The organism is Microbacterium pullorum, from assembly GCF_014836535.1.
GTDB lineage: Bacteria > Actinomycetota > Actinomycetes > Actinomycetales > Microbacteriaceae > Microbacterium > Microbacterium pullorum.
Window position 1 is genome coordinate 1 of record NZ_JACSQP010000005.1, and the last position, 57671, is coordinate 57671.

Sequence of the window (57671 nt, forward strand, 5' to 3'; positions counted from 1 at the left end):
GGAAACCAATAACAACAACCCAAGGGGGGTCAAGATTCAAACGACGAAAAAGGGTCAGAATTCAGGCGACGTTGACACGCATCCGACTACTCCGTTGACCCGCACGCAATCGGCCGGATCGTGGACGTCACCGCCGACCTCGAACGGGTTCGTATCCGGCTCGATGGGCGGGTCGTTGCCGACCACGCCCGCGTCTGGGCACGCGGCAGCACCATCACCGACCCGGCCCACGCTGAAACAGCGAAGCGACTGCGGCAGCAGTTCCAACGCAGGCCAGAACTCGGTGTGAGAACCGTCGTGGCACACAGACACGACCTTCGTTCTCTGCGGTGCGCGAGCCGGCGAACTGGATGCGGCCGCTGGTCACAGACGCATGAAGTCGTCGTCGAAGATTCGTCCCAGCGAACCCGAGGGGAGTGCCCCCTTGAACGCGGTCAGATCCTTCGGGTCCAGCGGCTCGCCGTCGTCGCCACGAATCGTGAAACGGATGCGCGTGTGCTGCGGGGTCTCTCCCGAAGTGTCGTCGGCCGGCACGTCGCCCTCGTCGGCGGACGCCTCTTCTTCGCCCTCGTCGAAGGGTTCGTCGTCGTCAGATAGGGCGATCACGGCGGCCATCCGACCAGCCAACCACACGCTGCGGGCCCGCCGCGTCTCGCCTGTGCCTCTTGCCGTCGCTGCGCGTGCGCGGAAGCGGTCATCCGCACTGTCCGAGAACCTGTCCGTTTACTCCCCGTAGCCGTCCGTAAACGCCCAGAGATAGACTGAGCCCCAGACGGCAACTGCTGTCTGGGGCTCAGTAAATTGCTGGCCTCGGAACCGGGAGTGCGGTCCCTAAGACCCCTCGGAATCAGACTCCGAAGTACAGCTCGAACTCGAACGGGTGCGGGCGGGCCGCGATCGGGCGGATCTCGTTCTCGATCTTGTACTCGATCCACGTCTCGATGAGCTCAGGCGTGAACACGTTGCCGCGCGTGAGGAAGTCGTGGTCCGCGCGCAGCGCCTCGAGCGAGTCCAGCAGCGAGTTGGGAACCTGCGGGATGTTCTTGGCTTCCTCGGGCGGCAGCTCGTACAGGTCCTTGTCGACCGGCTCGTGCGGCTCGATGCGGTTCTGGATGCCGTCGATGCCGGCCATGAGCTGCGCGGCGAAGGCGAGGTAGGGGTTTCCCGAAGCGTCCGGCGCACGGAATTCCACCCGCTTGGCCTTCGGGTTGGAGCCCGTGATCGGGATGCGGATGGCCGCCGAGCGGTTGCCGGCCGAGTAGACGAGGTTCACCGGAGCCTCGTACCCCTTCACCAGACGCTTGTAGGAGTTGAGCGTGGGGTTGGTGAACGCCAGCAGAGCGGGGGCATGGGCGAGGATGCCGCCGATGTACCAGCGTGCGACGTCGGAGAGCTGCGCGTAGCCCTTCTCGTCGTAGAACAGCGGCTTGCCGTCGCGCCACAGCGACTGGTGGGTGTGCATGCCCGAGCCGTTGTCTCCGAAGAGCGGCTTGGGCATGAAGGTCGCGACCTTGCCCCACTCCAGGGCGGTGTTCTTGACGATGTACTTGAACTTCAGGATGTCATCGGCCGCGTGCACCATCGTGTCGAACCGGTAGTTGATCTCGGCCTGGCCGCCGGTGCCCACCTCGTGGTGCGAGCGCTCGAGGTGCAGGCCCGCGTCGATGAGGCGCAGGCAGATGTCATCGCGCAGGTCGGCCTGCTTGTCGACGGGGCTGACCGGGAAGTAGCCACCCTTGAAGGGGGTCTTGTTGGCGAGGTTGCCGCCCTCCTCGACGCGTCCCGTGTTCCATGCGCCTTCTTCGGAGTCGACGTGGTAGAAGCTCGAGTTCTGCTTCACCTCGTAGCGCACGTCGTCGAAGATGTAGAACTCGGCCTCCGGCGCGAAGAACGCGGTGTCGGCGATGCCGGTGGAGACGAGGTACTTCTCCGCCTTCTTGGCGACCTGGCGCGGGTCCTTGGAGTAGATCTCGCCGTTGCGCGGGTTGTAGATGTCGAAGAGCATGATGAGCGTCTTCGCCTCGCGGAACGGGTCGAGGTAGGCCGTCGACACATCCGGGATCAGCTGCATGTCAGACTCGTGGATGTTCGCGAAGCCGCGGATCGATGATCCGTCGAACAGCTGGCCGACGGTGAAGAACTCCTCGTCGACCGTGGAGGCGGGGATGTTGAAGTGCTGCTGCACACCCGGGAGGTCCGTGAAACGGATGTCGAGGAACTTGACGTCCTCGTCCTGGATGAACTTCAGCACCTCGGATGAATCACGGAACATGCGTTCTCCAAAGGTGGGGCTTGTGTCGGGACCCGTCGGGACGGGCACTTACGAACTTAGTCGGAGGGAGTTGCCCGGCAGTATCTGACGTGTTTCGGGCGTGTTACGCGGCGCCGGTTAGGCTGGAGAGGTGCCCGAGACCCCTGTAGAGAACGCTTATCCGGGGGAACGCCTCGGCTTTCCCGCCGAGGGATCGGGCAGCATCGCCCGCCCCGGCCGTCGCATCGGCGCCCTGTTCATCGACTACGCCGCCGCGACCATCATCGCGTCCGCGTTCCTGGGCTTCGACCAGTTCGCCCTTCCCGGCGAGGCGGGGGTCACGCAGTTCATGCCGATGGTCGTCTTCGCCGTGCTGCAGGTGCTGTTCATCCCGACGATCGGCGGCAGCCCGGGGCACCGCGTGCTCGGCATGCGGGTGAACCTCGTCACCGGTGGGTGGCCCGGGCTGTGGCGGCCGATCGTGCGCACCCTCCTGCTCGTGCTGGTGATCCCGGCGGTCATCTGGGACGCCGACCAGCGGGGCGTGCACGACAAGGTCGCAGGCACCGTACTCGTCCGCGCCTGACACGGCGGGGACGACCGCACAGAGTCAGCGGGGACGCGGCGCGCGGACCTTGGTGGGATCGATGCCCTTGGGGATCGGCAGCGACGTGACCGACTTCGAGACGGACTCGACGCGCTTGACGACGGCGGCCATCGTGGTGCGGTCGATCTTGTTCGGCAGATGCTTGATCGTCGACGCGAGCTTCGAGATGGGCACCTCGTCCTCACCGTGGCCGACGTAGAGCACCGTCACGGGGACTCCGGATGCCACCCGCTGCACCTTGCCGCGCTCGTCGGCGATGAGGCGGGTCAGGCGTCCACGCGAACCCTCGCCGACGATGACGACGCCGCCGCGGCCGATGACACGGTACACCGCATCCTGAGTCTTCGGGTTGACGCCCACGGGCATCTCGGTGGCCTGCCACTTACGGCCGAGCCCGGTCGACAGGATGTGACCGGCGGCGCCGGGCATGCCGTCGAGCTTGCGGTACATCGCACGCGTGGACAGGCGGGTCATGGTGATCATCGCACCGAGGAACCCGGCCATGAGGCCGCTGATCCCCCACAGGATGACGCTCCACACCGCGACCGGCGGCACCAGGAAGCCGATGCCGACACCGGCGGCGATGCCGACGACGACGATCGCGATGAGCACCCAGGCAAGCCACGGGTACGCCTGCTTCGTGAAGACGAAGAGCGACTTGAGCTGGGAGAAGAAGCCCGGGCGTTTCTCTGGTGCGGGAGTGCGTGCGGCCATGGCTCCAGCCTACCTTTCAGCGCGCCCCGCCTCCTGCACAGTCGCGACGTGGTCAGATCGATCCCCGGATGCCGCTGCCGACCGCCCCGCGCCGCAGCGACGCCGCGCACACTCGTCGAATGGCCCTCACCACAGCAGGCGCAGTCGGCGTTCCCTCGCCGCGGGGAGAGGGAAGCGTCATCCGCGTCGTCACCGAAGGCGCTCCCTGGCCCGGCACGATCGTGCGCGAAGACGACGGCAGCACGACGCTGCACGTCGACGCGGCGCTGCTGGCCGAGACGACGCTGTGGTGCGCCGCGGCGGACGGTCATCTGCTGACGCCACTGGACATCGTGCGCACTGCGGCCGGGCACGAAGCGGTCTTCCCACTCTGCCAGCGGCGACTCGATGAGGTGCTGCGCGAACGCATCGCCGCGGGAACGCCGCCGTCGGCGGGGGAGTGCGTGACCGTGGCGGTCAGCCTGCTGCGCGGCACGGCCGAGTCCGCGGACGCGGCGGCCGGCAGGTGGTGGCTCACCGACGACGGTCGCCCCGTGCTGGCGATCGGCGGGGGCGACGGCGTGCGGGATGCCGCGCTCGACATCTTCACCCTGCTCGAGGAGGGGAGCACCGGCCCGATGCGCGACGCACTGAACGCCGCAGCCGACGCCATCGCCGACCCGCGGGGCGACCTGGTGGCGGCGGAGGACGCACTGTTCGCCGTGTCGGAACCCGCCGCACTCGTGACCACCGCGCTCGCGCCGGCCCGCGCGCGGTCGGTGGCAACGGCCCTGCGTGTCGAGCCCGCCCCACCCCGCTCGGCCCTGCGCGCCGCGGTCGCGCGTCACGTCGATGCCGACGTCGCCGAGCGGGTGATGGGTGCGCGCGACGATCTGCGGGAGCGCTGGGCCGCGCGCCGCGAGCGGCGGGCGGAGAGCCGTGACCGGCGGGCGGAGGGCCGCACGCGCCGCCGGGAGCACACGGCGGCGGCCCCTCTCCGCCCCGGGCCTACCTCGCCTGCAGCGGCCGCGCCCCGCTCGCGCCGCCTCGGACGTGCGCCGCTGCTGGCGGGCGCGACGGTCGCGGCGCTCGTGATCGGAGCGGGCCTGCTGTGGCCGACGGCGGACGCATCGACGGCCGGCCCCGCCGTCTCCGACCCCGCACCCGCACCCGCACCGACAGAGAGCACGACCGAAGGCGCCGACGGTTCCCCGACCGCCGGGCAGCCCGCGGCTGATCCGACCGCGACTCCGCCTGCCGACGCGCCGACCGACGCGCCGACGCTGGCGGATGAGTTGCTGACCCAGGCGGCCGCCTGCCCCGATGAGGCCTGCCGGGACGCACTGCGGGAGACGCCGGGTCGGCCGTCTGTGGACGGGGTACTGGGCCTCGCGGCGCCCGAGCGGGAGATCACCCTCGTGGAGGACTACGGCGGGGTCGCCGTGCTGCGGGTAGCGGCCGTCACCGCCGGGACCGCACCCGACCGACTGCTGGTGATCGTGCAGACGGCACAGAAATGGCTGATCCGCGACGCCTACGACGTCGCGGATCAGCCATGAGTGGGATCAGATGCCGAGCGAACCCTCGAAGTCCGCCGCCTCGAGGCGCGACTTCACCGCACCGAGGAAGCGGGCGGCGTCCGCACCGTCGACGACGCGGTGGTCGTACGACAGGGCGAGGTAGACGTAGGAGCGCACCGAGATGGCATCCTTTCCGTCGACCGACACGATGCCGGGACGCTTGACGACGACACCGGTACCGAGGATCGCCGTCTGCGGCAGGAACACCACGGGGGTGTCGAACAGCGCGCCGCGCGAACCGGTGTTGGTCAGCGTGAACGTACCGCCGGCCAGCTCGTCGGGCTTGAGCTTGTTGTTGCGCGTGCGCCCGGCGAGATCAGCGATCTCGTGGGCGATCTGGGCGAGGTTCTTGTCGCCGGCGTCGCGCAGCACGGGGGTGAGAAGACCACGCTCGGTGTCGACCGCGATCGAGAGGTTCTCGGTCGGCGGGTAGACGATCTTGTCACCGTCCACCGTGGAGTTGATCACCGGGAACGCCTTGAGGGCCTCGGCGGCGGCGAGGGCGAAGAACGGCAGGAACGACAGCTTGTCGCCCGTCTTCTCCTGGAACGTGCCCTTGACCTTGTCGCGGAACGCGGCGAGCTTGGTGACGTCCACCTCGATGACCGTGGTCAGCTGCGCGGTCTGCTGCATCGACGCGACGGCACGCTCAGCGAGCACCTTGCGCAGACGCGACATCGGCTGGGTCGTGCCGCGCAGCGGCGAGGTCTCCAGGGCCGGAGCCTCGGGAGCGGCGGCAGGTGCCTCGGCCGCGGGAGCGGGACCGGCAGCGGCGGCGAGGACGTCCTCCTTGCGGATACGACCACCCACGCCGGAGCCCTTGACCTTGGTGAGGTCGACACCCTGCTGCTGCGCCAGGCGACGCACGAGCGGGGTGACGTAGGTCAGCGAGTCGTCGTCCGCTGCGAGCGACAGCGATCCGGTGTTGGGGGCAGCAGCCGCGGGAGCCTCGGCCGGTGCGGCGGGAGCAGGAGCCTCCGCAGCGGGAGCCGGTGCGGCGGGAGCAGGAGCCTCCGCAGCGGGAGCCGGAGCAGCCGGAGCAGGAGCCTCCGCCGCGGGAGCAGGAGCAGCGGGCGCCTCAGCGGCAGCGGGCGCCTCAGCGGGGGCACCAGAGCCGATACGGGCCAGGGGTGCGCCGACCTCGACGGTCTCGTCCTCCTTGACCAGGATCTCCACGAGCTTGCCCGCGAACGGGGCGGGGATCTCGGTGTCGACCTTGTCGGTGGAGATCTCCAGCAGCGGCTCGTCGACCTCCACGTCGTCGCCGACCTCCTTGAGCCAGCGGGTGACGGTGCCCTCGGTGACGCTCTCACCCAGTTCGGGCAGGCGCACCTCCTTGGCATCGCTGGAACCGGCGTCGGCGGCGGGCGCGGCAGCAGGGGCGGCGGCGGGCTCGGCCGCGGGGGCCGGAGCCTCGGCGGGATCCGCTTCGGCCGCGGGTGCCTCGGTCTGGGCAGGCGTCTCGGCCGCGGGGGCGTCGGCTGCGGGAGCCGCAGCAGCGGAACCGTCACCGATCTTCGCGAGCACCGCGCCGACCTCGACGACCTCGTCCTCCTGGACGAGGATCTCCTCGATCACACCGCTCACGGGGGAGGGGATCTCGGTGTCGACCTTGTCGGTGGAGATTTCCAGCAGACCCTCGTCCGCCTCTACCGTGTCCCCGACTTGCTTGAGCCAGCGGGTGACCGTTCCCTCGGTGACGCTCTCGCCGAGCGCGGGGAGGACCACGGAAGTGCTCATGAGCTTTGTCTCCTTCTGATGGCGAATTCCCATCAAGCTTAGTTGCCCCGGAGGGCGGCGATGTCAGAGCGAGTGAAGCGGCTTGCCGGCGAGAGCGAGGAACGCCTCGCCGAGCGCTTCGCTCTGGGTGGGGTGGGCGTGCACGAAGGGGGCGATGTCTTCGGGGTGAGCCTCCCAGCCGACGGCCAGCTGGCCCTCGGTGATGAGCTCGCCGACACGGTCGCCCGCCAGGTGCACGCCGATGATCGGGCCGTCCGCGAGACGGACGACCTTGACGATGCCGGCGGTGCCCAGGATCTCGCTGCGGGCGTTGCCGGCCAGGTTGTACTCGTGCGTCACGACGGCATCGCCGTGGGCGGCACGCGCCGCGGCCTCGGTGAGACCGACGGATGCCACTTCGGGGCTGCTGTAGGTCACGCGCGGCACCTGCGTGTCGGGGACGACGGGGGGCGTGAGCCCGGCGATGCGCTCGGCCACCGCGATGCCCTGCTGGAAGCTGCGGTGGGCCAGCTGCAGACCCGGCACGATGTCGCCGACCGCCCACACCCCGGGCGCGGCGGTGCGCAGTTCGGCGTCGACGACCACGAAGCCGCGGTCGAGGGCGACACCGGCATCCTCGAGTCCGAGGGAGTCGGTGACGGGACCGCGTCCGACCGCCACGAGCAGGTAGTCCGCGTGCAGCTCGGTGCCGTCCTCGAGGCTGATGGTGACGGCGTCCTCGGTCTGCACCGCGCCCGCGAACCGCACGCCCAGTCGAGAGATGATGCCGCGCTTGCGGAACGCGCGCTCGAGCGCCTTACTGAGGGCGATGTCCTCTGTGGGCACGAGGTGATCGAGTGCTTCGACGATCGTCACGTCGGAGCCGAACGAGCGCCAGACGCTCGCGAACTCCACGCCGATCACGCCCCCACCGAGGATCGCGACGTGCTTCGGGATCTCCCCGAGCTCGAGCGCCTGCTCGCTGGTGAGGATGCGGCCGCCGACCTCCAGCCCCGGCAGGGTGCGGCTGTAGGACCCGGTCGCGAGGATCACATCATCGCCGCGGTAGAGGTCGTCACCGACCTGCACGGCGCGGTCGGCGGTGAGGCTGCCGCTGCCCGAGACGACGGTGATCCCGCGCGCGGCGACGAGGCCCTGCAGGCCCTTGAACTTCTTGGCGACGATGGTCTCGCGGTACGCGCGCACCGCGTCGATGTCGACCCCGTCGAAGGTGGCGCGTACGCCGACCGTCTCGGCGTGTCGCGCCGAATCGGCCACCTCGCCGGAGTGCAGCAGGGCCTTGGTCGGCACGCACCCGCGGTGCAGGCACGTGCCGCCGAGCTTGTCCTTCTCGATGAGGACGACACTCTTGCCCAGTTCCGCGGCCCGCAGTGCCGCGGCGTACCCGCCGCTGCCGCCGCCGAGGATCACGACGTCGGCGACGTGGTCGGCCATCAGCGACCCCCCGCCGCGACGAACTCGATGAGGCTGCGCACGGTCGCAGCCGTCGGGCCCTTGTCTGTCGCCCCGAACGCGGAGCCCTTGTTCCAGCCGGAGCCGGCGATGTCCAGGTGCACCCACGGGATGCGCTCGGCGTCGGGCTCGTCCGAGACCCGCCCGATGAAGCGCTGCAGGAAGAGCGCGGCGAACATCGTGCCACCGGCGGGATCGCCGATCTTGGAGTTCTGCATGTCGGCGATGGGGGAGTCGAGTTCCGGCTCCATGTGCGCCGGCAGCGGCAGCGGCCAGGCCTCCTCGCCGGCACGGTCGGCCGCGTCGAGGAACGCCTTGACGGCGGCATCCTCACCCATGACACCGGTGTGGCGCGTGCCGAGCGCGACGATGACGGCACCGGTGAGCGTGGCGACGTCGACGATCACGTCGGGCCGTTCGCGGCTCGCAGCGACCAGGCCGTCGGCCATAACCAGACGCCCCTCGGCGTCGGTGTTGAGCACCTCGACGGTGGTGCCGTCGAGCATGCGCAGCACGTCGCCGGGGCGGGTCGCCTGCCCCGACGGCATGTTGTCCGCGATGCACAGCCACGCCGACACCCGCACCGGCAACGCCAGCGCCGCAGCGGCCCGCACGACCGCCAGCACGACCGCAGCGCCGCACATGTCGTACTTCATGCCGACCATGCTGGTCGCGGGCTTGAGCGAGAGCCCGCCGCTGTCGAAGGTGATGCCCTTGCCGACGAGCGCGACGTGGCGCTCGGCGTCGGCGGGGATGTAGTCCAGCCGCACGACCCGCGGCGGGCGCGCCGAGCCCTGGCCGACACCCAGGATGCCGCCGTAGCCCTGTTCCGCCAGCTGCTGTTCGTCGAGCACCGTGACGGTGACGGGGAGCTCGGCGACGGATGCCACGGCGCTCTGGGCCAGCTCCGCGGGCGACTGCCACTCGGCCGGGGTGTTCACGAGGTCCTTGACCAGCGCGGCGGCGTCGCCGACGGCGGTCACCGCGGCGATGTCCGCGTCGGTCACCTCCGCGTCGGTGTGCACCACGACGCGCGCGGCGCGGGCCTTGCCCGGGTCGCTCTTGTAGCCGTCGAAACGGTAGCCGCCGAGCACGGCGCCTTCCGCGGCGGCGCGCCACGCGTCGGGTGCCGCCAGCGGCGCGGCGACGGCGAGCGTGTCGAAGCCGGTGGCGGTGCGGACGACCGCGCCGACCGCGTCGCGCACCGCCGCGGCATCCGGGTCGGCGCCGGTGCCGACGACGATCAGCGGCACGGGGGAGAGGTCGGGGAGGAAGACCCGCTGCTGCGTGCCCGGGGCGCCGGTGAAGGCGAGGGCGGTGAGCGCGGATTCGAGGCCCGGCCAGGCGTCGAGTGCTCCGGCCGCGGCGTCCAGCGGCGGAAGAGCGAGGACGAGGGCATCTGCCTCGGCGTCGGTGAGCGGAAGGGAACTGTGCGCGAGCTCGGGGAACGGCATGCCTCCATCCTAGGTTCGCTGTGTTCGCTGTCAGCGGGAGGCGCGACGGCCGAGGGGTGCGGTCGCCCTCGTAAAGTTGAGGCATGCCCTTCGCCGGACCCCTCTACGAGCGCATCGCGTCGGCACCTCCCGTGCCCGCCGGTTTGCCCCTGGTCATCGCCCTGACCGGCTTCACCGATGCCGGCGGCGCGGTCGCGCAGGTGATCGACCACTTCCGCGACGACCTCGAGCCGGCTCCGGTCATCTCGTTCTCCAACGACGCGCTGCTGGACTATCGGGCGCGTCGCCCCATCGTCGCCTTCCAGGCCGACCACCTCACCGACTACCGACCGCAGCGGCTGGAGCTCTCGCTCGCCCACGATGCCGTCGGCCAGCCGTTCGTGCTGCTGTCGGGGTACGAACCCGACTTCGCGTGGGAGGCGTTCGCCGAGACGGTGCTGGGGCTGGCAGAAGGCCTCGACGTGTCCACCGTCACCTGGGTGCACTCGATCCCCATGCCGGTGCCGCACACACGACCCATCGGCACCACCGTCAGCGGCACGCGGAGCGACCTGACCGAGGCGCACTCGGTGTGGCAGCCGCACACACAGGTCCCTGCGACGATCGGGCACCTGCTGGAGTATCGCTTCGCCGAGTCGGGTGCCCGCGTGTCCGGGTTCGTGCTGCTCGTGCCGCACTACCTCGCCGACACCGAGTACCCCGCCGCGGCCCTCGCGGCCTTGGACAGTCTCACCGTCGCCACCGGACTCGTCTTCGACGGCGATGAGCTGCGCGAGGAGAACCGCGAGTTCGTCGAGAAGGTCACCGAGCAGGTCGCCGCGAGTGACGAACTCACCCGCATGCTGCAGGGCCTCGAGGAGCGGTACGACTCCTATATGGCCGGCTCCAACCTCGGGCAGCCGATCATCCACACCGGCGATCTGCCCAGCGCCGACGAACTCGCCGCCGAACTCGAGCGGTTCCTGGCGAGCCGCCCCCGCGGTGAGGACGACAAACGGGGCGGCGGACTCGGCTGAATCCGGGAATGATCGGCACGCGCGACGCGTTGTTTCATGGGCGTGGCCCGTTCGGGTGCGCAGAGAACGTATGAGACAATGTAGAACCTGACCCGTTGTCGACCGGTCGTGGCTCCACCCGCGGAGACACGACGGACTTGACAAGGGTCTTACTAGTGTCCGAGAACCAACCGGCGATTGTCCGTCGGTGAAAGGCGAACCGTGACGTCAGGCACGAAGACCACCACGCGATCCCGCGCGACCGCTGCAACCGCAGCCGCCGAGACCGAGGCTGATTCCGACGAGACGACGACGTCTCCGGCGAAGAAGGCCCCCGCCAAGCGCGCCGCCGCCAAGAAGCCGGCCGCGAAGGCTCCCGCCAAGAAGTCCACCAAGGCCAAGGTCGCGGACGAGGCAGAAGAAGAACTCGAAGAGGTCGACCTCGAAGCCGATGCGGCTGAGGATGACGACGAGAAGAAGCCCTCGCGCACCAAGGCGAAGGCAGGCGACGACTCGGCATCCGACGATGACGAAGACGACGACGACGAGAAGAAGCCGAAGTTCACCGAGCCCCTTCCCACCGGCGCCATCGTCATCTCCTCCAGCGACGAGGACGACGTCCCCGTCTATTCGACGCAGATCACCGGCGCGACCGCCGACCCCGTCAAGGACTACCTCAAGCAGATCGGCAAGGTGCCGCTGCTGAACGCGGCCGAAGAGGTCGAGCTGGCGATGCGCATCGAGGCGGGACTGTTCGCCGAAGAGAAGCTGTCGCACATGTCGGCGGCCGAGAAGTCGTCGCAGCTGGGCCTGGACCTGCAGTGGGTCGCCCGCGACGGACAGCGCGCCAAGAGCCACCTGCTCGGCGCGAACCTGCGTCTGGTCGTCTCGCTCGCCAAGCGCTACACCGGCCGCGGCATGCAGTTCCTGGACCTCATCCAGGAGGGCAACCTCGGTCTCATCCGCGCGGTCGAGAAGTTCGACTACACCAAGGGCTTCAAGTTCTCCACGTACGCCACGTGGTGGATCCGCCAGGCGATCACCCGCGCCATGGCAGACCAGGCCCGCACCATCCGCATCCCGGTGCACATGGTCGAGGTCATCAACAAGCTCGCCCGCGTGCAGCGGCAGATGCTGCAGGACCTGGGCCGTGAGCCCACGCCCGAAGAGCTCAGCCGCGAACTCGACATGACCCCCGAGAAGGTCATCGAGGTGCAGAAGTACGGCCGCGAGCCGATTTCGCTGCACACCCCGCTCGGCGAGGACGGCGACAGCGAGTTCGGTGACCTGATCGAGGACACCGAGGCGGTGGTCCCGGCCGACGCCGTGGGCTTCACCATGCTGCAGCGTCAGCTCGAGTCGCTGCTGGACTCGCTCTCGGAGCGCGAGGCGGGCGTGATCCGCATGCGCTTCGGCCTCGGCGACGGCCAGCCGAAGACTCTCGACCAGATCGGCGACACCTTCGGGGTCACCCGCGAGCGCATCCGTCAGATCGAGTCGAAGACGATGGCGAAGCTGCGGCATCCGTCGCGTTCGCAGTCGCTGCGGGACTACCTCGAGTGATGGGCGACGCACCCATGTCCGCCGTGCCCAACGACGGCAAGGCCCTCACCGTCACGGTGGAGGGCACGACCTTCGAGCGCATCCCGATCCGCACGCGGGTCGTGCTGCCCGGCGATGATCTCGACGCGTTCATCCGTGAGTACGCGACCGATGTGGTGCGCCCCGGCGACCTGCTGTTCGTGACGGAGAAGATCGTCGCGATCACGCAGGGCCGGTCGTACCCCATCGACTCGGTGAAGCCGCGCAAGCTCGCGACGTTCCTCTCGAAGTACGTCACCAAGACGTCGTACGGCATCGGCCTCGGCATGCCCGAGACGATGGAGATGGCGCTGCGCGAGTGCGGCACGCCCCGCATCCTCTTCGCCGCCGGCGTCGCCGCCGTCACCAAGGCGTTCGGGCGCAAGGGTGACTTCTACCGCATCGCCGGCGACAAGGCGCGCGCCATCGACGGCCCCACCAGCGGCACCATCCCGCCGTTCAACAAGGCCGTCGTGCTCGGGCCGGAGCGACCCCGCGAGGTCGCCGCGCACCTGAAGGCCATGCTCGGCGGCACCGCCGACGTCGCGGTCGTCGACATCAACGACATCGGCGGCAACATCCTGGGTTCGACGATGGACAAGGCCGGTGAGGCGCGCCTCGTGCGCATCCTCCGCGACAACCCGCTGGGCCAGGGACACCAGTCCACTCCGCTCGGCATCGTCCGCGCCGTCTGACATCCGCCCCTCGCAGCGCCTCGGAACCTCGTGTCCCGGGGCGCTGCGTCGTTCCCGGGCGCGCGCCCGCGCCGGCGCCCGCCCGAGAAACCACTCTCCGGGTGGCACACCACGCACCGCGCGGTGTCTCAACCGGGAAATGGTTTCTCGGCGCCGTCGACGGGGACGGGGACGGCGACGGGACGGATGCCGCCGGGGCGGTGGCATCCGTCCGCGCGGAGTCCGGGGACAGGCGCTATCCCCGGAACAGGACGTTTACGGCCGCGAATGTCCTGTTCCGGTGAGTTCTCCTGTGTCAGGGAAATGGATGCCGCGGGCGCGCGGATGCCGCGGGCACTGTGACCGCCGCCGGCATCCATCGGTCCGGGTCCGGGCGTTCGCGCCTGCGAGAAACCACTTCTCGGCTGACACACCACGCACCGCGTGGTGTCTCGACCGAGAAGTGGTTTCTCGGCGCAGGAAGCAGGCGACGCGGCACGGTTCCCGGCGCGCGCGGGCGCGGTGCGCGCGCGGGCGCGGGGCGGGGGAGCGGTGGGTCAGAAGCCCATCGCGGCGCGGTAGCGCGGCAGGTGGCCGTGACGGATGCCGGTGGCGGTGGGCTTGTTCTCGAACACACCGGCCCCCCAGTTGCCCTCGACCAGCACGGGACCGTCGGGGCCGACGACGATGTCCCAGCCGACGTAGCGCACCTGCGGAACGACGAGGGCGACCTCGGTGATGAGCTCGCGCACCTGGTCCATCAGCGGCAGCTGGAAGTCGGCGATGCGGTATCCGGTCTCCGGGTGCGTCTCGAACAGGTGCCCGTGGATGTCGTAGCCCTTGCCGAGGGCGTGGCCGTCCTCGTCGAGCACGGTGTAGAAGCCACCGAACGATCCCTGGTCGCTCACCTCACCGCGCCCGAACTTCTGGGCCATGTTGATGATCGCCACCGTTCCGTCGTCCTTGACGAACGTGGTCACACGCGTGGTGTTGACGGTGCCGGGACAGGTGGCGGCGACATCGGGGTGCTGCTCGATCTTCTCCTCGATGAGCACTTCGCCCCGCGATATGAGGTCGGCGTGGAACGCCTCCCAGTCAGTCACGTCCGACGCGAAGTAGCGCCGCACGCCCAGCCCCGACTTGCTGACGGGGACCTTGGCGATGAGCACGGGATGCCGGGAGGCGAAGTCCTCGAGGGCGGCGGCATTGCCGGGGACCAGCTCCAGCCACTCCCGCCCGAGGAAGCGGTCGAAGTCGCGGTTGAAGTCGATCTTGTGGTGGAACCTGTGCACGTACGCCGGGTCGTCGTAGCGGTTGGACAGCTCCAGTGCGAGAGGGCTCGTCACCCATGTCGCGCGCTCCGCGCGCGTGAGGATGGCGAAGTCGAACTCCAGGTAGTCGTTGAACCCCACACGGTGTCGAGCGGCGGACCACAGCATGTCGGCCAGCACGACGGGGTAGCTCTTGCCGTGGACACGGGCGGTGAACCGCGCTCGGTCGGTCACCGACGACACGTCGATGCGGCGGGCGCGCTGCATCAGCACGCGCAGGCGATGTTGGAGTGCGAGGCCACGCGAGGCCATGGATGTCCTCCCCGGACGAAAAAAAGGTGCCCCGCCAGTTTAGGCGGGGCACCGGGTGCGGCCTGTCGGCCGAAGGTCAGAGGGACTCGATCAGACGTGCGGTCTCGTCGTGCCAGCTGGTGGCGACCGCCCGAAGCTTCTCTTCGTACTTGCGTCCGTGGTGGGCGCAGAACAGAAGCTCGCTGCCGTTGACCTCGGCGGCGATGTACGCCTGCGCGCCGCAGGAATCGCACCGGTCGGCCGCGGTCAGGCGGTAGTCGAGGACGGCGGTCTGTTCGGTCGCGGTGGATGTCATGCTCATCTCGGTGCCTCCTCGGATGTCTCGCTGCTCGTTCCAGGTTCATCACATACAACCATGCGGATGTTGCGTGAATGCCGCGATCCGGTCACATTTCGCTCACCGCGTACGCTCCGACCGCACCCGGGCGTGTCGTTCTGGTTACCGGGTGTGTGTCGAGGACCTGGGTGTCGGCGGCCCCGGATACGCTTGAGGATTGTGACGTCCGAGTATTCAGCCCACCATCTCCAGGTCCTGGAGGGTCTCGAGGCCGTCCGCAAGCGCCCCGGCATGTACATCGGCTCGACCGATTCGCGCGGGCTCATGCACTGCCTGTGGGAGATCATCGACAACTCCGTCGATGAGGCGCTCGGCGGGCACGGCAACCGCATCGACATCCTCCTCCACAGCGACGGCAGCGTCGAAGTGCGCGACCGCGCCCGTGGCATCCCGGTCGACATCGAACCACGCACGGGGCTGTCGGGCGTGGAGGTCGTGTTCACCAAGCTCCACGCCGGCGGCAAGTTCGGCGGCGGCTCGTACGCCGCCTCCGGGGGTCTCCACGGTGTCGGCGCCTCCGTCGTCAATGCCCTGTCGGAGCGGCTCGACGTCGAGGTCGACCGCGGGGGCAAGACCTGGGCGATGTCGTTCCACCGCGGCGAGCCGGGCGTCTTCGCGGGCCCCAGCCCCGACGCCCCCTTCACCCCGTTCGAGCGCGCCAGCGAACTGCGCGCGATCGGCAAGGTGGCCAAGGGCGTCACCGGCACACGCATCCGGTACTGGGCGGACCGCCAGGTCTTCACGAAGGATGCCACTTTCAGTCTGGACGAGCTGGTGCAGCGCGCCCGCCAGACGGCATTCCTCGTGCCGGGGCTGGAGATCGTCATCCGCGACGAGCGTGGCGCCGCCCGCGGCGAGGAGCCCATCGAGACGAGCTACCGCTTCGACGGCGGCATCTCGGAGTTCGCCGACTTCCTCGCCCCCGACTCCGCCATCACCGATACGTGGCGGATCACCGGCACCGGCACCTTCACCGAGACGGTGCCCGTGCTGCAGCCGACCGGTGCGATGGTGCCCACCGAGGTCGAACGCGAATGCGGCGTGGACATCGCCCTGCGCTGGGGGACCGGCTACGAGACGGTGACCCGCTCGTTCGCGAACATCATCGCGACCCCCAAGGGCGGCACGCACCAGCAGGGTTTCGAGCAGGGGCTCATGAAGGTCGTACGTGCCCAGGTCGAGCAGAACGCGCGCCGCCTCAAGGTCGGCAACGACAAGATCGAGAAGGACGACATCCTCGCCGGGCTCACGACGGTGCTCACAGTGAGCCTTCCCGAGCCCCAGTTCGAAGGACAGACGAAGGAAGTGCTCGGCACGCCCGCCGTGCGCCAGATCGTCGCGAACGTCGTGCAGCGGGAACTGAACGCACGGTTCACGTCGACCAAGCGGGACGACAAGTCGCAGACCGCCCTGCTGCTGGACAAGGTCGTCTCCGAGATGAAGGCGCGCATCTCCGCGCGCACCCACAAAGAGACCCAGCGTCGCAAGAACGCCCTGGAATCCTCGTCGCTGCCGGCCAAACTCGCCGACTGCCGCACCAACGACGTCTCGCAGTCGGAGCTGTTCATCGTCGAGGGCGACTCAGCGCTGGGTACGGCCAAGCTCGCCCGCAACAGCGAGTACCAGGCGCTGCTGCCCATCCGCGGCAAGATCCTCAACGTTCAGAAGGCGTCGATGAGCGACATGCTCTCCAACGCCGAGTGCGCCGCGATCATCCAGGTCATCGGCGCCGGCTCCGGGCGCTCGTTCGATCTCAGCGCAGCCCGCTACGGCAAGATCATCCTGATGAGCGACGCCGACGTCGACGGCGCACACATCCGCACCCTGCTGCTGACGCTGTTCTTCCGCTACATGCGTCCGCTCATCGAAGAGGGCCACGTGTACGCCGCGGTGCCCCCGCTGCACCGTGTGATCGTCATGAACCCGGGCTCGAAGCCCAACGAGACGATCTACACCTACAGCGAGGCGGAGCTCCACGCCCTGCTGGCCAAGCTCACCAAGGCCGGCAAGCGCTGGCAGGAGCCGATCCAGCGGTACAAGGGCCTCGGCGAGATGGATGCCGATCAGCTCGCGACGACGACGATGGACCGCGCCGGACGCACCCTTCGTCGCGTGCGCCTGCAGGATGCGGATGCCGCGAACGCGATGTTCGAGCTGCTCATGGGCAGCGATGTCGCACCGCGCCGCGAGTTCATCGTGGAATCCAGCGACCGGCTCGGTCGCGAACGCATCGACGCCTGATCCGCGGCGCGTCGGCTCTCGCGCTGCGCGCACCCCGCCGGTCGCTGAGCGATCGCAGCGAGACGAAACGCGAAGCGGCCGAGGGTCAGGCGACGACGGTGCCGATGGCGCCGACGACCGCATCCAGGGGCTGACCCGACGCGTCGCGCTTGGCGCCGGGAACGGGAAGCGCCCGCACGGCGCCGTCGGGCCCGACCGCGCGGGGCTCGACCCCGACCCAGGCGAGCGACAGCGTGTCCTCGCCCTTCAGGAAGCGCTGGGCCCGAACACCGCCGGTCGCGCGGCCCTTGGACGGGTACTCGGCCAGCGCCGACACCTTGCCGCTGCCGGCATCGGCCCCGGCGAGCGTCTGCGACGTGTCGGCGATCGTGACGACGACCGCCTGGTCCTCGGTCCCTGCCGCGACGACGCCGAAGTAGATGGCGTGCTGGCCCTCGGCGATGCGCATGCCGGCCATGCCGCCGGCCGAGCGACCCTGCGGCCGCACGGACGACGCGTCGAAGCGCAGCAACTGCGCGTCGGAGGTCACGAACACGAGCTCGGAGTCGTCGGGCGCGAGCGCCGCGCCCACCACGCGGTCCCCGGGCTTGAGCGAGATGATCTCGATGTCGTGCTTGTGGGCGATCTCGCTGGTCGCGACGCGCTTGACCACGCCCTGCGCGGTGCCGATCGCGAGCGGCGGGTTGTCGGTGAGTGGCACGAGCGCCACGACGTGTTCGCCGCCGGCGAGCCCGAGGTACTGGTCGGCGCGCGTGCCCGCGGCCGGCTGCACCGAGTTGCCCGGCACCGACGGCAGGTCGACGGGGGAGAAGCGCACGAGCCGTCCGGCGCTGGTCACCGCTCCGATGTCGCCGCGGGTCGTGGTGTCGACGGCGGAGCGGATGGCGTCGTGCTTGCTGCGGCGCGTGGGCGGCACGATGCCGGTGCCGGCATCCTCACCCGCCTCGCCTGCCGGGCGCAGCTCGGCGCGGACCATGCGGCCGGTGGCCGAAAGGAACACGCGACACGGCGCGTCGGCGATCTGCAGATCGGCGGGGGCCGCCGCGCGCGAGCGCGTCTTGACCGGCCCACCGTTGAGCAGCAGCGTGCGCCGCGGCGTACCGAAGGTCTCGGCCGCCGCATCCAGTTCGCGCGCCACCTGCGCCCGCAGCAGCACTTCGCTCCCCAGCAACTCCTGGAGTTGGGCGATCTCGGCCTTGAGCTGGTCGCGCTCGGTCTCGAGCTCGACGCGGGAGAACTTCGTCAGGCGCCGCAGGCGCAGCTCGAGGATGTACTCCGCCTGCGCCTGGGAGAGGTCGAAGACGTCCATGAGGCGGGCACGGGCCTGCTCGCCGTCGTCGGAGGTGCGGATGACCTGGATGACCTCGTCGATGTCGAGGATCGCGATGAGCAGGCCCTCCACGAGGTGCAGGCGATCCTGCCGGCGCGCGAGACGGTAGCGGCTGCGGCGGGTGACGACCTGGATGCGGTGCTGCAGGTAGACCTGCAGCAGCTGCTTGAGGCCCAGGGTCTGGGGCTGCCCCTCGACGAGGGCGACGTTGTTGATGCCGAAGGTGTCTTCCAGCGGCGTGAGCCGGTAGAGCTGCTCGAGCACGGCCTTCGGGTCGAAGCCGGTCTTGATGCCGATGACCAGCCGCATCCCGTTGTTGCGATCAGTGAAGTCGGCGACGTCGGCGATGCCGGTGAGCTTCTTCGCGTTGACGGCGTCCTTGATCTTCTCGATCACCCGTTCCGGACCCACCATGTAGGGCAGCTCGGTGACGACGAGCCCCATCCGACGGGGACCGAGCGACTCGATCGACACCTTCGCCCGGGTGCGGAAGGTGCCTCGGCCGCTGGCGTAGGCATCCTTCACCCCGTCGAGCCCGACGATCACGCCGCCCCCGGGGAGGTCGGGCCCCGGCACGAACTCCATGAGTTCTTCGAGCGTCGCCTCGGGATTGTCGAGGAGGTGGGTCGCGGCGGCCACCACTTCGATGAGGTTGTGCGGGGCCATGTTGGTGGCCATGCCGACCGCGATGCCGGTGGTGCCGTTGACGAGGAGGTTGGGGAAGGCGGCAGCCAGCACCTCGGGCTGCTGGAACTGGCCGTCGTAGTTGGGGATGAAGTCGACGACGTCCTCGTCGAGGCTCTCGGTCAGTGCCAGGGCCGCCGGGGCCAACCGCGCTTCGGTGTAGCGCGCCGCGGCGGGGCCATCGTCGAGGGAGCCGAAGTTGCCGTGCCCGTCGACCAGCGGCACGCGCAGCGCGAACGGCTGCGCCAGACGCACGAGGGCGTCATAGATGGCGGAGTCACCGTGCGGGTGGAGCTTTCCCATCACCTCGCCCACGACGCGGGCGCTCTTGACGTGACCGCGGTCGGGCCGCAGGCCCATCTCGGCCATCTGGTAGAGGATGCGCCGCTGCACCGGCTTCAGGCCGTCGCGTGCGTCGGGCAGTGCCCGCGAGTAGATGACCGAATACGCGTATTCGAGGAACGATCCCTGCATCTCGGTCGAGACGTCGACGTCTTCGATGCGCTCGGTGAGCGCGGCGGGAGCGGGGGCGTTACGCGATGCTGCCATGGAAGTGGGTGCGTCCTCGGGTGACGGGAAAGGGGGCCATCCGCCCGGTGTGGGAGACTGGCCGCGATGTATCTCAGCGTACCCGCGGACCCGACCTCCGCCCGGAGCCTCACCGGTGTCGTCCCGCACGTGCTGGCCTCACTGTCGGGCGATGACGACTGGCTCCCGCCCGCCCGGAGCGCGATCGTGTTCGTGGTCGACGGCCTCGGCCGCTCGAACCTCTCCACTCGCGCCGGTCACGGCCGCTTCCTTGCGGGGGCGATGGGCAAGCGCGACATCGCGCACACCGTCTTCCCGAGTACCACCGCCGCGGCGCTCACCAGCCTGTTGACGGGCGTGGATCCGGGCAGCCACGGCATCGTCGGCTACCGCGTGCGCATCCCCGGCAGCGATGATGCCCCCAACCAGCTCAAGGGCTGGGAGACGCACGGTCTCGATCCGTACACCTGGCAGCGGGCGCAGCCCCTGCTCGAACGCGAGCACGACGGTGGACGCCCGTGCTTCGTGGTGACGAAATCCGAGTACGCCGCCACGGGTCTCACCACCGCGATTCTGCGCGGGGGAGAGTTCATCGCCGCCGACGACCTCGACGAGCGGGTGGAGCGCGCCGCCGAGATCGCCGCGCGTCACCCCGGCTCCCTCACCTACCTGTACACCCCTGAACTCGACTCACTCGGCCACCGCCACGGGTGGGAGTCCGACGAGTGGGCTGCGGGACTCGAGCGAGTGGATGCCGCGGCACGGCGCCTCGCCGAGCGCGTGTCGCCGCGCACCGGCGTGGTGGTGACCGCTGACCACGGCATGGTCGATGTGCCGCGCCACCGCCATCTGCTGCTCGGTCACGGTGACGGGCTGACCGACGGCGTGCGCGTCATCGGCGGCGAGCCGCGGATGCTGCACCTGTATGCCGAAGAGGGCGAGGCGGCAGCGGTGCTGGCGGCCTGGCGCACGGCCGAGGGCGAGCGGTCGTGGGTGCTCTCCCGCGACGAGGCGGTCGCAGCGGGCCTGTTCGGCCCGACGCACCCCGAGGTGCTGCCGCGCATCGGCGACGTGATCGTGGCCGCCCGTTCCGCCATCGCGTACTACGACGACCGGATCACCGACAAGGGTCCGCAGAAGATGGTGGGCCAGCACGGCTCACTGACACCGGAGGAGCGCATCGTGCCGCTCATCCGGCTGGGAGCCTACGCGGGTTAAGACTCCTCGGTGCGGGCACCGAAGACGATCTCATCCCACGACGGCATCGACGGGCGCGACCCCTTGCGGCGGCCGCCGGCATCGGACGTCGGAGTCTCGTGGGATGCCGGGGTGGACTCCTCGGCGGGACGCTCCGTCCGCGCCGCGTCGTGGGTCGGCTCGGCCGTGTCGAACAGGGCGATCGGCGAGGGCGAAGACGTGCCGGCGGCGGCAGGGGTGCCGGGCAAGGGCTCACGCTGACCGCGGCGGCGGCGCAGCGCCTCGAGCAGGTCAGCGGTCTCCGACGAGGTCACGGGTGCGTCGGGTGCCCGCTTGATGGCGGCCGACTGCACGGCGGACGAGCGCGGCGAACGCATCTCGGGCACCTCGATGTCGGCTTCGGGCTCCTGTGGGCGGCGAGGACCGAAGGCCCCGCTGTCGAAGCGCGACTCGTCCTTGCCACCGCCACCCATCGGGTGGTCGAGGGCACGCAGCCGGGGGATGAGGCCGTCGGGCAGCGATCCCTGACGTGACAGCTGCGTGGCGTCGCTGTTCTGAGGCGCCAGCGTGCTGCGGCGCGGGTCGAAGGTCCAGCGTGCGTCGTGGTCGACGTCGTCCGCGGTGAACTCGAGCTTGACGATCCAGCCGTTCTGCTCCCGCCAGCTGGTCCAGCGCTCCGAGACGGCACCCGCCTCGGCGAGCTTGGCCCGCACGGCCGCGCCGAACGTGGGCTGCGCGTCAGGTTCCAGTTCGCTGCCCACCAGCACGGGCACCGACAGCGCCTGGCCGACGATGTGCTCGCGCTCGGCGAGCACCGGGCCCTCGTAGCGCTGCACGTCCTCCACTCGCTGACCGAGAAGCTCGGCCACCTCGGCTGCGGACATGCCGGAGCGGATGTGCGCCTGGATCTCCCGAGGGCTCGCCTTGGGTGCGCGGCGTTCGCCGTCGCGGTCGCGGCGTGCTTTGCGCAGTTCTGCGCGCAGCACGTCGTCGACGGGAAGGGCGAACCTCTCGCCCGTCTCGGTTGCGAGGACGATCGTGCCGTCTTCGGTGCCGATCACCTTGAGCTGTTCCATACGAAACACCCCTCCGAATCTGCCGTGTGCGCCCATGGTGTCACAGCACACGCCTTCCGCCCGGAATAACCGGGGCGCGCCGCGAGTTTCACGCGGTGGCGATCAGCACGGAGTCTGCACAGCTCCTGAGAGCATTTGCGAAAAGGCTTCTCGTCATGCAAACTATCGCCGCCCGATCGGGCGAACCCGCACGCTGAACTGAAAGAAGAGACGTTCGAGAATGGCCACCGATTACGACGCACCGCGCAAGACCGAGGATGACAGCGAGTCGATTGAAGCGCTCAAGGAGCGTGTACCCGACAAGCTCTCGGGCGCAGTCGACGTTGAGGATGCCGACAACCCTTCCGGCTTCGAACTCCCCGGCGCCGACCTCTCCGACCTCGAGCTCGATGTGGTCGTCCTGCCCCCGCAGGAGGACGAGTTCACCTGCGCCAACTGCTTCCTCGTGAAGCACCGCTCACAGATCGACCACGACACCCCTCACGGTGCCGTGTGCCTGGAGTGCGCCGCGTAAAGTCCTGTCAGCCGCCCGGCCGTGCAGCGCGGATCGCCGCACTGAGACGGTCGGGCGTGCGGGTGGAGATGAGCCACGACGGCGCCGGATCGCGCGGGTCTTCGATCGGCACCCGCACGATCGCGTCCACTCCGGCGCGCACCAGCAGCCACGAGCGCGGGTCGAGCTGCGGTCCCCGCGCCTGGCGGGCCGCTTCGCCCGTGAACGACTCAGGCTCGCCCAGGTGGCGCACCTCGATCTTCGCCCGACCCGCGCGCAGCCATCCGTCGCGCACCTCCACGACCGGGGACAGCGCGATGAGCAACGCGATCGCCCCGACACCGACGACCGCTCCCACCACGAGAGCGAGAGTGGGGGCGATGGGGGTCAGCACGAGCGCGGCCATCGGGCCGATCACTGCGGCGCTGACCAGCACCCAGAGCGAGGGGCTGAGCCGCTCGCGGTACGCGTATGCCGGGCGCATGCCGGCCGCTGTCTTCTGCATTAGCCTCTTGGGGTGACCGAATCCGTGGACGTTCCCATTGTTGCACCCGACGTTCCGGCCTATGCCCACCCCGGCGATGCGGGAGCGGACCTCGTCTCCACCGAAGCACTGCGCCTGGCTCCCGGCCAGCGTGCGCTCGTCGGCACCGGCGTGCGCATCGCACTGCCCGAGGGGCACGCCGCGTTCGTGGTGCCCCGCAGCGGCCTCGCCGCCAAGCACGGCATCACCATCGTGAACGCGCCCGGCACCGTCGATGCCGGCTACCGCGGGGAGATCAAGGTCGCTCTGCTCAACACCGACGCCACCGAGGCGTACGACATCGCCGTGGGCGACCGCATCGCACAATTGATCGTCATGCCCGTGACACGCGCGCGCTTCCTGCCCATGCGGGAACTGCCGGACAGCGTGCGCGGCGAGGGCGGATTCGGTTCGACCGGCTACCAGAAGACAGGAACGGACGCATGACCGACCAGACGCCGCAGGAACTGCCGCCGCGCAAGGCCGCGCCCGAGGACCGCGCCGCGCACGGCCCGTTCGACGAGTCCGAGGCCAACCCGGTGCGCCCCTACATCGACCTCGGTGGCATCAAGGTGCTGCCTCGCGAGGGCCTGAACCTGCGTCTCGAGGTGGAGGAGCAGACCAAGCGCATCGTCGCGGTCGGGCTCGACTACGCCGAGTCGACGCTGCAGGTGCAGCCCTTCGCGGCCCCCCGCTCGACGGGATTGTGGGACGAGACGCGCGAGCAGATCCGTCAGCAGATCCGCCAGCAGGGCGGGCGCGTCGAAGAGCGCGAAGGCCCGCTCGGCCCGGAACTGCTCGCCGAGGTCCCCGTGGCCGGCGCCGACGGCGCCACCGGCAAACGGCTCGCCCGCTTCGTCGGCGTCGACGGCCCGCGCTGGTTCCTGCGCGGCGTGATCGGCGGTGCTGCGACCGCCGACACCGATGCCGCCGCCCGCGTCGAAGACCTGTTCCGCTCGCTCGTGGTCGTGCGGGGCGGGACCCCCATGCCGCCGCGGGATCTCATTCCGCTGAAGATGCCGGCCACGCCGGGCAGCGCGTGAGCACCCCGGGCGAGGACCCCCGCAACACCCCGCCCGAGCCCGAACCGCGCGCGAGCGACATCCTCGGTCAAGCGCTCGGCAGCGCCGCGCGCCGCGCAGGGCTCGACCCCAGCGCGGAGCGCTCCACCGGGCACGTCGTGTGGCACGCGATGGGCGGGTGGCGCGGCGTCGCCGAGTCGGTGCTGCCCGGCCTCGTCTTCGTGGTCGCGTACACCCTCACGATCGACCGCGACACGGGTGAGGCGAACCTGCCGCTGAGCCTCGGCCTCTCGGTCGGGCTCGCGCTGGTGTTCACCCTGCTGCGACTGCTGCAGCGCACCCCGCCCTCCGCCGCCCTCGGAGGTCTCATCGCCACCGCCGCCGCCGCGGCACTGGCACTTCTGACCGGACGCGGCGAAGACAACTTCGTCCCCGGATTCATCACGAACGCCGCGTACGGCACCGCCTTGCTGGTGTCGGCCCTCATCGGCTGGTCACTCATCGGCCTCGCCGCCGGCTACCTCATGGGCGAAGGCACCGCGTGGCGCCGCGATCGGCGCAAGCGGCGCGTGTTCTTCTGGCTCGCCCTGGCGTGGGCGGCCCTGTTCTACGCGCGTCTCGCCGTGCAGCTGCCGCTGTACTTCGCCGGTGACGTGGCGACACTGGGCACACTGAAGCTGGTCATGGGTCTGCCGCTGTTCGCGCCGCTCATCGCGGTCACGTGGCTCGCCGCGCGCGCTCTCTACATCCGCAAGCCGCAGTGATACATTTATCTTGACATCAAGATAAATTTCCTCCCCAGACGAGTTAGGCGCGCCTCACTAGCCGCGCTCCGTCGAGCCGGGGATGATGGAGAGCGGGCGGCAGCATGCCCACCCGCCGACGAAGGAGCCACACGTGTCCAGTGTTGACAGCTTCGGTGCGAAGAGCACCCTGACGGTCGGCAGCACCGACTACGAGATCTTCCGCATCGAGACGGTCCCCGGCTACGAGAAGCTGCCGTTCAGCCTCAAGGTGCTGCTGGAGAACCTGCTGCGCACCGAAGACGGTGCCAACGTCACCAAGGAGCAGATCCAGGCCCTTGGCTCGTGGGATCCCGACGCGCAGCCCGACACCGAGATCCAGTTCACGCCCGCCCGCGTCGTCATGCAGGACTTCACCGGCGTGCCCTGCATCGTGGACCTCGCCACCATGCGCGAGGCGGTCACCGCACTCGGCGGCGACCCGAGCAAGATCAACCCGCTGTCGCCGGCCGAGATGGTCATCGACCACTCCGTCATCGCCGATCTGTTCGGCTCGCCCGACGCCCTCGAGCGCAACGTCGAGATCGAGTACGAGCGCAACGGCGAGCGTTACCAGTTCCTGCGCTGGGGCCAGACGGCGTTCAACGACTTCAAGGTCGTCCCGCCCGGCACCGGCATCGTGCACCAGGTCAACATCGAACACCTGGCGAAGGTCATCTACGACCGCGACGTCGACGGCGTGCTGCGGGCCTACCCCGACACGTGCGTCGGCACCGACTCGCACACCACGATGGTCAACGGCCTGGGCGTGCTCGGCTGGGGCGTCGGCGGCATCGAGGCCGAGGCCGCCATGCTCGGCCAGCCCGTCTCGATGCTCATCCCGCGCGTGGTGGGCTTCAAGCTCACCGGCGAGATCCCCGCCGGTGTCACCGCGACCGACGTCGTCCTCACGATCACCGACATGCTGCGCAAGCACGGCGTGGTCGGCAAGTTCGTCGAGTTCTACGGCGCGGGCGTGGCATCGGTGCCGCTGGCCAACCGCGCCACGATCGGCAACATGAGCCCTGAGTTCGGCTCGACCGCGGCGATGTTCCCCATCGACGACGTGACGCTGGACTACCTGCGCCTCACCGGCCGCGACGAGCAGAGCGTCGCCCTCGTCGAGGCGTACGCCAAGGCACAGTCGCTGTGGCATGACGCCGACACCGAGCCCGCGTTCAGCGAGTACATGGAACTCGACCTCTCCACGGTCGTCCCCTCGATCGCCGGCCCGAAGCGCCCGCAGGACCGCATCCTGCTGTCCGAGGCGAAGTCGCAGTTCGAGAAGGACATCATCGGTTACGCGACGCCCTCCACCTCGGAGGACATCGTCGACCTCGAGTCCAAGCACTCGTTCCCGGCATCCGACCCCGGCCAGGCCCCGGGTGTCGAGGAGCCGACCACCCGCGAGGTGCACATCAACAGCGGCAACCGCGAGTGGTCCAAGCCCGTCGAGGTCACCACGCCCGAGGGGGAGAGCTACGAGCTGGACAACGGGGCGGTGACCCTTGCCGCCATCACCTCCTGCACCAACACCTCCAACCCGTCGGTGATGATCGCCGCGGGGCTCCTGGCGCAGAAGGCGGTCGAAAAGGGGCTCAAGCGCAAGCCGTGGGTCAAGACGACGCTCGGTCCGGGCTCGAAGGTCGTCACCGATTACTACGAGAAGTCGGGGCTCGACAAGGCGCTCGAAGCGGTCGGCTTCTACACCGTCGGCTACGGCTGCACGATCTGCATCGGCAACTCGGGACCGCTGATCGACGAGGTCTCCGCCGCCGTCAACGACCACGACCTGGCCGTCACGGCGGTGCTCTCGGGCAACCGCAACTTCGAGGGGCGCATCAGCCCCGACGTCAAGATGAACTACCTCGCCTCGCCGCCGCTGGTCGTGGCCTACGCGCTGGCCGGCTCGATGAACTTCGACTTCGAGACCGACCCGCTGGGCACCGACACCGAGGGCAACGACGTGTTCCTCAAGGACATCTGGCCCTCGCCCGATGAGGTGCAGGCGACCATCGACACGTCGATCTCGCGTGAGCAGTTCATCAAGCAGTACGCCACCGTGTTCGAGGGCGACGAGCGCTGGAAGAACCTGCCCACCCCCACCGGCCCGATCTTCGAGTGGGACGAGCAGTCGACCTACGTGCGCAAGGCGCCGTACTTCGAGGGCATGTCGATGGACCTGACGCCCGTCGCCGACATCACCGGCGCACGCGTCATGGCGACGCTCGGCGACTCGGTCACCACCGACCACATCAGCCCGGCCGGCAACATCAAGCCCGGCACGCCCGCAGCGCAGTACCTCACCGAGCACGGTGTCGAGCGCAAGGACTTCAACTCCTTCGGCTCTCGTCGCGGCAACCACGAGGTGATGATCCGCGGCACGTTCGCGAACATCCGCCTCAAGAACCAGCTCGTGAGCGCAGTCAACGACGGCAAGGTCGTCGAGGGTGGCTACACCCGCGACTTCACCCAGCCCGGCGGCCCCCAGTCGTTCATCTACGACGCGTCGATGAACTACCAGGCCCAGGGCACTCCGCTGGTCATCTTCGGCGGCAAGGAGTACGGCTCCGGCTCGTCGCGCGACTGGGCGGCCAAGGGCACGAGCCTGCTGGGTGTCAAGGCGGTCATCACCGAGAGCTTCGAACGCATCCACCGCTCGAACCTCATCGGCATGGGCGTCGTGCCGCTGCAGTTCCCCGCCGGTCACAGCTGGGAGTCGTTGGGCCTCGACGGCACCGAGATCGTCTCGATCACGGGCCTCGAGCAGCTGAACGAGGGCGTCACGCCCAAGACCGTGCGGGTGACCGCCGAGCCGAGCGAGTTCTCGCCCGAGGGCAAGCAGACCGTGGAGTTCGACGCGATCGTGCGTATCGACACCCCCGGTGAGGCGGACTACTACCGCAACGGCGGCATTCTGCAGTACGTGCTGCGCAGCCTCGTCTGACGCACCTGCGAACAGGCCCGGAGTCGTCGACTCCGGGCCTGTTCGCATCCGTCGCAGAAATCGCGCGGGTAGACTTCAAAACCTGTGTGGCCCCCCGAAAGGAGACGCATGTCCCTTCTCTCCTCGGTCTCCGGACCGCGTGACCTCGACCGGATGACGGTCGAAGAACTCGAGACGCTCGCGGGGGAGATCCGCGAGTTCCTCGTCGAGAACGTCTCCCAGACCGGCGGACACCTGGGTCCCAACCTCGGTGTGGTCGAACTCACGATCGCCATCCACCGGGTGTTCCGCTCGCCAGACGACCCGATCATCTTCGACACCGGACACCAGTCGTACGTGCACAAGCTGCTCACGGGTCGGCAGGACTTCTCGCAGCTGCGCTCACGGGGCGGTCTGGCCGGTTACCCGCAGCGCAGCGAGAGTCCGCACGACGTCGTGGAGTCCTCACACGCCTCCAGCTCGCTCAGCTGGGCCGACGGCATCTCCCGCGCCCTCACCCGCACCGGTCGCACCGATCGTCATGTGGTCGCCGTCGTCGGAGACGGCGCGCTGACCGGCGGCATGACGTGGGAAGCACTCAACAACATCAGCGACGACAACGACCGCAACCTCGTCATCGTCGTCAACGACAACGGCCGCTCCTACGCCCCCACGATCGGCGGCATGGCGCGCTACCTCAACCGCGTGCGCACCGCCGACAGCTATCGCACCCTCCACAAGGGCTCGGCCACGCTGTCGCGGAGCCTCGGCCCGGCGGCGCGTGCCTTCTACCGGGGCATCCGTGGCGGCACGCACGGGTTCCTCTCGCGGTTCGTCAACAACGTCGCGCTGTACTCGAACCTCGACATCAAATACCTCGGCCCCGTCGACGGCCACGACATGGCCGCGATGCTGGAGACCCTCGAGCTGGCGAAGTCCTACGGCGCGCCCGTGATCGTGCACGCGATCACCGAGAAGGGCCGCGGCTACGCTCCGGCCCTCAGCGACGAGGCCGACCAGTTCCACGCCGTCGGGCGCATCGACCCCCTCACGGGTGTCGCCGTGGGCGGGGCCGGCGCCACCGCCTGGACCGACGTCTTCTCCGAGGAGCTCGTCGCCGCGGGGGAGCAGCGCGACGACATCATCGCGATGACCGCCGCGATGCTGCGGCCCACCGGCCTGCTGCCCTTCGCGCAGCGCTTCCCCGACCGCGTCTACGACGTCGGCATCGCCGAGCAGCACGCCGTGGCATCCGCCGCCGGTCTCGCCTACGGCGGACTTCACCCCGTGGTCGCCCTGTACGCCACCTTCATGAACCGCGCGTTCGACCAGGTGCTCATGGACGTTGCACTCCACAAGGCCGGCGTCACCTTCGTGCTCGACCGCGCCGGCGTCACCGGCCCCGACGGGCCGAGCCACCACGGCGTGTGGGACCTCGCGATGCTGCAGCTCGTGCCGCACATCCGCATCGCCGTGCCGCGTGACGCGGAGCGCCTGCGGGAGGAGTTCCGCGAGGCGCTCACGGTCGATGACGCCCCGACCGTCGTGCGCTTCCCCAAGGGTGCCGTCGGCGCGGACCTGCCCGCGATCGAACGGCTCGCCGACGGTGTCGATGTGCTCGCCCGCAGCGAGGCGCAAGACGTGCTGCTGGTCGGCATCGGCCCCATGGCCCACCTCGCGATGGAGGTCGCCGAGCGGCTGCGCGCGCAGGGCATCGGCGCGACCGTCGTCGACCCGCGCTGGGCGATCCCGGTGCAGCCGTCGATCGTCGAGCTCGCCGCCGCGCACCGCCTGGTGATCACCCTCGAAGACGGCATCCGCGTCGGCGGCATCGGCACGCGCGTGCGTCAGGTGCTGCGCGAGGCCGGGGTCGACACGGCGGTGGACGAACTGGGCCTGCCCGACGAATTCATCGACCATGCCTCGCGCGACCAGATCCTCGCCGATGCGGGGCTCACCGCGTCGAAGATCGCCAACGACGTCGTCGCGCAGGTGCTCGGCACCCGCATCCCCGTCGCGCGTCCCGCGACGGACACCGGCGCGCTGTGGGTCACGCAGATGACGAGCCCCGAGGGGGCTTCCCAGACCGGCGACGGCCAGAGCTGACCACGCGCGGAGCGCGACGCCTCGGTGGGCGCTGCGCGCATGACAGCATGGAGGGATGAGCAGCGCCAACCTCGGGCGGGAAGAGACCGCCGCCCGGTCCGCAGACATCACCCTTCACTCCGTCCACGTCGAACTCGATGTGACGGGAGCACCGGATGCCACCGTCACCGGCTTCGCCACGACGAGCACCCTCCGCTTCGACGCCGCCGACCGCGCCACCCAGACGTGGATCGACTTCATCGGCGAGGCCGTCGAGCATGTGGAGGTCAACGGCGTTGCACAACCGGTCGACTGGGACGGCGCACGCATCGGCATCCGCAACCTGCGTCCGCACAACACCGTGCGCGTCGTCGCCCGTGGCGCGTACAGCCGGTCGGGTGAGGGGATGCACCGGTTCGTCGATCCGGTGGACGGCGCGACCTACCTCTACACGCAGTATGAACCGGCCGACGCGCGCCGCGTGATGGCGTGCTTCGAACAGCCCGACATGAAGGCGCGGTACGAGTTCACGGTCACTGCGCCGCTGGGGTGGCAGGTGCTGTCGAACCAGCCGGCGATCACGACGGTCGCCGCCGCGGACGCGCAGCGCGTGGACTTCGCCGCGACGCCCCCGCTGTCGAGCTACATCACCGCGGTGGCCGCCGGCCCCTACCACCGCGTCGACGCCACCTGGCAGCGCGGCGAGCAGACCGTGGCGCTCGGCGTGCTGTGCCGCGCGTCGCTGGCGTCGCACCTCGACGCCGAGGAGATCCTCGAGGTCACCCGGCAGGGGCTCGACTTCTTCACCGACGCGTTCGCGTATCCCTACCCGTGGGGCAAGTACGACCAGCTGTTCGTTCCCGAGTACAACCTCGGCGCGATGGAGAACCCCGGGCTGGTGACCTTCACCGAAGGGTACGTCTTCCGCGGGGCCGCCACCGTCGCCCAGCGCGAAGGCCGAGCCAACACGATCCTGCACGAGATGGCGCACATGTGGTTCGGCGACCTCGTGACGATGCGCTGGTGGGACGACCTGTGGCTGAAGGAGTCGTTCGCCGACTACATGGGCGCGCATGCGACCGCCGCGGTCACCCGGTTCACCGACGCCTGGGTCACCTTCGCCGCACGGCGGAAGTCGTGGGCATACCAGCAGGATCAGCTGCCCACGACCCACCCGATCGTCGCCGACATCCCCGACCTCGAGGCCGCGAAGCTCAACTTCGACGGCATCACCTACGCCAAGGGCGCGGCGGTGCTCAAGCAGCTGGTCGCATTCGTCGGCGAGGAGGCGTTCTTCGAGGGCGCCAGGCGCTACTTCACCGCCCACGCGTACGGCAACACCACGCTGGCCGACCTGCTGACGCAGCTCGAGGCGGCGTCCGGCCGCGACCTGCGCGCCTGGTCGCGCGCGTGGCTGGAGACCACCGGCGTCAGCACCGTCTCGATCGAGCGCGGCGACGCTGGCGGCGACGGCGCCGTGACCATCGTGCAGACCCCTCCCCGCCCGCACCGGCTCGGCGTCGCGGCGTACCTCCTCGAAGACGGGCGCCTCGTGCGCGAGGGCGGCGTCGAGCTCGACATCGTCGACGAGCGCACCGTCGTGCCGATGCCGGCGGCGGCGACCGCGGATCTCGTCCTCGCCAACGACGGGGACCTCACCTACGCCAAGGTGCGGCTCGACGCGGCATCGCTCGACGCCGTGCAGGCGGCGCTGTCGACCATCGACGATGCGCTCACCCGCGGCATCGTGTGGTCGGCGCTGTGGAACGCGACCCGCGACGGCGAGCTGCCCGTGGCACGCTACCTCGACATCGTGCGCCGTCACGCGCCCGCAGAGACGAACATCGCGCTGCTGACGGATGTGCTCGCCAACGCCGCGTTCGCGATCGGCCATTACGTGCCCGAAGCCGACCGCGCCGCGCAGCACGCCGCCTGGCTCGAGGCGACCTGGCAGGCGATGACCGATGCCGCCCCCGGCAGCGGCGCCCAGCTGGCGTGGGCGCGCGCGGTGGGGTCGGCCGCGGCCGACGACGGAGCCCGCGCCGCCGAGCTGCGTGCTCTGCTCACCGGCACGCAGCAGCCGCCCGCAGGCCTGGCCCTCGACCCGGAGCTGCGCTGGACGTGGTGGACGGCGCTGGCGACGACCGGCGACGCCGACACGACGGATGCCGATGCGGAGCTCGCCCGCGACGCCACCGCCACGGGGCGCACCGCCTACATCGAGATGTGCGCATCCCGGCCGCTCGCCCGCGTACGCGCGGACGCGTGGCACTCCGCGTGGGAGGACACGACGCTCACCAACGATCACCTGAGCGCGACGATCGCGGGCGTGCGCGCCGGCGACCGCCGCGACCTCGTCGCCGGGTTCGACGCGGACTACTTCGCGCGCCTGCGCCCCACCTGGACCGAGCGCAGCATCGAGATCGCCCGACGCCTCGTCCGCGGGCTCTTCCCGGCATCGGACTCGCTCGCACCGGTGGATGCCTGGCTCGCCGACAACGCCGACGCGCCTGCGGCGCTGCGCCGCATCGTCGTGGAGCAGCGCGACCACCTCGCCCGCGACCTGCGGGTGCGCGCAGCGCAGTAGCGCCCCAGCGCGCGCGAAAGGCGGCCCCGAGCCGAAGCCCGGGGCCGCCTTTCGCATTCGCCTCAGACCGCGGCGATCCCGCGGATCGGGGGGTGGTGGAACGTGTCGCCGAACACACGCTCCGACGCACCCTCGCGGTCGAGGTAGGGCGAGGCCCCACCGTCGATGAACGGCCAGCCGGCGCCGAGGATCAGGCACAGGTCGATGTCCTCGACCTCGGGCACGACGCCCTCGTCCAGCATGATGCGGATCTCCTGCGCCAGGCCGTCCTGCACGCGGCGCAGGATCTCGTCCGCCGACGCCGGCGACGAGCCGACCGAGCCCTTGAGCACCTTCTCGGCCTGCTTGGTCCAGCCCGTGACCCGACCGCTCTTGTCCTTCTCCACGACGGCATCCAGCTGTGCGAGCGCGTGGAAGTTCTCGTTCGCGTAGAACCGGTCGGGGAAGGCGGCGGCCATCGTGTCCTGCACATGCGCCGCGACCTTCCAGCCCACCAGGTCGATGAGCTGGAACGGCGTCATCGGCAGGCCGATGGGCGCGAAGGCCTTTTCGACGCTCAGCAGCGGCGTGCCCTCGTAGACGGCGCGCGCGGCCTCGCCCATGACCTTCGCCAGCAGGCGGTTCACCACGAAGCCCGGGGCATCGGCGGTGAGCACGGCGTTCTTGCCGAGGCCCTTGGCCACGACGAACGCCGTCGACAGTGCGGCATCCGACGTCGTCGGCGTCTTCACGATCTCGATGAGCGGCATGACCGCCACCGGGTTGAAGAAGTGGAAGCCGACCAGCCGCTCGGGGTGGGCGAGCGTCGCACCGATCTCCTCGACCGACAGCGACGAGGTGTTCGTCGCCAGGATCGCGTCGTCGGCGATGACCTCCTCGATGTCGCCGAAGACCTGCTGCTTCACGCCGACCTCTTCGAACACCGCCTCGATCACGAAGTCGCAGTCGGCGAAGTCGCTCTTGTCGGTCGTTCCGCGCACCAGCGCCCGCAGCCGGTTGGCGGCATCGGCATCGAGCCGACCCTTGGCCTCGAGCTTGCCGATCTCGTCACGGATGTAGGCCAGGCCCTTGTCCACGCGCGCCTGGTCGAGGTCGGTGATGAGCACCGGCACCTGCAGCCTGCGCACGAACAGCAGCGCGAACTGGCTGGCCATGAGGCCCGCGCCGATGACGCCGACCTTCGTGACCTTCTTGGCCAGCTGCTTGTCGGGGGCACCGACCGGACGCTTGGCGCGCTTCTGCACGAGACCGAAGGCGTACATGGATGCCGCGAACTGGTCGCCGGTCACCAGCTCGGCCAGCGCGTCGTCCTCGCGGGCGAACCCCTCGGCCTTCGTGCCGCTCTTGGCCTTGTCGAGCAGGTCGAGTGCGACATAGGGCGAACGCGGCACGGTGCCGATCTTGGACTCGAGCATGCCGCGGGCCATCTTGATCGCGATGGGCCACTTCGTGAGCCGCTCCATCTTGCCCGGCTCGTTCTTGCGGTGCACCTTCACGGCGCCCGTCAGCACGCCGTCGGCCCAGCGCAGCGACTCCTCGAGGTAGTTCGACGCCGGGAAGATGGCATCCATGATCCCGAGCTCGAACGCCTGCTGCGGCTTGAGCATGCGGTTCTGCTTGAGCGGGTTGGAGATGACCACTTCGAGCGCGTTCTCGATGCCGATGAGGTTGGGCAGCAGATACGCCCCACCCCAGCCCGGGATGATGCCGAGGAACACCTCGGGCAGCGCCACCGCGGCGGCCGACGCGTCGACCGTGCGGTACGTGGAGTTCAGCGCGATCTCCAGCCCACCGCCGAGGGCGAGGCCGTTGACGAACGCGAACGAGGGCACTCCGAGGTCGCCGAGCGAGCCGAGCACCTTGTGCCCGAGCTGGGCGACCAGGCGGGCGTCGTCGGTCGAGCCGACGCGCGAGATGTCGGACAGGTCGGCGCCGGCGGCGAGGATGTACTGCTTGCCGGTGATGCCGACCGCCTGGATCTCGCCCGCGGCGGCCCGGGCCTTCAGACCCGCGAGGGTGTGCCCGAGCTCGGCGAGGGTCGCCGGGCCCAGCGTGTTGGGCCGGGTGTGGTCGCGCCCGTTGTCGAGTGTGATCAGGGACAGCACTGCTCCGCTGGCCAGCGCGATGTCGCGCACGGGGGAGTGCGTGATCACCTCGCCCTCGGTGGCGGCGGGGGAGAGGATCGATGAGAAATCGATGGATTCGTAGTCGGTCATGTCGCTCTACTTCCGCTTCTTGCCGTCGAAGTGGGGGTTCTCCCAGATGACCGAGCCGCCCTGGCCGAGGCCGACGCACATGGCCGTGAGTCCGTAGCGCACGTCGGGTCGCTCGGCGAAGTGCGCGGCGAGCTGGATCATGAGGCGCACCCCGGATGCCGCGAGCGGGTGGCCCACGGCGATCGCGCCGCCCCAGGGGTTCACGCGCGGGTCGTCGTCGGCGATGCCGAAGTGGTCGAGCAGCGAGATCACCTGGATCGCGAACGCCTCGTTCAGCTCGAACAGACCGATGTCGGAGATGTCGAGTCCGGCCTTGCGCAGCGCCTTCTCGGTGGAGGGGATGGGGCCGATGCCCATGATCTCCGGCTGCACGCCGGCGAAGGCGAACGAGACGAGCTTCATCTTCGGGGCGAGCCCGAGCTGCTTCACGGCCCCGCCGCCGGCGAGCAGCGACATGGTCGCGCCGTCGGTGAGCGGAGACGAGGTACCCGCGGTGACGCGCCCGTGCGGGCGGAACGGCGTCTTCAGGTTCGCGAGGTCTTCCATCGTCGTCTGGGGGCGACGGCCCTCGTCGGCGGTGGCGAGGCCCCATGCCCCTTCGGCATCCTTGATCGCGACCGGCACGAGGTCGGGCTGGATCTTGCCGGCGTCGTAGGCGGCCTGCAGCTTGTGCTGGCTGAGCATGCCGTACCGGTCGGAGCGCTCCTTGGTCAGGTGCGGGAACCGGTCGAAGATGCGCTCCGCGGTGACGCCCATGTTCAGGGCCCCCGGGTCGACCATCTTCTCGGCGACGAAGCGCGGGTTGGGATCGCTGTCGGCACCGATGGGGTGGTGCCCCATGTGCTCCACGCCACCGGCGAGGGCGACGTCGTACATGCCGACGCCGATGGAGCCGGCCATCGTGGTCACGCTCGTCATGGCTCCTGCGCACATGCGGTCGATCGCGAAGCCGGGGACCGTCTGCGGGAGTCCGGCGAGGATGGCCACGGACCGTCCGAGCGTCAGGCCCTGGTCGCCGGTCTGGCTGGTCGCGGCGATGGCGACATCGTCGATGCGGTCCGCCGGAACGCCCGGGTTGCGCTGCATGAGCCCGATGGTCGCCTTGACGGCGAGGTCATCGGATCGGGTGTTCCAGTACATGCCTTTTTCGCCGGCGCGCCCGAACGGGGTTCGCACACCATCGACGAAGAAGACGTCCGAAATCTCGGCCACTCTGCCTCCAATAGTTGGGATCCGAGTCAGCCTAGAAATCGGTCTCTGCGCGGGAGAATCGGTTGGGGCGATCCTACGAAGCCGCCTCCGGCTCCTCGGACCCGCCTTGCACGGAACGCACAAACGCGTCGGTGATCACCTGTGCGGTTCGTTCAACCTGCCACGGGCGCGCGCCGAGCGCCGCGAGCGCCGCCGACACCGATGCCACGTCGAGCGGCTCGGGCGGCGCCCAGGCGACGCGGCGCAGCGTGTCGGGGGTGAGCAGGTTCTCGGTGGGCATGCCGAGCTCTTCGGCCACCCGCTCCACCTCGGGCCGCGCGGCCTTCAGCCGGGCGTCGGCGGCGGGATTGCGCTCGGCCCACGCCCGGGGCGGGGGCATGCTGTCGCCGGGCACCCGCTCGGGCGGCAACGACGTGTCGGCACGGCCCGCTTCGATCGCCGCCCACCACCGGTCGAGCTGGGAGCGGCTCGCGCGGCCCGTGAAGTCCTTGACCTTCGACAGCTCCTGCTTCGTCGCGGGATCGGCCAGCACCGCCGCCACCAGCGCGCGGTCGGGAACGAGGCGGCCGGGGGAGACGTCCTGCTCGCGGGCGTATTCCTCGCGGGCCGTCCACAGCGCCCGCGCCACCGCGAGTCCGCGGCGACCGCGCACGGTGTGCAGGCCGCTCAACCGCCGCCACGGGTCTTCGCGCGGCGGCTTGGGAGCACGCTCGAGCACCGCCTGGAACTCCTCGGCGGCCAGTTGCACCTTGCCCTGCTCCTCGAGTTCGGCAGCGAGCACGTCGCGCACATCCACGAGCAGCAGCACGTCCAGTGCGGCGTACTCCAGCCACGCCTGCGGCAGCGGCCGTGTCGACCAGTCCGCGGCGGAGTGCGCCTTGTCCAGGGTGATGCCCAGGGTTTCTTCGACGATGGCGCCGAGCCCCACCCGTTCATGACCGAGCAGGCGGGAGGCGAGTTCCGTGTCGAAGATCGACGGCGGCTCGAGCCCGATCTCACGCAGCGACGGAAGATCCTGGCTCGCGGCGTGCAGCACCCACTCGACGTCGCCGATCGCTGCCTGCAGCGGCGTCATGTCGCCGATGGCGGGCGGGTCGAACAGGAACACCCCGGCATCCCGCCGGAACACCTGCACGAGGTAGGCGCGCTGGGAGTAGCGGAAGCCGCTGGCACGCTCCACATCGACGGCCACGGGGCCATCGCCGGCAGCCAGCGCAGCACACGCGGTGGCGAGGCCTGCGGCATCCTCGATGACGACGTACTCAGCCACGAGCGCCTCGGCGCGGTCCGAACACAGCAATCTCCTCCGACCCGGGCGGCAATCCCGCCAGCATGCACACCAGTTCGCCCCACGCCTGAACGTGCAGGGCGATGTCGCTGGTCGGCGACCACGATGCCCGAAGCTCGATCTGGGCACCGTCACCCTGATCGGCGAGTGTGCCGAAACCCTTCGACAGCGTCTTCGTGGCGGTCCCGGATGCCGCGTGGTACTTCGCCCCGCGGGATTCGAGTGCCTCGACCAGCCATGACCAGGCTACGTCAGCCAGCAGGGGGTCGGTGCCGATCTCGGTCTCCAGCGGCGCCTGCGCGAAGCACACGATCCGCCACGGGCCGCCCCACGAGTCCACGCCCGCATCGTCATGCAGCAGGATGAACCGGCCGGTGCCGTAGGGGGAGTCGACGCCGTGCTCCTCCGGACGCACGTCACCGGCGAGGGCGATGGCGTCGGGCGCGAGGCCTGCGGGCGCGGGGATCTCTCGCACCACGAAGTCGGAACGGAAGGCGAGGGAGCGCACCCGTTCCGCCGATTCGGCGAACGCGGGCCGCGCCGCAGGGGGCCGCGGATCATCCACGTCGACAGACTAGAGTGAGCCCACCATGATGGCTTCCAGGCGCGCCGTCTCGCCCGGCGCCCCCCTCAACGCCCCGACGCTCCTGCGCGCACTGCTCGTCGCGCTCAGCGCGGCCCTCGTCGGTGTCGTCGGCGCCATGGGCGTGCTGGCCGTGCGCATGGCCCGCCGTGTCGTCACGCCGTCGGGTCGCGTGCCCGACACGACGATCGTCGATCTCGACACGGCGGCACAGACGATCACGCTCACGCGCACCCCCGACACCGAGCTGCCGGGTCGTTACGGCCTGTTCACGACCGGCACCTCCGACTACATCAAACTCGGCTCCGTGCTCTCGGAGGATGACGCCACGGTCAAGCGGAAGCTGCTCACGCACGTGCCCGCCGACGCGCACCTCGCACCCGCGGCGGCGTTCAGCGGGTGGTACTTCGACGAGCCGGGCCAGCTGCACCTGCCGTACACACCCGAACTCATCGGCGGCCCGCTCGGCCCGTGTCCGGCGTGGCTGTTCCCCGCCGGCGAGTCCGCCGACACCTGGGTCATCCAGGTGCACGGGCGCGGCACGACCCGAGCGGAGTGCCTGCGCGCGGTGCCGGTGTTCCACGAGGCCGGTATCACCTGCCTCCTCGTCTCGTACCGCAATGACGGCGAGGGACCCCGCAGCCGCACCGGCACCTACGCCCTCGGCGCCACCGAATGGCGCGACGCGGATGCCGCGGTGGGCTTCGCCCGCCGAAGAGGCGCCAAGCGCGTCGTGCTGATGGGATGGTCGATGGGCGGCGCGATCGTGCTGCAGGTCGAGCTGAACTCGGCCCACCGCGACCTCATCGTCGGCGTCGTGCTGGAGTCCCCGGTGCTGGACTGGCGCATCGTGCTCGGCTACCAGGCCAAGCAGCTGAAGGTGCCCGCCCCGGTCACCCAGCTCGCGATCGAGGCGTTGCGCACCGAATGGGCGACATCGGTCACCGGCGCCGGCGCGCCCATCCCGTTCGACCGGCTCGACGTCGTCGCCCGGGCGGGGGAACTGCGGCATCCGGTGCTCATCCTCCACAGCGACGACGACGGGTTCGTCCCTTCGGACGCCTCGTACGATCTGGTGGTCGCGCGCCCGGACCTCGTGGAGTTCGAGATCTTCGAGGTGGCCCGCCACACGAAGCTGTGGAACTACGACCAGGACCGCTGGAACGGCCGCATCCTGAACTGGCTGCGTGTGCACGGTCTCGCCGCCGTCGCGGCGCCGGCGGGCGACTGAGCGCGGCCGCCGTCCCTCGGCGCGACTACGATCGACACACATGACCACCACCGGCACGGGCATCGTGCGCCTCAGCGAACGCCAGCCCCACGTGACCGGCGACGAGATGATCGCCTCGCTCGTGCCGCCGCCGCAGTTCGACGGCGCGACGTTCGACACCTACCGCGCCGACGCCGCCTACCCGTCGCAGCAGGAGGCGAAGGAGACGCTCACCGCGTTCGCCGGCGGCGGCGCGCCCGCGGCGAAGGGCGGCCTGTTCCGCCGTGCGAAGAAGACACCCGAGCTCAAGCCCGGCGTGTACCTGGACGGCGGCTTCGGGGTCGGCAAGACCCACCTGCTCGCGGCGATCTACCACGCGCTGCCCGCGCGGCGGAAGTACTTCGGCTCGTTCATCGAATACACCGCGCTCGTCGGCGCGATCGGCTACCAGAAGACCGTCGAGCTGTTCCGCGGCGCGGAACTGCTGTGCATCGACGAGTTCGAGCTCGACGACCCGGGCGACACGATGGTGATGACCCGGCTGCTGGGGGAGCTCGTGGCATCCGGCACACGGCTCGCTGCCACCTCCAACACCCCGCCCAATGCGCTGGGCGAGGGGCGCTTCGCCGCGCAGGACTTCCTCCGCGAGATCCACGCGATGTCGGCGAGCTTCCAGACGCTGCGCATCGACGGCACCGACTACCGGCAGCGCGCCGTCGACGGCCACGCGGTGGTGCTGGGCGACGACGAGTACGCGCGGGCGTTGGCGGATGCCGCGGCAGCGGGTGCCGCTTCAGACGACTCGTTCGCCGAGGTGGTCGCCCACCTCGCCACGGTCCACCCGTCCCGCTACATCCGCCTGCTCGACGGCCTCTCGGTCATCGGGCTGCGCGAGGTCACCCAGCTCGACGACCAGTCGGCGGCGCTGCGGTTCGTCGCGTTCATCGACCGCGCCTACGACGCGCAGATCCCGATCCGAGCCACCGGCGTCGCCCTCGACCAGGTGTTCGGCGATGAGATGCTCGCCGGCGGGTACCGCAAGAAGTACCTGCGCGCCATCTCGCGACTGGTGTCCCTCACCCACTCCTGAGCGTTCCGGCAGGAGGCTCCCGGCGGGGCGAAACGTGATGTTTACGCCGGATGCCACCACGTAACGAATCCGAAACACGACCTCACGCTGACAGTAACGGCGCCTGGTGAGACTGGGCGAACACGAAGCGGCCACCCGTACCCACCCGCTGCGTGTCCCTGTCACTGATCAATGTGAGGTAACACCTATGGACGCACCCGGCAACATCGCCTGGGGGATCATGGCCACCGCGCTCGTGCTTTTCATGACGCCCGGTGTCGCCTTCTTCTACGGCGGTCTGGTCAAGGCCAAGAGTGTCGTCAGCATGATGATGATGAGCTTCGGAGCGCTCGGACTCATCAGCGTGCTGTGGATTCTCTACGGCTACAACATGAGCGCCGTCGGGAGCCCGTGGGAGTTCGCGGGCAACCCGCTGAGCGACTTCGCCCTCAGTGGCCTCGCCTCGGGTGAGGATGCCAACACCTCGCTCATCGGCGTCGCATTCGGTGCGACCTTCGCCATCATCACCGTCGCGCTCATCTCCGGCGCCATCGCCGACCGCGCCAAGTTCGGCTCGTGGATGCTGTTCGCCGGGCTGTTCGCGACGATCGTGTACTTCCCGGTGGCCGCCTGGGTCTGGGGCGGGGGCTGGATCTTCAACCTCGGCACGAGCATGGGCTTCGGCACGGAGGTCATCGACTACGCCGGCGGCACCGCGGTGCACATCAACGCGGGCGCGGCGGCACTGGCCCTCGCGCTGGTGCTCGGCAAGCGCATCGGCTTCCAGAAGGGCATCCACAAGCCGCACAACGTGCCGCTGGTGATGCTGGGTGCGGCCATCCTCTGGTTCGGCTGGTTCGGCTTCAACGCCGGCGCCGAGTGGCTGTCTGAGGACATGGGCGGTGTGGGCCTCATCGGCATCAACACGCTCGGCGCCACCGCGGCCGCGGTGCTCGGCTGGGTCATCGTGGAGAAGCTCAAGGACGGCAAGGCCACCTCGATCGGTGCCGCCTCCGGCGCCGTTGCGGGCCTCGTCGCCATCACGCCCGCCTGCGCCAACCTGTCGCCCGGCTGGGCACTGCTGCTCGGCGTCATCGCCGGTGCGGCCTGCGCCATGGCGATCGAGCTGAAGTGGAAGCTCGGCTTCGACGACTCGCTCGACGTCGTCGGCATCCACCTGGTCGGTGGCCTCATCGGCACGATCTACCTCGGCTTCTTCGCCACCGAGACCGGCCTGTTCGTCGGCGGCAACGCCGAGCAGCTGATCCTCCAGGTGATCGCCGCACTGGGTGTCATGGTCTACTCCTTCGTCGTCGCCGGCATCCTCGGCTTCGCGATCCAGAAGACCCTCGGGTTCCGCATCAAGAACGAGGACGAGATCGCCGGTGTCGACACGGTCGTGCACGGCGAGGAGGGCTACGCCCTGGTCGACTGACCGGGTTCCGCCCACACAGCATGCAGGGGCGTCGCGGCTACGGCCGCGGCGCCCCTGTCGCGTGCGGCGTGTCGCGGGGTACAGGTCGCCCCCAGCCGCCGACCGCCCGGTTCGGGGCGCGTACTGGGAACCGAACCCGCCGTGTGCCCGGTTCGGGGCGCGTAACGGGAACCGAACCCGCCTCACGCCCGGTTCGGGGCGCGTATTGGGAACCGAACCCGCCGTGTGCCCGGTTCGGGGCGCGTAACGGGAACCGAACCAGCCCCGAGGGAATGCGCCGCGAGGCATCCGCCGTCGACGCGTCGGTCTTCGCTCGAGTTGCCGGCGAGCTGCAGCGACGCAACGGCTCGAAGCCGACCCGCTGAGCGCAACACGGCGCGGGGGGCCTCAACGCACCGCCGCGAACACGCCCGTGACCAGCAGGGTGATGATCGTCGTCCAGCCGACGATCGCCAGCGCCTGCCAGAACAGGATGCGCGCGCGGCCGACGCCCGATGCCGCGAGCATCGTCGCGGTGAACTGCGTCGGAAGCAGCAGCGGGCCGAGCAGGCTGACGCCCGGCACCCCGTAACGGTCCAGCGCGCGCAGGAACTTCTCGCGTCGCGCCGACACGGGCGCGGCTGCCGTCGCGGGCTCGATGGGGGTGGCATCCGCGAATGAGCCCGCGCCGCCCACCGTCGTGCGTGCCGCCGACCGCTGCCGGTGACGGGTGACGACTGCCTGCCGCGCGCCGGCACCGGCGAGCACGAGCACCGCGACACAGGCGAAATTGCCCACGATCGCGGCGATCGCCGCGACGACGGGGTGGATGCCGCCGACGATCCCGATCACGGCCGCTCCCTCGCCTTCGACGAACGGGATGGCGCCGGCGAGCGCGATGATGAGGGGCTGGAGGAGTTCGGGGACACGTGCCACCAGGTCTTGGAAGCCGTCGATGAGGTTCATGGCTTCAGTCCACCGGGCGGTCGACATACCCGGAAGTGTCGGTCCGTCACCGGGATCCGTGCCGATCGCACGACGCGATCGTGACATCTGTCATGACCATATGGTGGACGGATGCCCGTACCCCCCGTCGCACCGGATGCCGCCTCCATCGCCGCAGCCCGCGGTGCCCGCACCCTCACCCGTGGGGTGTCCGCGACCTGGTGGTACACGCTCTCGGCGGTCGTCTTCTTCGAGTTCTTCCTGCTCCTGCTCTGGATCGGCACGCTGTCGGGCACTGGCCTGGGGGACCCCGAACTGGCGACCGTCGTCGCCGGTGGTCTGGTGTGGCTGGCGTCGTCGGGGTGGCTGCTCACCCGCTACCGCCACCACGTCGATGAAGCTGCAGCGCTCAGCCTCGGCACCGTGCTCCCGCTGGGCGTCGCCGCAGCCTACGGGCTGGCCGCCGGGCTCGCCTCAGGGCTGTGGAGCATCGCCCTCTTCCCCCTGGCACAGTCGCTCATGCTGCTCGGCTGGCCCCGCGGCATCCGCCTGCGCGTCATGACCGCAGTGACGCTGGTGCTCGCCGCCGCCTGGTTCGTCGACTCCCGCGGCGGCTTCAGTGCCGTCGGGACGGCGGGCGAGGAGGTGAACTGGGTGCTCGTGGGCGTCTACACGACGTTGGTCCCTCCCATGACGGTCATGTCGCTGTGGTGGTGGGACGTGCTCATCGCCCTGGACCGCGCGCGCCTGTCGGAAGCCAGACTGGCCGCCACGCAGGAGCGCCTGCGCGTCGCGACGGACGTGCACGATCTGCAGGGCCACCACCTGCAGGTCATCGCGTTGCAGCTCGAGCTGGCCGAGCGCCTGATGCCCTCCGATCCCGACGCCGCCGTGCAGCAGCTGCGGGCTGCGCGCGCGAGTGTCGCCGACGCACAGCAGGGGACGAGGGACCTCGCCACCCGGTTCCGTACCGCAGCGCTGGACGAGGAGATCGCGAACGCCGCCGACCTGCTGCGCGCAGCGGGCGCGAGCGTGGAGGTGTCGATCGGCCGCAGCGTCGAGAGCGCGCCGGCGGACGTGTTCGCGCCCGTCATCCGAGAGACCACCACCAACGCTCTGCGGCACGGCGGCGGGGGATGGGCGCGACTGTCGCTGGCGCGGGACGGCGCCCAGTGGCGCTACGAGATCACCAACGACGCAGCCGCTGCGGCTGACTCGGCGACCACGGGTTCGGGTCTCGACGGGTTGGCGCGACGGGCAGCCGATGCCGGTGGCCGGCTGGAAGTCCAGCGCACCGACGACCGATTCCGCCTCGCGCTGACCGTGCCGGTCGATAAGGCCGGTGCCCGATGATCCGCGTGCTCCTCGCCGACGACGAGGCGATGATCCGCTCCGCGCTCGCGGCGCTGCTACGGCTCGAGGAGGACATCGAGGTGGTGGCGGAATGCGCCGACGGGGCGGAGGCCCTCGAGACGGCGATCCGGCTCCAGCCCGATGTGTGTCTGCTCGACCTCGAGATGCCGCACCTGGACGGGGTCGAGGTGGCGGCCCGGCTGCACCGCACGGTGGCGACCCGCTGCATCGTCGTGACCCGCCATGCCCGGCCAGGAGTGCTGCGTCGGGCACTGGCATCCGGAGTCGTCGGTTTCCTTCCCAAGTCGCGGGGGGCGGGCGAAGTGGCCGACGTCATCCGTCGGGTCGTCGCCGGCGCCCGCTATGTCGACCCCGAGGTGGCCGCCGATGCCCTCAGCGCCGAGCGGTCGCCGCTGACCGACCGCGAACTCGACGTGCTGCGTGCGGGCCGTCGCGGCGAGACGACCGGACACATCGCGCGCACGCTGTCGCTGGCGCCGGGCACCGTGCGCAACCACGTCTCGGCGATCCTCGCGAAGCTCGGGCTCGATACCCGACAGCAGGCGGTCTTCCTGGCGGAGGAGCGTGGCTGGCTCTGAGCCGTCACGCGACGTCGTCGCAATGAAGAAGACCCCCGGCGAACCGGGGGTCTCATGGTGGGCGATACCAGACTCGAACTGATGACCTCTTCCGTGTGAAGGAAGCGCGCTACCAACTGCGCCAATCGCCCGTCGCCCCGAGGGGCCTCAACGAGCATACCGGATGCCGGGATGCGCTTCGAACCATCGGGCCGAGACACGCGCGGGGCGCGCCTGGTTTTGCACTCGGCTCAGACTCGGCTAAAGTCATTCAAGTGCCGGAGCGATCCGGTGCGAAATGCGGATGTAGCGCAGTTGGTAGCGCACAACCTTGCCAAGGTTGGGGTCGCGAGTTCGAGTCTCGTCATCCGCTCGAGTGTAGGGATCCTCTTCGGAGGATCCTTGGCACGTGGGGTCAAACCACACGGTGGCGTGGCCGAGCGGCTAGGCACCGGCCTGCAAAGCCGTTTACACGGGTTCGAATCCCGTCGCCACCTCCACTCACAACTCAAGAGCCCTTTGGGCGCGATTGGCGCAGCGGTAGCGCGCTTCCCTGACACGGAAGAGGTCACTGGTTCGATCCCAGTATCGCGCACCACGGAAAACCCCCGGTTCGCCGGGGGTTTTTGCTTTCCCGGACCCACCCCGCGCGAGAAGCCACATTCCGGTTGAGACACCGCGCGATGCGTGATGTCTCAACCGGAAAGTGGTGTGTCAGCGAAGGGCGGCGGATGCCGCGCCGGATGCGGCGGCGGATGCGACCGACGCCGGCGTGACCGGGCGGATGTCGCGCCGAAAACGGCGGGGCTAGGCTCGGCCCATGGCACACCTCGTCCTCACCGTCGTCGGCGATGACCGCACCGGTCTCGTCCGCGCCCTCGCCGACACCGTCGCCGCTCACGGCGGCAACTGGGAGCGCAGCGAACTGGCGGAGCTGGCCGGCGCCTTCGCCGGGGTCGTCGTGGTCAGCGTGCCCGACGCCGAGGAGATGGCTCTCACCTCCGCCCTGCGCAGCCTGGAGGGTCTGCTGCGCGTCACGACGCACACCGGGGTGGATCCCACGGCATCCGAGGCAGACGGTGCGAGCCACGTCACCTTCGAGGTGATGGGCAACGACCGACCCGGCATCGTCCGTGACGTCACCGCGACGCTCGAGGCGTGTGGGCTCAGCATCGATGCACTCACCAGTCGCACCGTCGCCGCGCCGATGTCCGGCGGCACGCTGTTCGAGGCGACCGTCGCTGTGCGCGTACCCGCCGACGTCGACGTCACGACCGTCGTGTCCGCGCTCGAGCAGCTCGCGAGCGAGATTCAGGTCGACATCACGGTCGGGGACGGCTAGCACATCTCGCGAATGGCTGCACTTGGCTAGCATCAGTAGTTGGTTCTCCACGGAGGTAGTCAATGTTCATCCTGTTCGCGGTGCTGTTTCTTCTCGGCTTCTACCTCTTCGGGTTGGCGTTCGCGGTCGACTCGGGCCTCAGCGCCTTCATCTTCGCCTCCGGCATCATCTCGATTTCGCTGGCACTCGCCCTGATGGTGCACGCCCCGGGAACCGCTCGCCGACAGGACTCCTGAGCGCCGCCGCGCGTGACAGTGCCGGCGACAGCACGGCGAGCTTCGCGGCATCCATCATCGCGGTGCGTTCACCCCACTAGAATCGTCCGCATGGAACTGCGCCGGATTGCCGCTGCGACCGTCGTCGCGGCCACCGGCACGCGAACGCTTCACGCCTGAGCGGGCGGGGCGCCCGGCGCCCGAAGCTGAGCATCGATTGTTCCGAGCCACCTTCTGGAGAAGCTCCTGTGACTGACGTGTCGTACCCCGTCGACGGTTTCACCCTGTTCCCCGATCGCTCCGTCGTTGCGCTGCGCGTCGACGGCGAGCTCAAGGACCTCGCGACGGTGGTGTCGGATGCCGACACCGCCGAGCCGGTCTACGTCGACAGCCCCGACGGACTGTCGATCCTGCGCCACTCCACGGCGCACGTGCTCGCCCAGGCGGTGCAGCGCATCAAGCCGCAGGCCAACCTCGGCATCGGCCCGCCCATCGAGAACGGCTTCTACTACGACTTCGGCGTGGACGAGCCCTTCACCCCCGAGGACGTCAAGGCCATCAAGAAGGAGATGGAGCGCATCGTCCGCGAGAACCAGCGCTTCGTCCGCCGTGTGGTCACCGATGAGGAAGCACGCGCCGAACTCGTCGACGAGCCGTTCAAGCTCGAGCTGATCGACCTGAAGGGCGGTTCGAAGGATGCCGCCGAGGGCGCGTCCGTCGAAGTGGGCGCCGGTGAGCTGACGATCTACGACAACGTCAGCCGCGACGGTGAGACAGTCTGGAAGGACCTGTGCCGCGGCCCGCACGTGCCCGGCACCCGCATGGTCGGCAACGGCTGGGACCTCACCCGCATCGCCGGGGCCTACTGGCGTGGCAGCGAGAAGAACCCGCAGCTGCAGCGCATCTACGGCACCGCCTGGCCCACGAAGGACGAGCTGCGCGCCTACCAGCAGCGTCTGGAAGAGGCGGCCAAGCGCGACCACCGCAAGCTCGGCAAGGAACTGGACCTGTTCTCGTTCCCCGACGAGATCGGCTCGGGCCTGTCGGTGTGGCATCCCAAGGGCGGCGTCGTCCGCGGTGAGATGGAGCAGCACGCCCGGCGACGCCACATCGAGGGCGGCTACACGTACGTGTACACCCCGCACATCTCCAAGGAAGACCTCTTCCTGCAGTCCAACCACCTCGTCACCTACCGCGAGGGCATGTTCCCACCCATCCGCATGGACGAGGAGCGCGACGCCGACGGGCACGTCACCAAGCAGGGCCAGGACTACTACCTGAAGCCCATGAACTGCCCGATGCACATCCTCATCTACAAGGAGCGGGCACGCAGCTACCGCGACCTGCCGATGCGTCTCGCCGAGAACGGCACCGTCTACCGCAACGAGCTCTCGGGTGCTCTGCACGGCCTTACCCGCGTGCGCGGCTTCACGCAGGACGACTCGCACCTGTTCGTCACCCCCGACCAGCTCGAGGTGGAGACGACGCGGGTGCTGGAGTTCGTGCTCTCGATGCTGCGCGACTTCGGGCTCGAGGACTTCGAGCTCGAACTGTCGATGCGTGACGATGAGAAGGAGAAGTGGATCGGTTCGGAGGAGTTCTGGGAGTACTCCACCAATGCCCTGCGCAACGTCGCCCACTCGAGCGGTCTGAAAGTCACCGAGGTCCCCGGCGAGGCCGCCTTCTACGGCCCCAAGATCGATCTGAAGACGCGCGACGCCATCGGACGCACCTGGCAGCTGTCGACCGTGCAGGTCGACGTCAACCTGCCTGAGCGCTTCGACCTGGAGTACACCGGTCCCGACGGCGAGAAGCACCGCCCGATCATGATCCACCGGGCGCTGTTCGGTTCGATCGAGCGGTTCTTCGCGATCCTGCTGGAGCACTACGCCGGCGCCTTCCCGGTGTGGCTGGCTCCTGTTCAGGTCGTGGGGATCCCGGTGGCCGCCGACTTCGGCGACTACCTCGACGGCATCGTCGACCAGCTGCGCCTGCAGGGCGTGCGCGCCGAGGTCGACCACTCCGACGACCGCATGCAGAAGAAGATCCGCACGCACACCACCCAGAAGGTGCCGCTGCAGCTGATCGCGGGGGAGCAGGACCGCTCGGCCGGCACCGTGTCGTTCCGCTTCCGCGACGGCACGCAGACCAACGGCGTCCCCGTCGACGAGGCGATCGCCCTCGTGCTGCGCGCCATCGCCGACAAGACGCTCGTCAACACGGCCGAGGACCTGGCGTGAGCGAGCAGGAGCTCGTCGACGCGGCGACCCTGCCCGGGGTGCCCGACGAGTTCCAGCGGCTGTGGACCCCGCACCGCATGGCCTACATCCGGGCCGGTGCCGACGCCATGCGCGCCGCGTGCCCGTTCTGCGCCGCCCCGGACAAGTCCGACGAGGACGGTCTGATCGTCCACCGCGGCCGCACCGCATACGTGCTGCTCAACCTCTTCCCGTACAACTCGGGCCACCTGCTGGTGTGCCCGTATCGCCATGTGGCGACCTACGACCAGGCGACGCCCGAGGAGGTCGGCGAGATCGCCGAGCTCACGCAGGTCGGGATGCGGGTGCTGCGCGAGGTGGCCCGGTGCGACGGATTCAACATCGGCATGAACCAGGGCGCCGTGGCCGGGGCGGGCGTGGACGAGCACCTGCACCAGCACATCGTGCCGCGGTGGGCCACCGATGCGAACTTCTTCCCGATCATCGCGAAGACCAAGGCCCTGCCGCAGCTGCTGGGCGAGGTGCGCGAGGCGGTTTCCACAGCGTGGCAACGGGAGGTCGGCCAAGCCCAGTAGCCTGGCGGGACGCTCCCGAGAGGAAACCGCTTTCATGAAATCCACCCGTGCGCTGGCCACCGTCTCGGCCGCAGTGCTGGCCCTGTCTCTGACCGCCTGCGCGTCGTACCCCACCGAGGGGGCGCAACGCGTCGATGAGACGGGCACCTCCGCACCCGTTCCGGAGGCCACGCCGGACGACTCGACCACGGTGGACGAGGCGGAGGGCGACGCGGAGGCCGATGAGTTCACTGCGGCGTTCGCGGAGCGCGACGCCTTTCTCGCCGCCCAGCAGCAGCCGTTGGACGGCTCGGCGCTGGTGGCCAAGACGCCTGAGCAGCAGGCGCTGGTGGCCGAGCAGCGGGCGTACATCGAGTCGCAGGGCGCTCAGTGGGACTCCCAGGTGGAGACGCTCACCCTCGCCCTCACCCTCGACGCGTGCGAGACGTCGATCCTCAACGGCCACGACGTGACCGTCGACGTGTTCCGCGCGCACGTCGCCACGTCGCCGCTCATCGCCAGTGTCGCCGGCGACGACCCCGCGATGATCGACGGTGCCGTGAGCATCATGGTCTTCGGCACCGGGTTCATCTGCCCCGATGACGCCCCGCAGTGGGAGGCCGCGTGGACGGAGTCCGGCGGCGTCTACTGAGCCGCCTCAGCCTGCGTCTCAGCGCACCTGACGCACCTCGAACTGCAGACGCGGCTCGCCGTAGAACTCCTGCGCCTCGATGAGGGCGAGTTCCCGCGTGCCGGATTCGTGGGTCAGTCGCAGCAGATCGTAGACGCTGGATGTGGTGCGCGCGAGCGCCTCGGCCGCACTGCCGGTGCGCCGGTAGTGGGCGGTGAAGAGCGCCGCGGTGACGTCGCCGGAGCCGTTGGCCTTCATCGGCAGCAGCGGCGTCTGCACGATCCACGCACCGGCGTCGTCGACCACGAGCATCTCGATCGTGCCCTCGGGGCGATCGGGACGCTCGACGCTCGTCACGAGCACCGTCCGCGGCCCCATCGCGCGAGCGCGGTCCGCGGCATCCAGCGTCTCGTCGATCGTCGCGGGCTCGGTGCCGGTGAGGAAGCCGAGCTCGAACTGGTTGGGCGTGATGATGTCGGCCACCGGCACGACCTTCTCGCGCAGCAGGACCGGGATGCTGGGGGCGACGAAGCAGCCCGACTTGGCGTTGCCCATCACCGGGTCGCACGCGTAGACGGCATCCGGATTGGCCGCCTTCACCCGCGCGACGGTGTCGATGATGACCTGGCCGATGCCCTCGCCGCCCTGGTAGCCCGACAGCACGACGTCGATGTCGGCGAAGGCGCCGCGTTCCTCGATGCCGGTGATGACCTCGCGCACGTCGTCGGGGGAGATGAGCGGACCGCGCCAGGAGCCGTACCCGGTGTGGTTGGAGAAGTTCACGGTGTACACCGGCAGCACCTCCACCCCGATGCGCTGGAGCGGAAAGACGGCCGCGGAGTTGCCGACGTGACCGTAGGCGACGGCGGACTGGATCGACAGGATGTTCACGGCAGGGGACCTTCTTCTCTCATCGGGTGGCCGTCGCACGGACGGCGGCGGCGATGTCGGCGGCGAGGGACTCCGCGTCGGCATCGGACAGGGTGTGCACGGTCAGGCGCAGGCGGTGCGCGGCGCTCTGGTCGGCCAGCACGAACTCGTCGCCGGGGCGGGCGAGCCAGCCGCGACGCATGAGCTTTTCGGTGACCGCGCGCGCGGGGACTCCCACATCGACCCACAGGCTGAGACCGTCGCCGGCTGTGCACGCGACGCCGTGGGCGGTGAGGCGTTCGGCGAAGGCGCGGTTGCGGGCGAGGTAGTGCTCGCCGGCACGGTCGATGCCTGCGAGCACCTCGGGGTCGGTGACGAGCGCGACGGTCAGCCGCTGCAGCAGATGACTGACCCAGGTGCTTCCGGGACTCAGCCGCATGGCGAGCCGGTCGGCGGTGTCGGGATCGCTCGCGGTGATCGCGAGACACATGTCGGGCCCGAGGGACTTCGACACCGACCGCACCAGCGCCCAGCGGCGATGCGACGGTCCGACGATCGAGTGGTAGGGCTGGCGGGTGAGCATGGCGGAGTGGTCGTCGATGATCACGAGCACGTGCGGATGCCCGGCGAGCACATCCCGCAGTTGTTCCGCGCGACGGGCGGTGAGGCTGACGCCCGTGGGGTTCTGCGCGCGCGGTGTGCAGATCACGGCGCGCACACCGTCTTCCAGCGCAGCCTTGAGACCGTCGACGGTCATGCCCTCCGCGTCGACCGGCACGGCCACGGGTCGGTAGCCGCCCAGGCGCACGGTGCGGATGCTGGAGAGGAAGCAGGGGTCTTCGAGCGCGACGGCGTCGTCGCGGGTGAGGGCTTGGGCGAGCAGCCGCTCCATCGCGTCGACGGCGCCTCCGGTGACCGTGATGCGCACCGCCCGCGGGTCGGCGACGTCGGGGGACACCCAATCGTGCGCCCATCGTTCGAGATCGGGGTCGACCACCGGTTCGCCGTAGAGCACGGGGCGACCGGCGAGCGCGGCGAGGGCGCGGGAGAGATCGGGGATGAGGGCGGGGTCGGGGTTGCCGTCGCCGACATCGCGCAGCACGCTGTTCTGCGCATAGCCCTCCGTCGGGAGGGGGCCGGGCGCGGTCACCCGCGTGCCGGCGCGTCCGAGCGTGACGACGAGGCCGGCCTGACCGAGCAGTCGGTAGGCGGCGACGACGGTGTTGCGGTTGACGCCCAGCCGATCGGCGAGCGCGCGCACGGAGGGGAGGAGGTCGCCGGGGGAGAGCCGCCCACTGTCGATGAGGTCGCGCACGCTCTCCGCGATCTCCGCCGCGGAGGCACCCGTGATCGCCTCGTCCACCCGCATGTCATCCATCCCTCTGAACCTACAGCTCAGGACATGCTAGCTTCTGGCATAGGTCAAACAGCACATCGACGCGACAGACGCGTCGGGAGGGAACGGATCATGTCGACCACCGGAACCGGCCGCGTCAAGCGCGGTCTCGCCGAGATGCTCAAGGGTGGCGTGATCATGGACGTCGTCACCGCCGAGCAGGCACGTCTGGCGGAGGATGCCGGCGCCGTCGCCGTGATGGCCCTCGAACGCGTCCCCGCCGACATCCGCGCGCAGGGCGGCGTCGCACGCATGAGCGACCCCGACCTCATCGACGACATCATCGCCTCGGTGTCGATCCCGGTCATGGCCAAGGCCCGCATCGGCCACTTCGTCGAGGCCCAGGTGCTGCAGCACCTCGGCGTGGACTACATCGACGAGTCGGAGGTGCTCTCACCGGCCGACTACGTCAACCACATCGACAAGTGGGGCTTCACGGTGCCGTTCGTGTGCGGCGCGACGAATCTCGGCGAGGCGCTGCGACGCATCAGCGAAGGGGCGGCGATGATCCGTTCCAAGGGCGAGGCCGGCACCGGTGACGTCTCCGAGGCGACGCGGCACATCCGCACGATCTCCGGCGAGATCGCCCGGCTCCGCTCGATGAGCAAAGACGAACTCTACGTCGCGGCCAAGGAACTGCAGGCCCCCTACGACCTCGTGGCGGAGGTCGCCGACAACGGCCGCCTGCCCGTCGTGCTGTTCGTCGCCGGTGGGGTGGCGACCCCCGCCGATGCCGCCATGATGATGCAGCTCGGTGCCGACGGGGTGTTCGTGGGCTCGGGGATCTTCAAAAGCGGCAAGCCCGCCGAGCGGGCGGCCGCCATCGTCAAGGCGACGACCTTCTACGACGATGCCCAGGTCGTCGCCGATGTCTCCCGCGGTCTCGGCGAGGCGATGGTCGGCATCAACGTCGCCGACCTCGCCGCGCCCCACCGCCTCGCCGACCGCGGCTGGTAGTCGTGGCGGCACCGCGCGCCGGGGTGCTCGCCCTGCAGGGGGACGTGCGCGAACATCTGCGCGTCCTTGAGCAGCTGGGCGCGGACGCGGTGCCGGTGCGCACGCCCACCGCCCTGGCATCCGTCGATGCGCTCGTCATCCCCGGTGGGGAGTCGAGTGTCATCGACAAGCTCTCCCGCACGTTCGGGCTGCGCGAACCGGTGCGTGCGCGCATCGCCGCGGGGATGCCGGTGTACGGCACGTGCGCGGGACTCATCCTGCTCGCCGACCGCATCACCGATGGGGCGCCGGGACAGCAGACCTTCGGCGGCATCGACGTGACGGTGCAGCGCAACGCGTTCGGCGCGCAGGTGGAGTCGTTCGAGACCGACCTGTCCGTCGCCACCCTCGGCGACCCGCCGGTGCACGCGGCGTTCATCCGGGCGCCGCGGGTGACCGAGGCGGGGCCGGGCGTCGAGGTGCTGGCCTCGCTCGAGGACGGCAGCGTCGTCGCGGTGCGGCAGGGGCGCCTGGTGGGCACTGCGTTCCACCCCGAGATGACGGGGGAGCACCGCTTCCACGCCTTGCTGCTGTCGATGCTGCGCGACCGCTGAACGGGGCGGGTCAGACCGACGCGCCCTCCCGTGACAGCCGCGCGATCGCGGCGACCGTGCGATCGATGTCCTCAGGCGTCGTGGCCCAGTTCGACATCGAGCAGCGCAGCACCGCCCGGCCGCGCCAGAGGGCACCGGTGAGGGCTGCGGTGCCGTCGGTGAGGATCGCCGCCCCGAGGGTGCACGTGGCGGTGTCGTCGTCGAGGCGGAACATCACCTGGGTGTAGACGACGTCGTTCACCACCGTGATACCCGGCACCTCCCGCAGACCCGCCTCCAAGCGGAGGGCGTTGCGATGCAGCCGGTCGACGAGCTCGCCGACGCCCGTGCGACCGAGAGACCGCAGCGCCGCCCACACCGGCACGCCGCGCCCCCGGCGCGACAGCTCGGGCGTGACGTCCCACGGGTCGAGGCTCGTGTGCATGAGGTAGTCCCCGCCGGCGTGGAACATCGCGATCGAGTCCTGCGGTCGCCGCACGATCGCCATGCCGCAGTCGTAGGGCACGTTGAGCGTCTTGTGCGCGTCGGTCGACCAGGAGTCGGCGTCGCCGACACCGGCGGTGAGCGCCTCGAGCGTCGGGGTGGCCGCCGCCCACAGCCCGAACGCCCCGTCGACGTGCACCCACGCGCCATAGCCGCGGGCGAGCGGGATGAGATCGGCGAACGCGTCGAACGCCCCGGAGTGCACCTCGCCCGCCTGCAGGCACACCACGGTCGGCTGCCCCTCGGGTGCGGCGGCGAGGGCGTGGGCCAGCGACTCCGGCAGCATCCGCCCCTCGCCGTCGGCGGCCACGACCGTGATCTCGTCCGCGCCGACCCCGGCGAATCGCAGCCCGCGGTCGACGGCGCCGTGACGGTCGGCGCCCACGATGAAGCGCACCGAAGGTGCGCCGCGCAGGCCTCGGCGGGCCATGTCCCACCCCGCATCGCGCAGCACCGCATTCTGAGCGACTGCCAGGCACACGTAGTTGGACATCTGCGCGCCCGTGACGAAGCCGACGGATGCCTCGGCGGGCAAGCCCAACAGGTCGCACACCCAGGTGCCCGCGACCCGTTCCATCGCGACGACCGCGGTCGTCATCGTCGACGAGCCGGAGTTCTGATCCCACGCCGACACCAGCCAGTCCGCCGCCAGCGCCGCCGGCAGCGTGCCGCCGATCACGAAGCCGAAGAACCGGCCGCCGGGGATGGCGACCAGGCCCGGATCGGCGTCGGCCGCCAGTGCGGTCACGACTTCCTCGGCATCCGTGCCTGCCTCCGGGATCGGGCCGCCGAACACATCGATCATCTCGTCCAGGGTCGCCCGCGGCCACACCGGCCGATCGTCCAGACCGGCGAAGAACCCGGTCGCCGCCCGGTGCGCCGCGGCGAGGGCTCGCTGCCTCTCATCCATGCCGCACAGTGTCCTCCCGATCGCCCGCGCGTACCACCCACCCACCCATGCACGGAAGGGCGTTACGCCGGGCGCCCGGCGCCCTAGACTTGTGCGCATGTCCGGCCACTCCAAGTGGGCGACGACGAAGCACAAGAAGGCCGTCATCGACGGACGCCGCGCCAAGTCTTTCGCCAAGCTCATCAAGAACATCGAGGTCGCCGCCAAACTCGGCGGAGCCGACCTCTCAGGCAACCCGACCCTCTACGACGCCGTGCAGAAGGCGAAGAAGACCTCGGTCCCCAACGACAACATCGACCGCGCGATCAAGCGCGGTGCGGGTATCGGGGGAGAGGCCGTCGAGTACACCTCGATCATGTACGAGGGGTACGGCCCCAACGGCGTCGCCCTCATGATCGAGTGTCTGACAGACAACCGCAACCGCGCCGCGGCCGAGGTGCGCACCGCGCTCTCGCGCAACGGCGGCAACCTCGCCGACCCCGGCAGCGTCGCCTACAACTTCACCCGCAAGGGCGTCATCGTGGTGTCGTCGGAGGGCACGACCGAGGACGACGTCATGCTCGCCGTCCTCGACGCCGGTGCCGAGGAGATCCTGCCCCACGGGCAGGGGTTCGAGGTCATCACCGAGGCGTCCGACCTCGTCAAGGTGCGCACGGCGCTGCAGGATGCCGGCATCGACTACGAGTCGGCGGACGTCGAGTTCGTCCCGAACCTCAAGGTCGAGATCGACGCCGACACCGCGCGCAAGGTGTTCCGCCTGATCGATGCCCTCGAAGACAGCGACGACGTGCAGAACGTCTTCAGCAACTTCGATCTGACCCCCGAGGTGCAGGCCGAACTCGCGAGCGACAGCGAAGAGTGACCGCCGGGTGCGCGTGGCCCGGGCGGAGCGCCTGGACCACGCGCGCCGAACCGCGGGTTAGCGTGGACGAATGGCATCCACCGGCACCCTTCGCGTGCTCGGCGTCGATCCCGGATTGACGCGGTGCGGCGTGGGCGTGGTCGATGTCGCCCGCAACCGATCGGCGTCGCTCGTGCACGTCGGCGTGGTGCGCACCGATCCGTCGATGCCGATCGAGCAGCGGTTGGCCGCGATCGCCGCGGGGCTGCGTGCCGTGCTCGATGAGCACCGACCCGACGTGGTCGCCGTGGAGCGCGTGTTCGCGCAGAACAACCGCAGCACGGTGATGGGCACGGCCCAGGCCAGCGGCATCGCGCTGCTGCTGGCGGGGGAGCGCGGACTGCCCGCGGCGACCCACACCCCGTCGGAGGTCAAGGCGGCCGTGACCGGCTACGGTTCCGCCGACAAGCTGCAGGTGCAGACGATGGTCGCCCGGGTGCTGCGGCTGGATGAGCTGCCGCAGCCGGCGGATGCGGCCGATGCGCTCGCGCTGGCGCTGTGTCACGCGTGGCGCGGCGGACCGACGGCCTCAGCCGGCGGCGCGGGGTCCGCCACCCTGACTCCCGCCCAGCGGGCGTGGGCGGATGCCGAGCGCGCGCGTGTGACGCGACGCTGAGGCCGGAGCGGGAGGGGCGGTCACTGCAGCTTCCTCCACAGGGGTTGCGTGCGTGAGTTCTCCACAACCCCAGGTGGGCCGTGTTTTTGAGACCACTCAGTGTCGGTGGCCCACGTCAGAATGAGGGGTATGAACAAGCCCCCGGCCGCTACGACGATGCGACGCGATACGCGGTCGCGTGGGGCGGTGTTGGGGGAGTTGGAACGCACCCGGGCGCGGATCGCGGCGTTGCGGGCCGAGGAACTCGGGTTGCTGGCGCGGGCGGATGCGATCGCTGCGGAACAGACCGCGCGGGTGCCGTCGGCGGCGGGCCGGGAGCGGGAGATCCCGTTGCGGGAGATGGCGGCCGAGGTCGCGGGGGTGTTGCGCCGGTCGGACCGGGTGATGCAGAACCGGTTGCATGACGCGACCGTGCTGGTGACCGGGTTCGCCGCGACCGTCGCCGCACTAAGGGCCGGTGCGATCGACATCGCCCATGTGCGACTCGTGCACGAGGCCGGCGCCCGCATCACCGACGCCGACGCCCGCGCCCGGTTCGAACAAGCCGCGCTGGTGGTCTGCGAGCGGGAGACCCCCGGGCGGGCGCGTCCGATCATCGCGATGATCGCGCAGAAACTGCACCCCGTGCCACTGGAGGAACGTCACGCTGAGGCGGTGGGGCAGCGGCGGGTGTGGGTGCGGGACCTCGATGATGGCATGGCGGAACTCGCCGCCGTCCTCCCCGCCGCGTTGGCATACGCGATCCACGACCGCCTCACCCAGTACGCGCGTGAGGTCGCGGCCGCGCGACGCGGTGCGGGCAGCGCGGAGCCGCCGGACACCGCCACTACGGGCGCCGAACCCGCAGACACCGATGCTGCGGACACCGACCGCGCCGCGCCTGCGTCGACCGCGGCGGAGGACACCGATCCCGCGGGCACCGGTCCTGCGGCCACCGATACCCGCACCGCCGATCAGGTCCGCGCGGATGTCCTCACCGACCTGCTGCTCACCGGCCACGCCAGCACCCCCGGCCCGCACGCGATCACCGCCCGAGTGCAGATCGTCATCCCCGCGGCCACTCTCACCGGCGAAGGCACCGCACCCGCCGAACTCCTCGGGTACGGACCCATCGACCCCGACACCGCCCGCCGCCTCGCCGCAACCAGCGACCTGTGGGAACGGGTCTTCACCTCACCCACCACCGGCGCCGTGCAACACGTCGACACCTATCGGCCCAACCGGGCACAACGAAGACACCTCGACGCCCGCGATGAGCACTGCCGATTCCCGGGATGCCGCAGACCCGTCTACTACTGCGACCACGACCACACGATCGACCACGCCCGCGGCGGACCCACCGCCCTCTGCAACCTCGCCAACCTTTGCGTCCGCCACCACACCCTCAAACACGCCAGCGCCTGGACCGTGATCCAAAAACCCCACGGCATCCTCGAATGGACCAGCCCCACCGGCCGGGTGTACACCGACATCCCACGACGCGTCCTCGAATTCACCGCCCTCACCACCACCGAACACCCACCACCGTTCTGAGCACGAGTGCGGGCGTCACCGCGTGACGGATCGACGCCGGCAGAGGATGAGGAACGTCGCTGCGCACCGGGCGGCGCGTGTCGCTCGAACAAACATCCGAACAGCCCCGTAGGCTCGTGGCATGATCTCCTCCGCCCGCGGCCGCGTGCTGCACCTCGACAG

49 protein-coding genes, 4 tRNA genes and 1 pseudogene (1 of these 54 running past the window's edge) are annotated in these 57671 nt (G+C 69.9%); 34 read left to right on the forward strand and 20 right to left on the reverse strand.

The annotated features are described in order from the left end of the window. Positions 1 to 84 precede the first annotated feature (84 nt). Positions 85 to 258: pseudogene (locus H9651_RS14760) on the forward strand (Mu transposase domain-containing protein); the annotation flags it as partial. A 105-nt stretch (positions 259 to 363) separates the two neighbouring features. On the opposite strand, the gene H9651_RS09035 reads toward H9651_RS14760, so the two are convergent. Both H9651_RS09035 and glnA read right to left on the reverse strand, forming a co-directional pair. Then, positions 364 to 615: a hypothetical protein gene (locus tag H9651_RS09035; protein WP_191718990.1), complete on the reverse strand. Its 252-nt coding sequence runs from the start codon at positions 613 to 615 to the stop codon at positions 364 to 366. A gap of 232 nt (positions 616 to 847) precedes the next feature. Next, positions 848 to 2272: a type I glutamate--ammonia ligase gene (glnA, locus tag H9651_RS09040; RefSeq protein WP_191718991.1), complete on the reverse strand. Its 1425-nt coding sequence runs from the start codon at positions 2270 to 2272 to the stop codon at positions 848 to 850. Between the two features lie 130 nt (positions 2273 to 2402). Between glnA and H9651_RS09045 the strand changes: the two genes are divergently transcribed. Further along, positions 2403 to 2837 (forward strand): RDD family protein, encoded by a 435-nt coding sequence (locus tag H9651_RS09045; protein ID WP_191718992.1) that lies wholly within the window; start codon positions 2403 to 2405, stop codon positions 2835 to 2837. 24 nt (positions 2838 to 2861) lie between these two features. Here the strand turns inward: H9651_RS09045 and H9651_RS09050 are convergent, their stop codons facing one another. Next, the gene (locus H9651_RS09050; RefSeq protein ID WP_191718993.1) at positions 2862 to 3572 is read right to left on the reverse strand and encodes a DUF4191 domain-containing protein; all 711 of its coding nucleotides are present in this window, start codon (positions 3570 to 3572) and stop codon (positions 2862 to 2864) included. Between the two features lie 119 nt (positions 3573 to 3691). Here H9651_RS09050 and H9651_RS09055 point away from each other — a divergent pair, with 119 nt between their 5' ends. Next, complete coding sequence (locus H9651_RS09055) at positions 3692 to 5110, forward strand: hypothetical protein (protein ID WP_191718994.1); 1419 nt, start codon at positions 3692 to 3694, stop codon at positions 5108 to 5110. Positions 5111 to 5116: 6 nt separating this feature from the next. On the opposite strand, the gene sucB is transcribed toward H9651_RS09055, so the two are convergent. The 3 genes from sucB to H9651_RS09070 all read right to left on the reverse strand — a co-directional run bounded on the left by sucB (position 5117) and on the right by H9651_RS09070 (position 9777). Beyond that, a complete protein-coding gene (sucB, locus tag H9651_RS09060; protein WP_191718995.1) occupies positions 5117 to 6871 on the reverse strand; it encodes a 2-oxoglutarate dehydrogenase, E2 component, dihydrolipoamide succinyltransferase in 1755 nt (584 codons plus the stop codon). 63 nt (positions 6872 to 6934) lie between these two features. Then, on the reverse strand, positions 6935 to 8305 hold the full coding sequence (gene lpdA / locus H9651_RS09065) for a dihydrolipoyl dehydrogenase (protein ID WP_191718996.1): 1371 nt from the start codon (positions 8303 to 8305) through the stop codon (positions 6935 to 6937). Beyond that, positions 8305 to 9777, reverse strand: a complete 1473-nt coding sequence (locus tag H9651_RS09070; RefSeq protein ID WP_191718997.1) for a leucyl aminopeptidase — start codon at positions 9775 to 9777, stop codon at positions 8305 to 8307. The genes lpdA and H9651_RS09070 overlap by 1 nt, the downstream gene beginning before the upstream one ends. 83 nt (positions 9778 to 9860) lie before the next feature. Here H9651_RS09070 and H9651_RS09075 point away from each other — a divergent pair, with 83 nt between their 5' ends. The 3 genes from H9651_RS09075 (at position 9861) to H9651_RS09085 (ending at position 13048) form a co-directional block, all read left to right on the forward strand. Next, a complete protein-coding gene (locus H9651_RS09075; RefSeq protein ID WP_191718998.1) occupies positions 9861 to 10793 on the forward strand; it encodes a proteasome assembly chaperone family protein in 933 nt (310 codons plus the stop codon). 201 nt (positions 10794 to 10994) lie between these two features. Further along, positions 10995 to 12335, forward strand: coding sequence for an RNA polymerase sigma factor (locus H9651_RS09080; protein ID WP_191718999.1), 1341 nt, complete (start codon positions 10995 to 10997; stop codon positions 12333 to 12335). 14 nt (positions 12336 to 12349) lie between these two features. Continuing rightward, entirely contained in the window at positions 12350 to 13048 is a 699-nt protein-coding gene (locus tag H9651_RS09085; protein ID WP_191719294.1) for a coenzyme F420-0:L-glutamate ligase, read from the forward strand. A 536-nt stretch (positions 13049 to 13584) separates the two neighbouring features. On the opposite strand, the gene H9651_RS09090 is transcribed toward H9651_RS09085, so the two are convergent. Both H9651_RS09090 and H9651_RS09095 read right to left on the reverse strand, forming a co-directional pair. After that, on the reverse strand, positions 13585 to 14610 hold the full coding sequence (locus H9651_RS09090) for a sugar-transfer associated ATP-grasp domain-containing protein (RefSeq protein WP_191719000.1): 1026 nt from the start codon (positions 14608 to 14610) through the stop codon (positions 13585 to 13587). 76 nt (positions 14611 to 14686) lie between these two features. Then, positions 14687 to 14911, reverse strand: coding sequence for a DUF7455 domain-containing protein (locus H9651_RS09095; RefSeq protein WP_191719001.1), 225 nt, complete (start codon positions 14909 to 14911; stop codon positions 14687 to 14689). Positions 14912 to 15103: 192 nt separating this feature from the next. On the opposite strand from H9651_RS09095, the gene H9651_RS09100 reads away from it, so the two are divergent. Continuing rightward, entirely contained in the window at positions 15104 to 17188 is a 2085-nt protein-coding gene (locus H9651_RS09100) for a DNA gyrase/topoisomerase IV subunit B (RefSeq protein ID WP_318244845.1), read from the forward strand. 85 nt (positions 17189 to 17273) lie between these two features. Here the strand turns inward: H9651_RS09100 and H9651_RS09105 are convergent, their stop codons facing one another. Beyond that, on the reverse strand, positions 17274 to 19751 hold the full coding sequence (locus tag H9651_RS09105) for a DNA gyrase/topoisomerase IV subunit A (RefSeq protein ID WP_191719002.1): 2478 nt from the start codon (positions 19749 to 19751) through the stop codon (positions 17274 to 17276). 66 nt (positions 19752 to 19817) lie between these two features. Between H9651_RS09105 and H9651_RS09110 the strand changes: the two genes are divergently transcribed. Beyond that, a complete protein-coding gene (locus tag H9651_RS09110; RefSeq protein WP_191719003.1) occupies positions 19818 to 20948 on the forward strand; it encodes an alkaline phosphatase family protein in 1131 nt (376 codons plus the stop codon). On the opposite strand, the gene sepH is transcribed toward H9651_RS09110, so the two are convergent. Next, a complete protein-coding gene (gene sepH, locus H9651_RS09115; RefSeq protein ID WP_191719004.1) occupies positions 20945 to 22003 on the reverse strand; it encodes a septation protein SepH in 1059 nt (352 codons plus the stop codon). The genes H9651_RS09110 and sepH overlap by 4 nt on opposite strands. A gap of 220 nt (positions 22004 to 22223) precedes the next feature. On the opposite strand from sepH, the gene H9651_RS09120 reads away from it, so the two are divergent. After that, entirely contained in the window at positions 22224 to 22517 is a 294-nt protein-coding gene (locus H9651_RS09120; protein WP_191719005.1) for a DUF4193 domain-containing protein, read from the forward strand. Positions 22518 to 22524: 7 nt separating this feature from the next. Here H9651_RS09120 and H9651_RS09125 read toward each other — a convergent pair whose 3' ends face one another. Next, a complete protein-coding gene (locus H9651_RS09125; protein WP_191719006.1) occupies positions 22525 to 23001 on the reverse strand; it encodes a DUF3093 domain-containing protein in 477 nt (158 codons plus the stop codon). A gap of 12 nt (positions 23002 to 23013) precedes the next feature. Here H9651_RS09125 and dut point away from each other — a divergent pair, with 12 nt between their 5' ends. The 6 genes from dut (at position 23014) to pepN (ending at position 32421) form a co-directional block, all read left to right on the forward strand. Next, on the forward strand, positions 23014 to 23466 hold the full coding sequence (gene dut, locus H9651_RS09130) for a dUTP diphosphatase (RefSeq protein WP_191719007.1): 453 nt from the start codon (positions 23014 to 23016) through the stop codon (positions 23464 to 23466). After that, positions 23463 to 24062 carry a DUF3710 domain-containing protein gene (locus tag H9651_RS09135; protein WP_191719008.1) on the forward strand — a complete coding sequence of 200 codons (600 nt, stop codon included), beginning with the start codon at positions 23463 to 23465 and terminating at the stop codon, positions 24060 to 24062. The genes dut and H9651_RS09135 overlap by 4 nt, the downstream gene beginning before the upstream one ends. Then, positions 24059 to 24805 (forward strand): DUF3159 domain-containing protein, encoded by a 747-nt coding sequence (locus H9651_RS09140; protein WP_191719009.1) that lies wholly within the window; start codon positions 24059 to 24061, stop codon positions 24803 to 24805. Before H9651_RS09135 ends, H9651_RS09140 begins: the two co-directional genes overlap by 4 nt. 85 nt (positions 24806 to 24890) lie before the next feature. Further along, complete coding sequence (acnA, locus tag H9651_RS09145; RefSeq protein ID WP_191719296.1) at positions 24891 to 27770, forward strand: aconitate hydratase AcnA; 2880 nt, start codon at positions 24891 to 24893, stop codon at positions 27768 to 27770. Between the two features lie 108 nt (positions 27771 to 27878). Then, complete coding sequence (gene dxs / locus H9651_RS09150) at positions 27879 to 29855, forward strand: 1-deoxy-D-xylulose-5-phosphate synthase (protein WP_191719010.1); 1977 nt, start codon at positions 27879 to 27881, stop codon at positions 29853 to 29855. A 55-nt stretch (positions 29856 to 29910) separates the two neighbouring features. After that, positions 29911 to 32421 carry an aminopeptidase N gene (pepN, locus tag H9651_RS09155; protein WP_191719011.1) on the forward strand — a complete coding sequence of 837 codons (2511 nt, stop codon included), beginning with the start codon at positions 29911 to 29913 and terminating at the stop codon, positions 32419 to 32421. Positions 32422 to 32483: 62 nt separating this feature from the next. Here pepN and H9651_RS09160 read toward each other — a convergent pair whose 3' ends face one another. The 4 genes from H9651_RS09160 to H9651_RS09175 form a co-directional block, all read right to left on the reverse strand. Beyond that, complete coding sequence (locus tag H9651_RS09160; protein ID WP_191719012.1) at positions 32484 to 34637, reverse strand: 3-hydroxyacyl-CoA dehydrogenase NAD-binding domain-containing protein; 2154 nt, start codon at positions 34635 to 34637, stop codon at positions 32484 to 32486. A gap of 6 nt (positions 34638 to 34643) precedes the next feature. Continuing rightward, positions 34644 to 35849, reverse strand: a complete 1206-nt coding sequence (locus H9651_RS09165) for a thiolase family protein (RefSeq protein ID WP_191719013.1) — start codon at positions 35847 to 35849, stop codon at positions 34644 to 34646. 73 nt (positions 35850 to 35922) lie between these two features. After that, positions 35923 to 37119: a ribonuclease D gene (locus tag H9651_RS09170; RefSeq protein ID WP_191719014.1), complete on the reverse strand. Its 1197-nt coding sequence runs from the start codon at positions 37117 to 37119 to the stop codon at positions 35923 to 35925. After that, complete coding sequence (locus H9651_RS09175) at positions 37112 to 37702, reverse strand: DUF3000 domain-containing protein (RefSeq protein ID WP_191719015.1); 591 nt, start codon at positions 37700 to 37702, stop codon at positions 37112 to 37114. Before H9651_RS09175 ends, H9651_RS09170 begins: the two co-directional genes overlap by 8 nt. 25 nt (positions 37703 to 37727) lie before the next feature. Between H9651_RS09175 and H9651_RS09180 the strand changes: the two genes are divergently transcribed. The 3 genes from H9651_RS09180 to H9651_RS09190 all read left to right on the forward strand — a co-directional run bounded on the left by H9651_RS09180 (position 37728) and on the right by H9651_RS09190 (position 41434). Next, a complete protein-coding gene (locus tag H9651_RS09180) occupies positions 37728 to 38951 on the forward strand; it encodes an alpha/beta hydrolase family protein (protein WP_191719016.1) in 1224 nt (407 codons plus the stop codon). Between the two features lie 40 nt (positions 38952 to 38991). Beyond that, a complete protein-coding gene (gene zapE, locus H9651_RS09185) occupies positions 38992 to 40020 on the forward strand; it encodes a cell division protein ZapE (protein ID WP_191719017.1) in 1029 nt (342 codons plus the stop codon). Between the two features lie 187 nt (positions 40021 to 40207). Continuing rightward, entirely contained in the window at positions 40208 to 41434 is a 1227-nt protein-coding gene (locus H9651_RS09190; protein ID WP_191719018.1) for an ammonium transporter, read from the forward strand. 387 nt (positions 41435 to 41821) lie between these two features. On the opposite strand, the gene H9651_RS09195 is transcribed toward H9651_RS09190, so the two are convergent. Beyond that, positions 41822 to 42379: a small multidrug efflux protein gene (locus tag H9651_RS09195; RefSeq protein WP_191719297.1), complete on the reverse strand. Its 558-nt coding sequence runs from the start codon at positions 42377 to 42379 to the stop codon at positions 41822 to 41824. Positions 42380 to 42490: 111 nt separating this feature from the next. On the opposite strand from H9651_RS09195, the gene H9651_RS09200 reads away from it, so the two are divergent. Further along, the gene (locus H9651_RS09200) at positions 42491 to 43711 is read left to right on the forward strand and encodes a sensor histidine kinase (protein ID WP_191719019.1); all 1221 of its coding nucleotides are present in this window, start codon (positions 42491 to 42493) and stop codon (positions 43709 to 43711) included. Further along, positions 43708 to 44310 (forward strand): response regulator transcription factor, encoded by a 603-nt coding sequence (locus H9651_RS09205; RefSeq protein WP_191719020.1) that lies wholly within the window; start codon positions 43708 to 43710, stop codon positions 44308 to 44310. Before H9651_RS09200 ends, H9651_RS09205 begins: the two co-directional genes overlap by 4 nt. 55 nt (positions 44311 to 44365) lie before the next feature. On the opposite strand, the gene H9651_RS09210 is transcribed toward H9651_RS09205, so the two are convergent. Beyond that, positions 44366 to 44441 (reverse strand) — tRNA-Val (locus H9651_RS09210). Positions 44442 to 44589: 148 nt separating this feature from the next. Here H9651_RS09210 and H9651_RS09215 point away from each other — a divergent pair. The 8 genes from H9651_RS09215 to H9651_RS09250 all read left to right on the forward strand — a co-directional run bounded on the left by H9651_RS09215 (position 44590) and on the right by H9651_RS09250 (position 49271). Then, positions 44590 to 44662, forward strand: a tRNA-Gly gene (locus H9651_RS09215). A 53-nt stretch (positions 44663 to 44715) separates the two neighbouring features. Then, positions 44716 to 44789, forward strand: a tRNA-Cys gene (locus tag H9651_RS09220). Positions 44790 to 44812: 23 nt separating this feature from the next. Continuing rightward, positions 44813 to 44887: transfer RNA gene (locus tag H9651_RS09225), tRNA-Val, on the forward strand. Positions 44888 to 45109: 222 nt separating this feature from the next. Beyond that, on the forward strand, positions 45110 to 45631 hold the full coding sequence (locus H9651_RS09230) for a glycine cleavage system protein R (RefSeq protein ID WP_191719021.1): 522 nt from the start codon (positions 45110 to 45112) through the stop codon (positions 45629 to 45631). Between the two features lie 62 nt (positions 45632 to 45693). Continuing rightward, on the forward strand, positions 45694 to 45867 hold the full coding sequence (locus tag H9651_RS09235) for a hypothetical protein (protein WP_191719022.1): 174 nt from the start codon (positions 45694 to 45696) through the stop codon (positions 45865 to 45867). A 227-nt stretch (positions 45868 to 46094) separates the two neighbouring features. Continuing rightward, positions 46095 to 48086: a threonine--tRNA ligase gene (thrS, locus tag H9651_RS09240; protein WP_191719023.1), complete on the forward strand. Its 1992-nt coding sequence runs from the start codon at positions 46095 to 46097 to the stop codon at positions 48084 to 48086. Next, on the forward strand, positions 48083 to 48640 hold the full coding sequence (locus H9651_RS09245) for an HIT family protein (protein ID WP_191719024.1): 558 nt from the start codon (positions 48083 to 48085) through the stop codon (positions 48638 to 48640). Before thrS ends, H9651_RS09245 begins: the two co-directional genes overlap by 4 nt. A gap of 34 nt (positions 48641 to 48674) precedes the next feature. Next, entirely contained in the window at positions 48675 to 49271 is a 597-nt protein-coding gene (locus tag H9651_RS09250) for a hypothetical protein (RefSeq protein WP_191719025.1), read from the forward strand. A gap of 18 nt (positions 49272 to 49289) precedes the next feature. On the opposite strand, the gene pdxY is transcribed toward H9651_RS09250, so the two are convergent. After that, positions 49290 to 50141, reverse strand: coding sequence for a pyridoxal kinase PdxY (gene pdxY / locus H9651_RS09255; RefSeq protein WP_191719026.1), 852 nt, complete (start codon positions 50139 to 50141; stop codon positions 49290 to 49292). Between the two features lie 19 nt (positions 50142 to 50160). Then, entirely contained in the window at positions 50161 to 51489 is a 1329-nt protein-coding gene (locus tag H9651_RS09260) for an aminotransferase class I/II-fold pyridoxal phosphate-dependent enzyme (RefSeq protein ID WP_191719298.1), read from the reverse strand. 99 nt (positions 51490 to 51588) lie between these two features. On the opposite strand from H9651_RS09260, the gene pdxS reads away from it, so the two are divergent. Both pdxS and pdxT read left to right on the forward strand, forming a co-directional pair. Beyond that, positions 51589 to 52473 carry a pyridoxal 5'-phosphate synthase lyase subunit PdxS gene (pdxS, locus tag H9651_RS09265; protein WP_191719027.1) on the forward strand — a complete coding sequence of 295 codons (885 nt, stop codon included), beginning with the start codon at positions 51589 to 51591 and terminating at the stop codon, positions 52471 to 52473. Positions 52474 to 52475: 2 nt separating this feature from the next. After that, entirely contained in the window at positions 52476 to 53066 is a 591-nt protein-coding gene (gene pdxT, locus H9651_RS09270; RefSeq protein ID WP_191719028.1) for a pyridoxal 5'-phosphate synthase glutaminase subunit PdxT, read from the forward strand. A gap of 10 nt (positions 53067 to 53076) precedes the next feature. On the opposite strand, the gene H9651_RS09275 is transcribed toward pdxT, so the two are convergent. Further along, complete coding sequence (locus H9651_RS09275; protein ID WP_191719029.1) at positions 53077 to 54459, reverse strand: pyridoxal phosphate-dependent decarboxylase family protein; 1383 nt, start codon at positions 54457 to 54459, stop codon at positions 53077 to 53079. 97 nt (positions 54460 to 54556) lie between these two features. On the opposite strand from H9651_RS09275, the gene H9651_RS09280 reads away from it, so the two are divergent. The 4 genes from H9651_RS09280 to ruvA all read left to right on the forward strand — a co-directional run. Further along, the gene (locus H9651_RS09280) at positions 54557 to 55321 is read left to right on the forward strand and encodes a YebC/PmpR family DNA-binding transcriptional regulator (protein WP_191719030.1); all 765 of its coding nucleotides are present in this window, start codon (positions 54557 to 54559) and stop codon (positions 55319 to 55321) included. A gap of 70 nt (positions 55322 to 55391) precedes the next feature. Next, the gene (gene ruvC / locus H9651_RS09285) at positions 55392 to 55976 is read left to right on the forward strand and encodes a crossover junction endodeoxyribonuclease RuvC (RefSeq protein WP_191719031.1); all 585 of its coding nucleotides are present in this window, start codon (positions 55392 to 55394) and stop codon (positions 55974 to 55976) included. Positions 55977 to 56105: 129 nt separating this feature from the next. Then, positions 56106 to 57509, forward strand: coding sequence for an HNH endonuclease signature motif containing protein (locus tag H9651_RS09290; protein ID WP_191719032.1), 1404 nt, complete (start codon positions 56106 to 56108; stop codon positions 57507 to 57509). A 121-nt stretch (positions 57510 to 57630) separates the two neighbouring features. Beyond that, positions 57631 to 57671: the start of a Holliday junction branch migration protein RuvA gene (gene ruvA / locus H9651_RS09295; RefSeq protein ID WP_191719033.1), read on the forward strand. The gene runs 598 nt beyond the window's last position; the window shows 41 of its 639 coding nt (coding positions 1-41); it begins with the start codon at positions 57631 to 57633; the stop codon falls past the right edge of the window.

Bases quoted from the DNA above. Each gene is read 5' to 3' on its own strand.
- H9651_RS09035 (WP_191718990.1), bottom strand. From the start codon at position 615: ATGGCCGCCGTGATCGCCCTATCTGACGACGACGAACCCTTCGACGAG.
- glnA (WP_191718991.1), bottom strand. From the start codon at position 2,272: ATGTTCCGTGATTCATCCGAGGTGCTGAAGTTCATCCAGGACGAGGAC.
- H9651_RS09050 (WP_191718993.1), bottom strand. From the start codon at position 3,572: ATGGCCGCACGCACTCCCGCACCAGAGAAACGCCCGGGCTTCTTCTCC.
- H9651_RS09055 (WP_191718994.1), top strand. From the start codon at position 3,692: ATGGCCCTCACCACAGCAGGCGCAGTCGGCGTTCCCTCGCCGCGGGGA.
- sucB (WP_191718995.1), bottom strand. From the start codon at position 6,871: ATGAGCACTTCCGTGGTCCTCCCCGCGCTCGGCGAGAGCGTCACCGAG.
- lpdA (WP_191718996.1), bottom strand. From the start codon at position 8,305: ATGGCCGACCACGTCGCCGACGTCGTGATCCTCGGCGGCGGCAGCGGC.
- H9651_RS09070 (WP_191718997.1), bottom strand. From the start codon at position 9,777: ATGCCGTTCCCCGAGCTCGCGCACAGTTCCCTTCCGCTCACCGACGCC.
- H9651_RS09075 (WP_191718998.1), top strand. From the start codon at position 9,861: ATGCCCTTCGCCGGACCCCTCTACGAGCGCATCGCGTCGGCACCTCCC.
- H9651_RS09085 (WP_191719294.1), top strand. From the start codon at position 12,350: ATGTCCGCCGTGCCCAACGACGGCAAGGCCCTCACCGTCACGGTGGAG.
- H9651_RS09090 (WP_191719000.1), bottom strand. From the start codon at position 14,610: ATGGCCTCGCGTGGCCTCGCACTCCAACATCGCCTGCGCGTGCTGATG.
- H9651_RS09095 (WP_191719001.1), bottom strand. From the start codon at position 14,911: ATGAGCATGACATCCACCGCGACCGAACAGACCGCCGTCCTCGACTAC.
- H9651_RS09105 (WP_191719002.1), bottom strand. From the start codon at position 19,751: ATGGCAGCATCGCGTAACGCCCCCGCTCCCGCCGCGCTCACCGAGCGC.
- H9651_RS09110 (WP_191719003.1), top strand. From the start codon at position 19,818: ATGTATCTCAGCGTACCCGCGGACCCGACCTCCGCCCGGAGCCTCACC.
- sepH (WP_191719004.1), bottom strand. From the start codon at position 22,003: ATGGAACAGCTCAAGGTGATCGGCACCGAAGACGGCACGATCGTCCTC.
- H9651_RS09120 (WP_191719005.1), top strand. From the start codon at position 22,224: ATGGCCACCGATTACGACGCACCGCGCAAGACCGAGGATGACAGCGAG.
- H9651_RS09125 (WP_191719006.1), bottom strand. From the start codon at position 23,001: ATGCAGAAGACAGCGGCCGGCATGCGCCCGGCATACGCGTACCGCGAG.
- H9651_RS09135 (WP_191719008.1), top strand. From the start codon at position 23,463: ATGACCGACCAGACGCCGCAGGAACTGCCGCCGCGCAAGGCCGCGCCC.
- acnA (WP_191719296.1), top strand. From the start codon at position 24,891: ATGGAGAGCGGGCGGCAGCATGCCCACCCGCCGACGAAGGAGCCACAC.
- dxs (WP_191719010.1), top strand. From the start codon at position 27,879: ATGTCCCTTCTCTCCTCGGTCTCCGGACCGCGTGACCTCGACCGGATG.
- pepN (WP_191719011.1), top strand. From the start codon at position 29,911: ATGAGCAGCGCCAACCTCGGGCGGGAAGAGACCGCCGCCCGGTCCGCA.
- H9651_RS09160 (WP_191719012.1), bottom strand. From the start codon at position 34,637: ATGACCGACTACGAATCCATCGATTTCTCATCGATCCTCTCCCCCGCC.
- H9651_RS09180 (WP_191719016.1), top strand. From the start codon at position 37,728: ATGATGGCTTCCAGGCGCGCCGTCTCGCCCGGCGCCCCCCTCAACGCC.
- zapE (WP_191719017.1), top strand. From the start codon at position 38,992: ATGACCACCACCGGCACGGGCATCGTGCGCCTCAGCGAACGCCAGCCC.
- H9651_RS09190 (WP_191719018.1), top strand. From the start codon at position 40,208: ATGGACGCACCCGGCAACATCGCCTGGGGGATCATGGCCACCGCGCTC.
- H9651_RS09195 (WP_191719297.1), bottom strand. From the start codon at position 42,379: ATGAACCTCATCGACGGCTTCCAAGACCTGGTGGCACGTGTCCCCGAA.
- H9651_RS09200 (WP_191719019.1), top strand. From the start codon at position 42,491: ATGCCCGTACCCCCCGTCGCACCGGATGCCGCCTCCATCGCCGCAGCC.
- H9651_RS09205 (WP_191719020.1), top strand. From the start codon at position 43,708: ATGATCCGCGTGCTCCTCGCCGACGACGAGGCGATGATCCGCTCCGCG.
- H9651_RS09230 (WP_191719021.1), top strand. From the start codon at position 45,110: ATGGCACACCTCGTCCTCACCGTCGTCGGCGATGACCGCACCGGTCTC.
- H9651_RS09235 (WP_191719022.1), top strand. From the start codon at position 45,694: ATGTTCATCCTGTTCGCGGTGCTGTTTCTTCTCGGCTTCTACCTCTTC.
- H9651_RS09250 (WP_191719025.1), top strand. From the start codon at position 48,675: ATGAAATCCACCCGTGCGCTGGCCACCGTCTCGGCCGCAGTGCTGGCC.
- H9651_RS09260 (WP_191719298.1), bottom strand. From the start codon at position 51,489: ATGCGGGTGGACGAGGCGATCACGGGTGCCTCCGCGGCGGAGATCGCG.
- pdxS (WP_191719027.1), top strand. From the start codon at position 51,589: ATGTCGACCACCGGAACCGGCCGCGTCAAGCGCGGTCTCGCCGAGATG.
- H9651_RS09275 (WP_191719029.1), bottom strand. From the start codon at position 54,459: ATGGATGAGAGGCAGCGAGCCCTCGCCGCGGCGCACCGGGCGGCGACC.
- H9651_RS09280 (WP_191719030.1), top strand. From the start codon at position 54,557: ATGTCCGGCCACTCCAAGTGGGCGACGACGAAGCACAAGAAGGCCGTC.
- ruvC (WP_191719031.1), top strand. From the start codon at position 55,392: ATGGCATCCACCGGCACCCTTCGCGTGCTCGGCGTCGATCCCGGATTG.
- H9651_RS09290 (WP_191719032.1), top strand. From the start codon at position 56,106: ATGAACAAGCCCCCGGCCGCTACGACGATGCGACGCGATACGCGGTCG.